This is a genomic window from Roseovarius sp. ZX-A-9 (genome assembly GCF_028369135.1).
GTDB lineage: Bacteria > Pseudomonadota > Alphaproteobacteria > Rhodobacterales > Rhodobacteraceae > Roseovarius.
Map to the genome: position 1 here is coordinate 282,984 of NZ_JAPWHW010000001.1, position 57,204 is coordinate 340,187.

53 protein-coding genes (2 of these 53 running past the window's edge) are annotated in these 57,204 nt (G+C 61.2%); 14 read left to right on the top strand and 39 right to left on the bottom strand.

Going from position 1 to position 57,204, the window contains the following annotated elements; genetic code table 11:
• The 4 genes from O3306_RS01275 to O3306_RS01290 form a co-directional block, all read right to left on the bottom strand.
• Window positions 1-634 carry the 5' portion of a cupin domain-containing protein gene (locus O3306_RS01275; protein ID WP_272002188.1) on the bottom strand. It extends 32 nt beyond the left edge of the window, so 634 of the gene's 666 nt are visible here — the first part of the coding sequence; the start codon lies at window positions 632-634; its stop codon lies beyond the left edge, outside the window.
• 232 nt (window positions 635-866) lie between these two features.
• Window positions 867-1,982: a site-specific DNA-methyltransferase gene (locus O3306_RS01280; RefSeq protein WP_272002191.1), complete on the bottom strand. Its 1,116-nt coding sequence runs from the start codon at window positions 1,980-1,982 to the stop codon at window positions 867-869.
• Between the two features lie 102 nt (window positions 1,983-2,084).
• Window positions 2,085-2,708: a ribonuclease HII gene (locus O3306_RS01285; RefSeq protein ID WP_272002194.1), complete on the bottom strand. Its 624-nt coding sequence runs from the start codon at window positions 2,706-2,708 to the stop codon at window positions 2,085-2,087.
• A 257-nt stretch (window positions 2,709-2,965) separates the two neighbouring features.
• Window positions 2,966-3,337, bottom strand: a complete 372-nt coding sequence (locus O3306_RS01290; protein WP_272002196.1) for a hypothetical protein — start codon at window positions 3,335-3,337, stop codon at window positions 2,966-2,968.
• 192 nt (window positions 3,338-3,529) lie between these two features.
• Between O3306_RS01290 and O3306_RS01295 the strand changes: the two genes are divergently transcribed.
• The gene (locus tag O3306_RS01295) at window positions 3,530-3,769 is read left to right on the top strand and encodes a hypothetical protein (RefSeq protein ID WP_272002199.1); all 240 of its coding nucleotides are present in this window, start codon (window positions 3,530-3,532) and stop codon (window positions 3,767-3,769) included.
• A 69-nt stretch (window positions 3,770-3,838) separates the two neighbouring features.
• Entirely contained in the window at window positions 3,839-4,492 is a 654-nt protein-coding gene (locus tag O3306_RS01300; RefSeq protein WP_442969963.1) for a hypothetical protein, read from the top strand.
• A gap of 34 nt (window positions 4,493-4,526) precedes the next feature.
• On the opposite strand, the gene O3306_RS01305 is transcribed toward O3306_RS01300, so the two are convergent.
• On the bottom strand, window positions 4,527-5,228 hold the full coding sequence (locus O3306_RS01305; RefSeq protein ID WP_272002204.1) for a response regulator: 702 nt from the start codon (window positions 5,226-5,228) through the stop codon (window positions 4,527-4,529).
• Window positions 5,225-5,722, bottom strand: a complete 498-nt coding sequence (locus O3306_RS01310; protein ID WP_272002206.1) for a MarR family winged helix-turn-helix transcriptional regulator — start codon at window positions 5,720-5,722, stop codon at window positions 5,225-5,227. Before O3306_RS01310 ends, O3306_RS01305 begins: the two co-directional genes overlap by 4 nt.
• A gap of 159 nt (window positions 5,723-5,881) precedes the next feature.
• Here O3306_RS01310 and O3306_RS01315 point away from each other — a divergent pair, with 159 nt between their 5' ends.
• Entirely contained in the window at window positions 5,882-6,748 is an 867-nt protein-coding gene (locus tag O3306_RS01315) for a branched-chain amino acid aminotransferase (protein WP_272002209.1), read from the top strand.
• A gap of 190 nt (window positions 6,749-6,938) precedes the next feature.
• A complete protein-coding gene (locus O3306_RS01320) occupies window positions 6,939-7,979 on the top strand; it encodes a Hint domain-containing protein (RefSeq protein ID WP_272002211.1) in 1,041 nt (346 codons plus the stop codon).
• 27 nt (window positions 7,980-8,006) lie between these two features.
• On the opposite strand, the gene O3306_RS01325 is transcribed toward O3306_RS01320, so the two are convergent.
• From O3306_RS01325 to eutB, 9 genes are all read right to left on the bottom strand, one after another.
• Window positions 8,007-9,203, bottom strand: coding sequence for an ABC transporter permease (locus O3306_RS01325; protein ID WP_272002214.1), 1,197 nt, complete (start codon window positions 9,201-9,203; stop codon window positions 8,007-8,009).
• 5 nt (window positions 9,204-9,208) lie between these two features.
• Complete coding sequence (locus O3306_RS01330; RefSeq protein ID WP_272002216.1) at window positions 9,209-10,885, bottom strand: ABC transporter permease; 1,677 nt, start codon at window positions 10,883-10,885, stop codon at window positions 9,209-9,211.
• Between the two features lies 1 nt (window position 10,886).
• The gene (locus tag O3306_RS01335) at window positions 10,887-11,174 is read right to left on the bottom strand and encodes a DUF1330 domain-containing protein (RefSeq protein ID WP_272002219.1); all 288 of its coding nucleotides are present in this window, start codon (window positions 11,172-11,174) and stop codon (window positions 10,887-10,889) included.
• 99 nt (window positions 11,175-11,273) lie between these two features.
• Window positions 11,274-12,386 (bottom strand): extracellular solute-binding protein, encoded by a 1,113-nt coding sequence (locus tag O3306_RS01340; protein ID WP_272002221.1) that lies wholly within the window; start codon window positions 12,384-12,386, stop codon window positions 11,274-11,276.
• Window positions 12,387-12,498: 112 nt separating this feature from the next.
• Window positions 12,499-13,599 (bottom strand): ABC transporter ATP-binding protein, encoded by a 1,101-nt coding sequence (locus tag O3306_RS01345; protein ID WP_272002223.1) that lies wholly within the window; start codon window positions 13,597-13,599, stop codon window positions 12,499-12,501.
• Window positions 13,600-13,765: 166 nt separating this feature from the next.
• A complete protein-coding gene (locus O3306_RS01350) occupies window positions 13,766-15,133 on the bottom strand; it encodes an aspartate aminotransferase family protein (protein ID WP_272002226.1) in 1,368 nt (455 codons plus the stop codon).
• A 120-nt stretch (window positions 15,134-15,253) separates the two neighbouring features.
• Window positions 15,254-15,733 carry an Lrp/AsnC family transcriptional regulator gene (locus tag O3306_RS01355; RefSeq protein ID WP_272002817.1) on the bottom strand — a complete coding sequence of 160 codons (480 nt, stop codon included), beginning with the start codon at window positions 15,731-15,733 and terminating at the stop codon, window positions 15,254-15,256.
• A gap of 6 nt (window positions 15,734-15,739) precedes the next feature.
• Entirely contained in the window at window positions 15,740-16,732 is a 993-nt protein-coding gene (locus O3306_RS01360) for a cyclodeaminase (RefSeq protein WP_272002229.1), read from the bottom strand.
• Between the two features lie 45 nt (window positions 16,733-16,777).
• A complete protein-coding gene (gene eutB / locus O3306_RS01365) occupies window positions 16,778-17,785 on the bottom strand; it encodes a hydroxyectoine utilization dehydratase EutB (RefSeq protein WP_272002232.1) in 1,008 nt (335 codons plus the stop codon).
• A gap of 137 nt (window positions 17,786-17,922) precedes the next feature.
• Between eutB and O3306_RS01370 the strand changes: the two genes are divergently transcribed.
• On the top strand, window positions 17,923-19,107 hold the full coding sequence (locus O3306_RS01370) for a M24 family metallopeptidase (protein WP_272002235.1): 1,185 nt from the start codon (window positions 17,923-17,925) through the stop codon (window positions 19,105-19,107).
• 34 nt (window positions 19,108-19,141) lie between these two features.
• Here the strand turns inward: O3306_RS01370 and O3306_RS01375 are convergent, their stop codons facing one another.
• The 4 genes from O3306_RS01375 to O3306_RS01390 form a co-directional block, all read right to left on the bottom strand.
• A complete protein-coding gene (locus O3306_RS01375) occupies window positions 19,142-20,425 on the bottom strand; it encodes an ArgE/DapE family deacylase (RefSeq protein ID WP_272002237.1) in 1,284 nt (427 codons plus the stop codon).
• Between the two features lie 80 nt (window positions 20,426-20,505).
• The gene (locus tag O3306_RS01380) at window positions 20,506-21,099 is read right to left on the bottom strand and encodes a hypothetical protein (RefSeq protein WP_272002241.1); all 594 of its coding nucleotides are present in this window, start codon (window positions 21,097-21,099) and stop codon (window positions 20,506-20,508) included.
• 317 nt (window positions 21,100-21,416) lie between these two features.
• Window positions 21,417-22,814: an aspartate aminotransferase family protein gene (locus O3306_RS01385; protein ID WP_272002243.1), complete on the bottom strand. Its 1,398-nt coding sequence runs from the start codon at window positions 22,812-22,814 to the stop codon at window positions 21,417-21,419.
• 106 nt (window positions 22,815-22,920) lie between these two features.
• Entirely contained in the window at window positions 22,921-23,616 is a 696-nt protein-coding gene (locus tag O3306_RS01390) for a GntR family transcriptional regulator (protein WP_272002246.1), read from the bottom strand.
• A gap of 145 nt (window positions 23,617-23,761) precedes the next feature.
• On the opposite strand from O3306_RS01390, the gene O3306_RS01395 reads away from it, so the two are divergent.
• From O3306_RS01395 to O3306_RS01415, 5 genes are all read left to right on the top strand, one after another.
• Entirely contained in the window at window positions 23,762-24,844 is a 1,083-nt protein-coding gene (locus tag O3306_RS01395; protein ID WP_272002249.1) for a polyamine ABC transporter substrate-binding protein, read from the top strand.
• 69 nt (window positions 24,845-24,913) lie between these two features.
• Entirely contained in the window at window positions 24,914-26,038 is a 1,125-nt protein-coding gene (locus O3306_RS01400; RefSeq protein ID WP_272002252.1) for an ABC transporter ATP-binding protein, read from the top strand.
• A 3-nt stretch (window positions 26,039-26,041) separates the two neighbouring features.
• On the top strand, window positions 26,042-26,932 hold the full coding sequence (locus tag O3306_RS01405; RefSeq protein WP_272002255.1) for an ABC transporter permease subunit: 891 nt from the start codon (window positions 26,042-26,044) through the stop codon (window positions 26,930-26,932).
• A gap of 76 nt (window positions 26,933-27,008) precedes the next feature.
• Entirely contained in the window at window positions 27,009-27,824 is an 816-nt protein-coding gene (locus O3306_RS01410; RefSeq protein WP_272002257.1) for an ABC transporter permease, read from the top strand.
• Window positions 27,821-29,146, top strand: coding sequence for an NAD(P)/FAD-dependent oxidoreductase (locus O3306_RS01415; protein ID WP_272002260.1), 1,326 nt, complete (start codon window positions 27,821-27,823; stop codon window positions 29,144-29,146). The genes O3306_RS01410 and O3306_RS01415 overlap by 4 nt, the downstream gene beginning before the upstream one ends.
• Before the next feature lie 24 nt (window positions 29,147-29,170).
• Here the strand turns inward: O3306_RS01415 and O3306_RS01420 are convergent, their stop codons facing one another.
• From O3306_RS01420 to msrB, 3 genes are all read right to left on the bottom strand, one after another.
• The gene (locus O3306_RS01420; RefSeq protein WP_272002263.1) at window positions 29,171-30,094 is read right to left on the bottom strand and encodes a DMT family transporter; all 924 of its coding nucleotides are present in this window, start codon (window positions 30,092-30,094) and stop codon (window positions 29,171-29,173) included.
• 90 nt (window positions 30,095-30,184) lie between these two features.
• Window positions 30,185-30,691: a peptide-methionine (S)-S-oxide reductase MsrA gene (gene msrA, locus O3306_RS01425; protein ID WP_272002265.1), complete on the bottom strand. Its 507-nt coding sequence runs from the start codon at window positions 30,689-30,691 to the stop codon at window positions 30,185-30,187.
• Entirely contained in the window at window positions 30,688-31,137 is a 450-nt protein-coding gene (gene msrB, locus O3306_RS01430) for a peptide-methionine (R)-S-oxide reductase MsrB (RefSeq protein ID WP_272002266.1), read from the bottom strand. Before msrB ends, msrA begins: the two co-directional genes overlap by 4 nt.
• A gap of 142 nt (window positions 31,138-31,279) precedes the next feature.
• On the opposite strand from msrB, the gene O3306_RS01435 reads away from it, so the two are divergent.
• Window positions 31,280-31,798, top strand: a complete 519-nt coding sequence (locus tag O3306_RS01435) for a glutathione peroxidase (RefSeq protein ID WP_272002268.1) — start codon at window positions 31,280-31,282, stop codon at window positions 31,796-31,798.
• A gap of 41 nt (window positions 31,799-31,839) precedes the next feature.
• Here O3306_RS01435 and O3306_RS01440 read toward each other — a convergent pair whose 3' ends face one another.
• The 8 genes from O3306_RS01440 to O3306_RS01475 all read right to left on the bottom strand — a co-directional run bounded on the left by O3306_RS01440 (window position 31,840) and on the right by O3306_RS01475 (window position 41,683).
• Entirely contained in the window at window positions 31,840-32,790 is a 951-nt protein-coding gene (locus tag O3306_RS01440) for a GlxA family transcriptional regulator (protein WP_272002269.1), read from the bottom strand.
• Between the two features lie 46 nt (window positions 32,791-32,836).
• Entirely contained in the window at window positions 32,837-35,287 is a 2,451-nt protein-coding gene (locus O3306_RS01445; protein ID WP_272002272.1) for a GcvT family protein, read from the bottom strand.
• Between the two features lie 18 nt (window positions 35,288-35,305).
• Window positions 35,306-36,064: a hypothetical protein gene (locus O3306_RS01450; protein ID WP_272002274.1), complete on the bottom strand. Its 759-nt coding sequence runs from the start codon at window positions 36,062-36,064 to the stop codon at window positions 35,306-35,308.
• A gap of 1 nt (window position 36,065) precedes the next feature.
• Window positions 36,066-36,899, bottom strand: coding sequence for an isocitrate lyase/PEP mutase family protein (locus tag O3306_RS01455; protein ID WP_272002276.1), 834 nt, complete (start codon window positions 36,897-36,899; stop codon window positions 36,066-36,068).
• Window positions 36,896-37,927 carry an L-threonine 3-dehydrogenase gene (tdh, locus tag O3306_RS01460; RefSeq protein ID WP_442969964.1) on the bottom strand — a complete coding sequence of 344 codons (1,032 nt, stop codon included), beginning with the start codon at window positions 37,925-37,927 and terminating at the stop codon, window positions 36,896-36,898. Before tdh ends, O3306_RS01455 begins: the two co-directional genes overlap by 4 nt.
• Before the next feature lie 8 nt (window positions 37,928-37,935).
• A complete protein-coding gene (locus O3306_RS01465) occupies window positions 37,936-38,859 on the bottom strand; it encodes a PLP-dependent cysteine synthase family protein (RefSeq protein ID WP_272002282.1) in 924 nt (307 codons plus the stop codon).
• Entirely contained in the window at window positions 38,856-40,052 is a 1,197-nt protein-coding gene (locus O3306_RS01470; protein ID WP_272002283.1) for a glycine C-acetyltransferase, read from the bottom strand. Before O3306_RS01470 ends, O3306_RS01465 begins: the two co-directional genes overlap by 4 nt.
• Window positions 40,053-40,165: 113 nt before the next feature.
• A complete protein-coding gene (locus tag O3306_RS01475; protein ID WP_272002284.1) occupies window positions 40,166-41,683 on the bottom strand; it encodes a trimethylamine methyltransferase family protein in 1,518 nt (505 codons plus the stop codon).
• A 95-nt stretch (window positions 41,684-41,778) separates the two neighbouring features.
• Between O3306_RS01475 and O3306_RS01480 the strand changes: the two genes are divergently transcribed.
• Window positions 41,779-42,693 carry a LysR substrate-binding domain-containing protein gene (locus O3306_RS01480; RefSeq protein WP_272002286.1) on the top strand — a complete coding sequence of 305 codons (915 nt, stop codon included), beginning with the start codon at window positions 41,779-41,781 and terminating at the stop codon, window positions 42,691-42,693.
• 21 nt (window positions 42,694-42,714) lie between these two features.
• Here O3306_RS01480 and O3306_RS01485 read toward each other — a convergent pair whose 3' ends face one another.
• The 8 genes from O3306_RS01485 to O3306_RS01520 all read right to left on the bottom strand — a co-directional run bounded on the left by O3306_RS01485 (window position 42,715) and on the right by O3306_RS01520 (window position 51,115).
• Complete coding sequence (locus tag O3306_RS01485; protein WP_272002288.1) at window positions 42,715-44,715, bottom strand: hydantoinase/oxoprolinase family protein; 2,001 nt, start codon at window positions 44,713-44,715, stop codon at window positions 42,715-42,717.
• A gap of 17 nt (window positions 44,716-44,732) precedes the next feature.
• Entirely contained in the window at window positions 44,733-45,836 is a 1,104-nt protein-coding gene (gene queG / locus O3306_RS01490) for a tRNA epoxyqueuosine(34) reductase QueG (protein ID WP_272002291.1), read from the bottom strand.
• 48 nt (window positions 45,837-45,884) lie between these two features.
• Complete coding sequence (gene fzlA / locus O3306_RS01495; protein WP_272002294.1) at window positions 45,885-46,550, bottom strand: FtsZ-binding protein FzlA; 666 nt, start codon at window positions 46,548-46,550, stop codon at window positions 45,885-45,887.
• A gap of 58 nt (window positions 46,551-46,608) precedes the next feature.
• Entirely contained in the window at window positions 46,609-47,343 is a 735-nt protein-coding gene (gene mtgA, locus O3306_RS01500; protein WP_272002297.1) for a monofunctional biosynthetic peptidoglycan transglycosylase, read from the bottom strand.
• Between the two features lie 278 nt (window positions 47,344-47,621).
• Window positions 47,622-48,770 carry a saccharopine dehydrogenase family protein gene (locus O3306_RS01505; RefSeq protein ID WP_272002300.1) on the bottom strand — a complete coding sequence of 383 codons (1,149 nt, stop codon included), beginning with the start codon at window positions 48,768-48,770 and terminating at the stop codon, window positions 47,622-47,624.
• A 1-nt stretch (window position 48,771) separates the two neighbouring features.
• Window positions 48,772-49,821 carry a saccharopine dehydrogenase gene (locus tag O3306_RS01510; protein ID WP_272002303.1) on the bottom strand — a complete coding sequence of 350 codons (1,050 nt, stop codon included), beginning with the start codon at window positions 49,819-49,821 and terminating at the stop codon, window positions 48,772-48,774.
• Between the two features lie 11 nt (window positions 49,822-49,832).
• The gene (locus tag O3306_RS01515) at window positions 49,833-50,447 is read right to left on the bottom strand and encodes a glutathione S-transferase family protein (protein WP_272002306.1); all 615 of its coding nucleotides are present in this window, start codon (window positions 50,445-50,447) and stop codon (window positions 49,833-49,835) included.
• Between the two features lie 17 nt (window positions 50,448-50,464).
• Window positions 50,465-51,115 carry a histidine phosphatase family protein gene (locus tag O3306_RS01520; RefSeq protein ID WP_272002310.1) on the bottom strand — a complete coding sequence of 217 codons (651 nt, stop codon included), beginning with the start codon at window positions 51,113-51,115 and terminating at the stop codon, window positions 50,465-50,467.
• A 277-nt stretch (window positions 51,116-51,392) separates the two neighbouring features.
• Here O3306_RS01520 and fdhF point away from each other — a divergent pair, with 277 nt between their 5' ends.
• The gene (gene fdhF, locus O3306_RS01525) at window positions 51,393-54,155 is read left to right on the top strand and encodes a formate dehydrogenase subunit alpha (RefSeq protein WP_272002313.1); all 2,763 of its coding nucleotides are present in this window, start codon (window positions 51,393-51,395) and stop codon (window positions 54,153-54,155) included.
• 90 nt (window positions 54,156-54,245) lie between these two features.
• Here fdhF and O3306_RS01530 read toward each other — a convergent pair whose 3' ends face one another.
• Entirely contained in the window at window positions 54,246-56,042 is a 1,797-nt protein-coding gene (locus O3306_RS01530; protein WP_272002316.1) for an OmpA family protein, read from the bottom strand.
• 206 nt (window positions 56,043-56,248) lie between these two features.
• Between O3306_RS01530 and O3306_RS01535 the strand changes: the two genes are divergently transcribed.
• Window positions 56,249-57,204: the 5' portion of an alginate O-acetyltransferase AlgX-related protein gene (locus O3306_RS01535; RefSeq protein WP_272002318.1), read on the top strand. Its footprint extends 298 nt past the window's final position; 956 of the gene's 1,254 nt are visible here — the first part of the coding sequence; it begins with the start codon at window positions 56,249-56,251; its stop codon lies off the right edge, out of view.

Genomic DNA, 57,204 nt, shown 5'->3' on the forward strand with positions numbered 1-57,204 from the left:
TGACGTATATCAGGCACCCTTCTTCCGACCAGGGCGCGTGGCGCGACATGTGCGGGCTGCGGATCCAGCTGCCTGCGGGATAGTTGCCATGCTCGTCCTGAAACGTGCCTTCAAGCACGAAAATCTCTTCGCCACCCCAGTGCTGATGCGGGGTGAACCGCGTGCCGGGCGCCCAGCGCACCAGCGCCACGTTTTCGGTCGCCGCACTATGTAGCGGCAGAACCGACAGACCGGGGGCCGTGCCGGGGCGGAATTCGGCGCGCTGGGTATCAATGCTGAATTGCGCGGTGTCGTCTGGCGCGAACTGGTGCAGCTTGACCAGGATCGTGCAGCCCTCGTCAGTGTGCGGCGTGTGACTGGTGCCGATGGGGTTGCGTACGTAACTGCCCGCCGGAAAGTCGCCGGTTTCATCAGAAAACACGCCGCTCAGCACCAGAAACTCCTCGCCGCCGCCGTGGGTATGTGCGTCGAATTTCGATCCGGGCGCAAAGCGCACGATGGTGGTGGCGCGCGCCACCTCATCCCCGACCCGGTCGAGCATCATCCTCTCGACACCCGCGGCGGGGGATTTCGACCAAATGTAGTCTTCGGGCAGGACCACGACCCGCTTCTCAAAATCGGCGTTGATTTCCATCCCGGCATTTCTCCTGATCTACGCCAGAGATAACCACTGGACGCGCACCGCACCAGTCATACGACCGGCGCATATGATCACAAGAGCTTTACCTCTTGCCTGCAGCAACGCCACCTGCTTTCCGCGCGAGTCCGCAACGAAAAAAAGCCCCGTCAACAAGTGACGGGGCATAGGTATGGTGCCTGGTGTCAGGCTCCAGGCACCGGCGGTGTTCTTTTTCGCTTCGGAAAACTTAGTTCGGGCGGTCGGCCATCTCGGCGCGGATCTGCTGGCGGAGCAGGTCGATGGGGATCTTCTTCCCATCGCGCTTGAAGCACCAATAGGTCCAGCCATTACAACTCGGCGCACCTTCCAGATGCGCGCCGACCTGGTGAATCGACCCTTTGATGTCCTCGCCGATCAGCGTGCCATCGGCGCGAACCTTGGCCTTGTGCCGCTTATTCATCGAGTAAAGTTCCTCGCCGGGGCGCAGCATGCCGCGTTCCACCAGCTGGCCAAACGGCACGCGCGGCTCGGCGCGTTTGCTGGTCGATACTTCCAGCGCTTCTCGGTCAAACTTGCGGATGGCTTTCAGGCGCTTTTCAGCAACCTCGCGATACGCCGCTTCGCGTTCGATCCCGATGAAATCGCGCCCCAGCATCTTGGCCACCGCGCCGGTCGTGCCAGTGCCAAAGAACGGATCAAGCACCACGTCGCCGGGATTGGTGCTGCCAACCAGAACACGGTGCAGCAGGCTTTCCGGTTTTTGTGTCGGATGCGCCTTGTCACCCGCTTCGTTCTTCAACCGCTCATGGCCGGTACAGATCGGCAGGACCCAGTCGCTGCGCATCTGGATGCCTTCGTTCAGCGATTTCAGCGCCTCGTAGTTGAAGGTGTATTTGCCACCCTCCTGCTTGGAGGCCCAGATCATCGTCTCATGCGCATTGGTCAGCCGCTTGCCACGGAAATTCGGCATCGGGTTCGATTTGCGCCAAACCACATCATTCAGGATCCAGAAGCCCGCATCCTGCAACGCGGCGCCCACCCGAAAGATGTTGTGATAAGAGCCGATCACCCAGATGGCACCATTGGGCTTGAGCAATCGGCGCGCCGCTTTGAGCCAGTCTTGGGTAAATCTGTCATATGCGGCAAACGAGGAAAACTGGTCCCAGGCGTCGTCGACGGCATCCACTTGGGAATTGTCCGGTCGATGCAGATCGCCCTTTAGCTGAAGGTTATAGGGTGGATCTGCAAAAATCAGATCAACCGATGCTTCTGGCAGGCTCTGCATCACCTCGATGCAGTCCCCGGAAAGGATCGTGTTAAGAGGGAGCGCTGGCGCGCTCTTCGCTTTGGTCATCGTCTTCATTTTCTGCCTCTGTCCGGCGCGTGACTCGCGCTCTGGTTCGCTGAGGACAAGGATGAGTCAAAGGCGATTCGGGGTCAATTTCTTTTTGAATCAGAGGGTTAGTTATTTATCTTGATACAATATGTTGTGGACCGGTTTGAACGAACGTCTATGGTGTGGGGTGACACCAAGATCCACGAGCGCTTGTTTGTGGCTTTTTGACGGATATCCGGCATTGGTTTCCCAGCCGTATCCCGGCCACTGTTGCGCCAAATCCCACATGACACAATCTCGACAAATTTTGGCCATGATTGAGGCAGCCGAAATCGACACGGAACGCGCATCACCCTTGACGATTGCCTCTGCCGGGATGGACAGGCCGGCCGGAATCATGTTGCCGTCGATCAGCGCAAAATCGGGCCTGCGTGGCAATCCCTCCACTGCGCGCTCCATCGCCAGGTGCGACGCGCGCAGAATGTTGAGACGGTCGATCTCTTCGACGCTGGCATGGGCGATGGACACCTCCGCCACTGCGGCGATCTTGGTATAGAGCGCTGCACGCTGTTTCGCGCTCAACTTCTTGGAATCGTGCAACCCTTCGGGGATGCGCGCAGGGTCCAGGATCACGGCCGCCGCCGTCACCGGCCCCGCCAGCGGGCCACGGCCGACCTCATCAACGCCGGCAACCAGCGTGAAGCCACGTTCGAAGGCGGCCTCCTCAAACCGAAAGTCAGGTCCATCCGCCATGCTATTGCACGAGTTCCGTGATCGTAGGTTTCATAGCCGTTCGGGTTAACGCACTGTCCTGCGTGCCCTCGATTCTCTGCCTGACCATGTGGGTCGTCCCTTTTTTGTGCCTTGCCTTATGTCTCACAAGCAGGCCTGCGATGCAAAAAAGAGAAGGGGGCAGATTTGCCCCCTTCCCCTCACACAACCGGCAGCCAATCAAATTGGTAGCTAGTACTCACGAAACCTCATCAGCGGCGATCGCGCCGCCGAACTTTTTAGCGGCGCTGGCTGGTGCCATTATAGTAACCGTGGCCGTGGCCGCGGCGCTGCTGACGGTGCTGCTGCACCTCGCGGCGATGCTGGCGATGCGCCTTCTTTTGAGCACGGTGGCCATGATGCGCCTTTGGACTTGGGCGGTGTCCACTATGCGCCTTGTGGCCGTGGCCATAGCTTCGGCTCGATACATAGGGGGCGGGGCGACGCTTGCTCTTGTTTTTGTCGTGGATCACCGCACCGATGATTGCGATACCGGCGATGGCGGCGAGAGCACGTGCGACATCTTGATCGTCGGCACGGGCCGGTACAGCCGTCATCCCGGTCACTGCAAGCGACGCGGCAAGGATGAGTGAGATGAATTTACCAGACATGGGTGAAGTCCTTTCGGGGTCAGATTTTGGCAGGTCCACCCGATGAGTGGGCAGAAGCGATGACACCAAACTGGGCCTGAACCACCGAGACAGGCAATAACGCCGGGATGTTATCCGATAACACCGGTTGTAACGGCCCCAATCACCCCTCGGTTATTGTATAGCGGCGTGCCCTCGGTCATGTTGCGAAGCATGAGACAGCATTTTATCCTCGCAGCCCTGACAGGCCTCATCGCCTTCGGTGCCGGTGCCGCCGATGCGGCGTGCTATGCCGAGTACAAGGCCAAGCGCGACACCCCGTTTGAGCTGTACTATAGCGTGGCGCAGATCAGCGGCCCCTGCACGATGGCCTCGGCCCGCGCACAGCTGACCAGCCGTCTTGCATCGCAGGGCCTGACCCTGCTCAAGGTGCTGTCCGTGAAACAGCAATAATCTGCCGGGGGGACACCTTTGAATGATCTAACCCTCTCTGCCGCCGACGCCCGCCGATCGGGCAGCCGGATGGTGATCATTGGCGTTGCCTGCATCGTTGCGATCCTGTCACTGGCGGCTGTGCTGCTGTTCGTATCGCTACCGGATGCCAACGCGTTCAACGCGCGGGTCGAACAGATATTCATCGAGAACGACACGCTGACCTCGGACGCCGAGATCAAGCTGTTGGAAATCCTCGCGCTCTCTGGCACCGCGTTTTCCGAAACGCTGGTCAGCTACCGCATGGTGATCTTTGTTCTGCTGGTATTTGCGACATCGCTGCTGATCTCTGCGTTGGTGTTCCTGATCATGTTGATCGCGATGAACAAGCGCATGGCCCAGATCGAGCGGTCAGGCATACAGGTCAGTTCACTTTTGATCAGTCGGGTCGAGAAATCGGTCTATCTGAACAATATGGGCTTCAAGCTGACCGATGCCGCGATGGAAACGCTATCGATCCTAGCCGAGGCGCGCATGGATGGCGACATCCTGACCGGTGCGGAAATCGAAGCGATGATTTCAGGCCGCAGCCCTTCCGATTGCGAAGAGGCGGCAGGCGCCACTCGCATCAAACGCCTGCGCGACACGTTGGGCAACCAGATGGTCAGCGAATTGCTGGTCAAGAACATTGCGCGCAAGGGCTATGTTCTTGCCATCGACAAGGATGTGATTCGGGTGATCTGACCCCGCCCACCCGTTTCAAGCAGCCTGTTGCGGCTCAGTCCGGGGCCAGCATGTAGCCTTCGCCGCGCACGGTCTGCAGGTATCGCGGCTGTTTCGGATCGGCTTCGATCTTGCGGCGCAACCGGGTGATCTGGACGTCAACCGCCCGCTCCTGTGCCTGGCCCTTGTCGCGCCCCAGATCCTCTACCAACTTGGCGCGGCTGACCGGCTGGCGCAGATGTTCCGAGAAAATGCGCATCAGTTGGGTTTCTGTCGCGGTCAGGCGGATCGTTTCGTCGCCCTGCATCAACTCGGAGCGTTCGATATCATAGCGCACGGGGCCAAGATGCAGCATCTTGGGCAACGCGGTCTCTGCCTCCGGTTCGGGCATCCGGCGCAGAATGGCGTTGATCCGCAGCAGCAACTCCTTGGGCTCGAAGGGTTTGGCCAGGTAATCATCTGCCCCGGCCTCCAGCCCGGCGATGCGATCCGCGGTTTCTCCCTTGGCGGTCAGCAGCAGGATCGGCGTTGCAAGTTCGGAGCGCAGCGAACGCGTCAGCGCCACACCGTCCTCGCCCGGCATCATCACATCCAGCACGATCAGGTCGAACTCCAGCCCCGCCAGAACCCGGCGCGCATGTTCGGCATCTCGCGCGATCGAAACCAAGAAGCCATGGCGCATCAAAAACTTGCGCAGAAGCCCGCGAATACGTTCGTCGTCATCCACGATCAGAAGGTGTGGGGCCGGGTCACTCATGTCCTCGCCTCTCTCAGCGCATGGTAGCGCTTGCGCATATCGGAATCCATCATCGCCTCCAACACCTGGCGAAAGCCGCTGACGGCCTCTGGCCCGGCCGCACGGAAGGCCGCACGCATACGGGCCCGCTGCGCATCGCTCAGTTTGCGCTCCAGCGCCGCGCCCTTTTCCGTCAGATGCAGGTTGCGCTCGCGCTTGTCGGTGGTGCCGACACGGCTATCGACCAGCCCGTCATCGACGAGGGTACGCAGCACCCGATTGAGCGATTGCTTGGTCACCCCAAGAATGCTGAGCAGGTTGTTTACCGTAGTACCCGGGCTGCGCGCGATAAAGTGGATCGCCCGGTGGTGGGCGCGCCCGTAGGCCATCGTGGTCAGGATACGATCAGGATCGGCAGTAAATCCGCGATAGGCGAAGAACATCGCCTCGATCCCTTGGCGCAATTGTTCATCCGTCAGAAAAAGTAGCGTCTCACCGCCCTGAGCATCTCTCATGGGTCTGTCCAGTCTCTTTGAGTTGGAATGGATTTTAAGTCAGCTTTATTGACATTCCAAGTTCTAACTGTTAGCGAATCGCAGTTTTCACGCAATTTTATGCCCGAACCGGACATTTTTTGCGCAACTTATGCAAAGATACCTAGAAGGAGAGATGGCATGGCTGGCTATGATGACCGCGACGGCAATATCTGGATGGATGGCAAACTGATCGAATGGCGCGACGCGAATGTGCATGTTCTGACTCACGCCTTGCATTATGCCAGCTCGGTCTTTGAGGGTGAGCGCGCCTATAACGGCAAGATTTTCAAAAGCCGCGAGCATTCGGAGCGTCTGCATTTCTCGGCGGGCGAGTTGGATTTTCAGATCCCTTGGACCGTCGATGAAATCGAGGCCGCCAAGCAGGAAGTGCTGACAGCCAATGGCCTGACAGATGGCTATGTGCGTGCAATCGCGTGGCGCGGTGCGGGCGAAGACATGGGCGTCGCATCGGCGCGCAACCCTGTGCATCTGGGCATCGCGGCCTGGGAATGGGGGGCCTATTACGGCGATGCCAAGATGAAGGGGGCGAAGCTCGACATCTCGAAATGGAAGCGCCCGTCGCCTGAGACGATTCCCGTCCACGCCAAGGCGGCTGGGCTCTACATGATCTGCACCACCTCCAAACACGCGGCAGAGGCCAAGGGTTGCTCTGACGCGCTGTTCATGGATTACCGCGGCTATGTGGCCGAAGCGACCGGCGCCAACATCTTCTTTGTGAAGAATGGCGAGGTGCACACGCCGGACCCTGATTGTTTCCTCAATGGCCTGACGCGTCAGACCGTGATCGGGATGCTGAAAGACCGCAAGGTCAAGGTGCACGAGCGCCACATCATGCCCGAAGAGATGGAAGGATTCGAGCAGTGCTGGCTGACCGGAACCGCCGCCGAAGTGACCCCCGTGGGGCAGATCGGCGATTACCGGTTCGAGGTGGGCGCACTGACCCGCGAGATCGCGGAAGCCTATGAAAAGTTGGTCCGCGAGTAACCAAACCAGGCATCAAGTTTTGCAGTCCCGCGAATGTATCGCGGGGCTGCTTTTTTTTTGCGCCCCAAACAGCCGCTCATTTCCTACTGGCAAGCACGACCTGTACGGGTTTTGCCACTTTGCGTTCACAGAATCGACCCGCGAAGGACATTATTCGGACAATCAAAGACATTAACCACGACTTCGACCCTTGGCCAAACACTCCGCCGGCGTCGGTTCAGTATTGGTTTTTAATGGTGGTGATCGTCCGATGGCTTTGGAAAATGTGCTCGTATACAATTTTGCCAGCGGGGATAATACCTATCCGCACAGTGGAAACTTTACGATTGGCGAAGCTGGTAAGATAACGATTGACGACTCGAACGGCTCGGGCGATGCCATTTTCGGGGACTATACCCATACCGGTGGCGGCGATGTGCCGGATCAGAACGTCACCCAGTCGACCGTTTCGGGGATCAACGTCAACGACACGATTGATGTCAGGTACAAATACACCATCACCGGGTCGGACGGATCGAACAACACGATCTATTTTCTGGCGACAAACGGCGCGAACAACTACGGCCCGCTCTTTGCCTCTGACGCACCGCTGACACCGGGCGTGACCTATACGTTCGGCAGCTTCAACACGGACGGTGCCGTTTCCTACTCCTCACTCGTGCCATGTTTTACCAGCGGAACGCGGGTTTCCACCGCCAAGGGCGATTCCCTGATCGACACGCTGGAAGTGGGCGATCTGGTTCTTACCCGCGACAACGGATTTCAGCCCCTGCAATGGATTGGGCGCTGCACGGTTCCCGCCGTGGGCAGCGCAGCGCCGATCCATTTTTCAAAGGGTGTCGTCGGAAACCAAAGCGAGTTGATCGTATCCCCAAACCATCGGATGCTGATCGTCGATTCCGCGGCAGAACTCTGCTTTGGGGAGCGGGAAATATTGGTTTCCGCCAAGTATCTGTTGGGTAAAGAAGGCGTCACCCGCCGGGTTGGCGACAAGGTCACCTATATCCATATGTTGTTCAATCAGCATCAGATCGTAGTCGCCAATGGCGCCTATAGCGAAAGCTTTTTCCCTGGACCGGTTGGTCTGAGTTCACTTGCAAACGACACGCGCGAAGAGGTCTTGAACCTGTTCCCCGAACTCAGAACAGGGGCTCCGGCGTGCTTTCACCAAACGGCACGCTTGTGCCTCAGTAGGAACGAGGCCGCCATTCTGCAAAAGATTGCCGCCTAAGACGGACAATCTTTTGCGCTGCTCCGCTTAGCCCGGGCTAAGACCACGCAACCTTTCGGAGCGGCGGCGCAGCATCTCGACCGTGGCCAACAGCAGGATCGACAGCGCCACCAAGATCGTCGCTACCGCCAAGATGGTCGGGCTGATCTGCTCGCGCAGGCCGGTAAACATCTGCCACGGCAGTGTCTTTTGCCCAGCCGAGCCGACAAAGAGCACCACCACCACCTCATCGAACGAGGTGATGAAGGCAAAGAGCCCGCCCGAAATGACACCCGGCAGGATCAGCGGCATCTGCACGCGGAAGAAGGTCGTGACCGGGTTCGCGCCCATGTTGGCCGCCGCCCGCGTCAGCGAGCGATCAAAGCCCACCAGCGTCGCCGTGACAGTGATGATCACGAACGGAATGCCCAGCACCGCGTGCGCCAGAACGACGCCCCAATAGGTGCCCTGCAAGCCAAGGCGCGAGTAGAAGAAGTACATGCCCGCCGCCGAGATGATGAGAGGCACGATCATCGGCGAGATCAGGATCGCCATGATCGCACGGCGGAACGGCACATGCGGCTGGCTGAGGCCGATGGCCGCCAGTGTGCCAAAGCTCACCGACAGGATCGTGGCGACTGGTGCGATGCGCACCGAGTTCCAAAGCGCCTGCTGCCAGTCCGCATTGGTAAAGAAGTCGCGATAATGCTTGAGGCTGTAACCCGCAGGATCGAACCGCAGCATTTCCGGTGTAAAGGTAAAGAAATTCTCGGCGTTGAAGCTGAGTGGCATGACCACCACGATCGGCGTGATCAGGAAGAAGAAGATCATCCCGCAGATCACCCGGAACGTGAAATGCCACAGCACTTGGGCGGGTGTCAGATACGGCACCAGCTTGGCCCGGTATCGGTTGTACGCGATCCAATAGGTGAACCAGCCGAAAAACCAGCCGAACAGTCCACCGACCACCATTGCTGGCAGTCCGCCAATGGCAAAGCCACCTGCCGCGAAGAGCGCGATGATGGCCCAGCGAACCATCTTTTCCTGCTCCCGTCCCAACATCTCTATCGCGACGAAGGCGATGAGGGCCATCAGGACCGCGCCAATGACGACGCCCAGCAGCGTAGAGCCCTGCGCCGTGCCGACGAAGACCCCGGCAAAGGCGCCCGCCGCGGCGACGACCGGCACGTAGAACTGCACCGACTTCTTGCCGCTCTCGATTTTGGTGATTGCGCTTGTGGTCATGTGCTTTACCCCAGCTTCACGTTGTCGATGCCGACGATCTTGTCATACGCCCAGTAAAGGAGCAGGACGACCGCCAGCAGGATGGTGCCCAGAGCGGCAGCAAGGCCCCAGTTGAGCGAGGACGAGATGTGATAGGCGATCCGGTTCGAGATGAACGTGCCGGTGGTACCGCCGACGATTTCGGGCGTAATGTAGTAGCCGATCGACAGGATGAAGACGAGGATGCTGCCCGCGCCAATGCCCGGCACCGATTGCGGGAAATAGACCCGCCAGAAGGCCGTCCAGTTGGTCGCGCCCAAGGATTTGGCCGCGCGCAGGTAGGACGGTGGAATGGTCTGCATCACCGAGTACATCGGCAGGATCATGAACGGCAGCAGGATATGCGTCATCGCCACGATGGTACCGAACTGGTTGTTGATCATGATCAATCGGGCGCTGTCGTCGACAAGGCCGAGCCAGACCAGAACATCGTTGATCACCCCCTGCTGTTGCAGCATCACCTTCCATGCAGAGGTTCGCACTAGCAGTGAGGTCCAGAACGGCAGCAACACAAGGATCATCAGAAGGTTCGCCGTGCGCATCGGCAGGTTGGCCAGGATCCACGCGACCGGATAGGCCAGAATGATACAGCTTGCGGTGATCATCAGGCTCATGAACAGCGTCCGCTTGAACAGCAGCCCGTAGATACGTTCTTTCTCGTCGCGGAACTCTGCACCGTCCGGTGATTTTTGCATGTCCGCGGCGTTCAGGAAGTAACCGGTGGTGTATTTTGGGCTGTAGATCTGGATCGTCTGCCAGTTGTCCACATCACCCCAGTTCTTGTCGATGTCGATGAACGAGTCGCGGAAGCTCAGTGGTTCCATGTTCGCGACGACGACTTGCGCCGCCTTCAGCTCTGCTGCGCCGGGGCCGGAATAGCTCGCCAGCGCGCTGGCCGTGTCTGAACTGCGCAAATCCTCGGTCAGCGCAACCTTGACCGCTTCCCACGGCTTCCGTTTGGCAACGACCTTGCCATCATCGATGGCGGTGAAGAGCGCAAATGCCGTGTATTCGGAAGCGGTGCGGGGCAAAAGCGCGCTGATCTCTGCACCCGGTTCAAAGCCGATATCGCCACTATGGGGGTCATCGGTCAGGTCGGTCAGGCGTTTACGCTGCGCTTTGAGCAAGGCATTATCCTTCGCCGCGCCGTCCGGCCCGCTCATCAAGGCGTACCAGAAGGCCGCGTCCTTCCAGACGCCGTCCAGATCCTCCAGCGCGTCGATACGATCGTCGCCGATATCATCCAGCTTGCGGCCCGATGACCGGAAGAGGGACGAAATCCCGGTCTCTTCGTAGTTCAGCCGCGTGCCAAGCTTCGTGTGTTCCTTGGCCTCGGCGGCCAGGAACATATCATAATACAGCGCCTCGAATACGGCTTCGTCAGGCGCTTCGCCCGATGCGGCATCCCAGTCTTTCAGCCCTTGTGTGGCGCCCGGTAATGTCGTCGAAACGATCTGGTTCTCGACCGAGCGAAACAGCATGTCCGCAATCGGCGCGATGAAGGTCAGCAGGACAAACAACAGCAGCGGTGCGATCAGCATCAGCGCCCGCATCTTCTGCAGGCGCAAGGCCCGGTTGAGGCTGCGCTTCAGCGGCGTGCCATCGGCGGCCAGAACCTTGGCTGGTTTGGTTGTATCGCTCATGTCAGACGCCCTCGACCAGAATGATTGTGCTTGTTGCCGTGCGCCGCCTGATATCGGCTACCTTTTGGTACTCCGGATCATTATAGGCGGCCTTCGCGGCCTCAAATGTGGGGAATTCTATGACAACGTGGCGGCTCTCGGCGGCGCCTTCGGCAACCTCGGACTGCCCACCGCGGATGATGAACCGTCCACCAAGACCCTGCAGGATCGGTGTATCCTTCTCGACGTATTCGCGATACGCGTCCGCGTCATTCACCGTGATATGACCGATGATATAGCCCTTGGGCATATGGTCCTGTTCCCCCGGTTGGATCGTACGGTCCGTACAAGCGGGCCGTACTTTAATTAGTGGCAGGATGCGCGACGAGCGCGCATCCTGCGGGTTCGTTTACTTCGCGAGCCACGCCTGGAATTTGGCGTCGATGTCGTCGCGGTAGTCAGCCCAGAACTCGTAGTTGTAGAGGAACGTGTTCTTGGCGTTGTTGGGATCGGTCGGCATGTGTGGTCCCATTTCGATGCCCAGATCGGCGTGCTTACCTACCAGCGGTGCGGAAGACGCGCGCGCCGGACCGTAGCTGATGTACTTGGCTTGATCCGCGAGATGCTGAGTGTCAGTCGTCGCCATGATGAAGTCCAAGGCACGTGCTTTGCGCTCGTCGCTGAGGCCGGTAGGAATGATCCACCCGTCAAGGTCGAACACCTGCGCGTCCCACATCATCGCGACAGGCTGCTTCTGCTCTTCGATCACGCTGAACAGACGACCGTTGTAGGTCGAACCCATGAAGACTTCGCCGTCTGCCAGCAGCTGAGGCGTATCCGCGCCAGCCGACCACCAAATCACGTCGTCCTTGATGGTCTCAAGCTTGGCCAGTGCCTGCTCTTGACCTTCTTCGGTGCCCAGAACGTCATAGACTTCGTCCTTGGCAACGCCGTCGCAGAGAAGTGCCCATTCCATGTTGTTGATCGGACGCTTTTCCAGCGAACGCTTGCCCGGATAGGTTTCCAGGTCGAACACGTCGCAGATATCGTCAGGTGCATCCACGCCTTCAGGCACCATGTCGGTGCGATAACCGAAGGTGGTCGAATAGACGATCTGCGGAATGAAGCAATCGGAGACGAGAAGGTCACCAAAGTCATCCTCGGCCGACGTGCCATCGGGCGCGGGGGCGAGCATGGTGTCAGGGTCGATTTCCATCGCCAGACCTTCGTCGCACAGACGGATCGCATCTGAGGCAACCACGTCAACCACGTCCCAAGTGACGTTGCCCGCTTCGTTCATCGCGCGCAGCTTGGCGACTGCTTCAGCCGAGCTTTCGTCGTTGATGATCTTGATGCCGGTCTTTGCCATGTAGGGGTCGTGATAGGCCAGCTGTTGCGATTTGGAATAGGCACCACCCCAGCTAACGATTGTCAGCTCGTTGGCCATGTGGGCATCCGCCGAGACCATGCCAGCGGCGACCGTAAGCGCCGTGGTGGTCATCAGTGTCTTGGTGAGTTTCATACAAATTTCTCCCTAGTGAGACCCGTTGTTTACGAAGGAGGGCCCGGCCACGGGCGAGGCAGTGTGGCCCCCTGTTCATCGGGCCCCGGAGGGCCGCGATATTTCTAACCTGTCACGCATCCAGCGCGCGGCAATCCTCTGGGAGCCAACCGATCTCGATCTGCTCTCCGGGCTGCATGCGCCGCTGGTCAGGTGCGTTGCGCGTCTTGACGATAAACTCGTCATTGCCGCCGACACGCAGGCGGGTACGGAAGATGTCACCCATATAGATGAATTCCAGCACTTCAGCCTTGAGCGTATGCGCGCCCGGCTTCAGCCGGCTCTGGTCAACCTCAACACGTTCCGGCCGGATCGACACCCGTGTACGTGCGCCCACTTCGCTCACGTTCACCGGTTTGGCGTCGATCAGCGCGCCGCCATCCAGTTCGACCAATGCGGTGCCGCCTTTGATCTCCCTGACAACGCCGAGCATCGTGTTGTTCTCGCCGATGAACTGCGCGACGAAACTGTTGTCGGGTTCTTCATAGAGCTTGTCGGGCGGGTCGATCTGCTGAATGCGGCCATCGTCGAATACCGCAACGCGGTCCGACATTGTCAGCGCCTCGGTCTGGTCGTGGGTCACATAAACCGTGGTGATCCCGAGGTTATGGGCCAGATCGGTGATCTCGAACTGCATCTTTTCCCGCAGCTGCTTGTCGAGCGCGCCGAGCGGTTCGTCCATCAGGACCAACTCGGGCTCAAACACCAAAGCGCGCGCCAATGCGACACGCTGCTGCTGACCACCGGAGAGCTGTGCAGGACGGCGCCCGCCAAAATCGCCCATCTCGACCATCTCGAGCGCGCGCCTGACCTTGGCTTCGCGGTCGGATTTCCCCATCTTGCGCACTTCCAGCGGAAAGCTGAGGTTTTCGGCGATCGTCATGTGCGGAAACAGGGCGTAGTTCTGGAAGACCATGCCGATGCCGCGCTTGTGCGGCGGGATGTTGTTGATCGACGTGCCACCGAGGCGAATATCGCCATGTGTTGCCACCTCGAACCCGGCCAGCATCATCAGGCAAGTTGTCTTACCCGAGCCTGAGGGCCCCAACATTGTCAAGAATTCGCCGCGCGGTACCGACAGGTTCAAATCTTTGACGACGAGTGTTTCGCCATCATAGCTTTTTTGGACGCGCTCAAATTCGACGAACGCATCATCGTTGTTTTTTTCCGCCAAAATCGGCTCCCTGAGTTTTTTTATTCGCAGTTTTTCCTGCGTGCATCCCGCAGTAAATCCACATCACAGTCACGATGCAAGCAATAAGCGGTGTTTTTCGTACGGATTGCGACGTTCATTGGCAAATATTCGGCTTGGCGCGCCCAAAAGGCGCGCCAAGTAATCATCACAGGACCCGGCCAACGGCCTCTACGGTTTTGCTCACAACTTCGTCGGCCTCTGCGCGGCTAAGGCAGAATGGCGGCGCGAAGCCCAGGATGTCACCTTGGGGCATGGCCCGTCCGATCACGCCCAGATCCGCCAGCGCCCCGGCGATCCGCGGCCCGACCTTTTCGCTTGGATCATAAAAGACCCGGTCGCCCCGGTCCTTGACGAATTCCACGGCGCAGAGCATCCCCTCGCCCCGGATTTCACCGACCTGCGGGTGATCGCCCAGCGCGTCGCGCATTGTGGAATTGAGGTAGCCACCGATTTCGCGGTTGTTCTCGATCAGCTTCAGATCATCGAGCAGTTTGAGGTTGGCCACACCGGCCGCAGCCCCGATGGGGTGCGCCGAATAGGTCCAGCCGTGGCCAATCGGGCCGTTCTCGTCGGTGCCCTGTTCCAGCACTTTCCACATCCGGTCAGAGACGATGGAGCCGGACAGGGGTGCATAGGCCGAAGTCAGGCCCTTGGCGATGGTGATGAGGTCAGGTTTGATCCCGTAATGGTCCGAACCCATCATCGTGCCCAGTCGGCCAAAGCCGGTCACAACCTCGTCAGCGACAAGCAGGATGTCATGCTTGTCCAGCACCGCCTGAATCGCGGGCCAATAACCTGCGGGCGGCGGAACGATACCGCCCGTACCCAGCACCGGCTCTCCGATGAATGCGGCGATGGTGTCGGCACCTTCGCGTGCGATCATCTCTTCCAGCTTGGCGACGCAATGGGCGACGAACTGTTCCTCTGTCTGGTCCAGATCATCACGGCGGAAGTAATACGGCGCTTCGGTATGCAGCACCCCTTCCAGCGGTAGATCGAATTTCTTGTGGAAAAGCTCGAGCCCGGTCAGCGAACCGGTCATCAGGCCAGAGCCGTGATACCCGCGCCAGCGGCTGATGATCTTCTTCTTCTCGGGGCGCCCGAGGATATTGTTGTAATACCAGATCAGCTTGATGTTGGTTTCATTCGCGTCCGATCCCGACTGACCGAAATATACTTTGCTCATGTGATCGGGCGCACGATCCAGAACCATCTTGGCCAGGGTGATGGAGGCCTCGGTGCCGTGGCCGACATAGGCATGGTAATAGGCCAGTTCGTGTGCCTGTTTCGCAATCGCCTCGGCGATCTCGGTACGGCCATATCCGACATTGACACAGTAGAGGCCAGCAAAGGCATCCAGATGCTTGTTCCCGTCGCGGTCCTCGATATGGCATCCCGACGCGCCGCTGATGATGCGGCTTTGCAGTTCGCCACGGGCGAATTGCGCCAGGTGGGTCGAGGGATGGAAAAAATTCTCGCGATCCCATTCGGCGAGTTGATCGTTGCGCAGCATCTTTTTCTTACTCCTGAAACATCTTGGCCGGGCCTGTCCCCGGCGTCTTTGGGCGAAACATGCCCCAAATGGGTCAGCCTGTGTCACTGAAATCCCGGCATTCCCCAGAAGATTATTCTGTCAGTCGAGATCCAGCACCGCCGCAATGGGTGGCACCGGGTCATCTTTGACGGTTTTCGTCACGATATAGGTGAAATAGCGTGACAGGCCGATCCGCGCCTCCAGCATCGAGTCGATCAGACGCTGATAGCTGTCGATGTCGCGCGTCACCACATGCAGCAGATAGTCATAGCCACCGCCCAACGCCCAGCAGCCGGTGACCTCGGTATACCGCGCCATCGCCGCCTCGAAGATCCGAAAGGCCGCAGCGGTGTGGTCGCTCAGCTCTGTAGTGACGAACACCTCCACATGCGGCCCGAGCTTGCGCAGGCTGATATGGGCATGGATACCGTCGATGATGCCGGCCTCCTGCAGCTTGCGCACCCGTTCCCAACAGGGGCTGGCCGAAAGGCCCACGGTTTCGGCCAATGCCGCGTTGGTCATGCGCCCGTCTCTTGCCAGAGCGCGCAGAATGTCGATGTCGCGAGCGTCAAGGCGCATCATGTGTCAGGTCCTGATCATTGTGCCGATGTCCGCGCTGCCCAGCACGTCCATCACATGCGTAGCAATCGCGGTGTCCTGCGCGCCGGTGCCGGTCAGGTCACAGATCGTGACCTGCTCCTCTTCGGTGCGCCCCTCAAGTTCGCCCATGATCACCTGCCCCAACTCGGGCGGATCAGGTCGATCCCACAGCCCTGCCTCAACCGCACCGCGCAGCTCGCCCAAGCTACGGCATTGACTGACGCGGTCGCAGTAATAGGCATCTGCCGCCACCAGAGCCTCGGGCGAGATTTCGGTCTTGCCCTCGGCGTCCGATCCCATCGCGGTGATGTGCAGGCAAGGGTGTAGCATGTCGGCGGTGATCAGCGGCGTGCGGCTGGGTGTCGTGGTGATGACCAACTGGCAACGCGCAACCAGATCCGCGGGATCGGTAATGGCATGGACGGGCACGCCCAGTGTATCGGTCATCTCGCGGGCGCAAGACTCGGCCTTGGCCGGGTCGCGGCCCCATATCAGCGCTGCCTCGAACGGGCGCGCCAAATGTGCGGCCTGCAGTTGCAGCCGCGCCTGAAGGCCGGTGCCCAGCACACCCGCAGTACGCACACCGACCGGCGCCAGATGCATCGCGGCCACGCCGCCTGCCGCCGCGGTGCGGATATCGGTCAGATACCCGTTGTCCAGCAGCACTGCCTCGACCTGTCCCGTCTTGGCCGAGAAAACCATCATCAGCCCCCCGAGGCTGGGCAATCCCAATGCGGCATTCCCGAAAAACCCTGTGCTGGCCTTCAGCGCGAACCGTTCCAGCCCGTCGATATAGGCGGTTTTCACATCGAATTCGCCGCCGACCTTCTCCAGATCCATCGACAGGATGGGCGGCATGATGACAGCCCCCCTTGCCAGCGCTGCAAAAGCGCGCTCGACGATCTGGACCGTCCCCATATCGAGGCGAACCGCCCCGCGCAATTGGGTTTCGGTCAGGATGCGAATGTCGTGAGGCATGAAGCGTGTTTTCCTTCAGGGAGTAAATTTTTTGTACGGCCCGGATCATGATGTGCCCTTATACACCTGCCCGGGCAGATGAAGATCACCAAGGGTCACATCCTGCCCCGCCATGATCCTTGCGTGCATATCCATGTCCATGTTCCGACCAGTGATGATCGTCGCGGCAGGCCCGTCCAGCGCCACCTTACCGTTCAACAACGCCGCGATGCCGACGACGCAGGCACCTTCGGCAACGATGCGATCCTCATAGTAAAGCGCCTGCATGGCGTGATAGATTTCGGCCTCAGAAACCAGGATAACATCATCCAGCAAATCACGGCACATCGCAAAGCTCAGCTTGTTATCCATGCCGATGCCGCCACCGAGACTGTCAGCAAGAGATGCACGCTCGACCACCTCGACCGGATGCCCGGCCTTCAGGCTGTCATGCATTGCCGCACCGCGATCCATCGTCAGGCCGATAATGCGGATATCGGGGCTGATGCGGCGTGCGGCCAGCGCGACACCAGCGGCCAGCCCGCCGCCCGACAACGGAATCAGCAGCGTGCGCAGATCGGGCCGTGCCGCCAGCAATTCCAGACCGATGGTGCCCTGCCCTGCGATCACATGCGGATCATCGAAGGGCGAGATTTCGGTCAGCCCCTCCTCGGCCACAAGGCGCTGCGCCTCGGCCAGTGCCTCGTCCTGACTGCTGCCGCAGATGCGGACCTCGGCGCCCAATGCCTTGATTCCGTTCACCTTGGCCTCTGGCACCAGGTTGGACATGCAGATCACCGCCCGCAATCCGCGTTGCTGCGCCGCATAGGCAACACCGCGCCCGTGATTGCCGGTCGAACAGCAGGTCACGCCCTGCGCCCCGTCCAAAGCAGCCACGGCATTGAGCGCGCCGCGCAGCTTGAAGGCGCCGATGGGCTGGATGTTCTCCAGCTTCAGCAGCACTTCGTGCCCGGTATGCGCTGTCAGAAACGGCGACGGCACCAGCGGCGTGTGGTCCGCCACGCCCGTGATCACGCGGGCAGCGGCAAGGATATCGGCAAGGGTGGGCTGCATCGCGAGGCGCTCCGGCTGGTTTGGTGCAGTCTTTGGCTGGTCGCGCGCAAAGGTCAAGCGCAGGGCAGTGCAAAAAGAAGCGTGCAAGCGCCCCTGTCCTGGGGCAGGCTGCGGGCGACAAAGGAGAGGAGAGAGATATGATTCACAAGGACCTGCCGTTTTCGACCGCAGAGTTTCAGCGCCGCCTGACCAAGACCCGCAAGGCGATGGAGACCGCGGGGATCGACGTCCTCTTTGTCACCGACCCGTCCAACCAGAACTGGCTGACCGGCTATGACGGCTGGTCGTTCTATGTGCATCAGGGCGTGCTGGTGTTCCTTGACGAAGATCCGATCTGGTGGGGCCGCAGGCAGGACGCGAATGGCGGCGTGCGCACCGTCTGGATGAGCGATGATCGCGTGATGGGGTATCTCGATCACTTCGTGCAATCCACGGTACGCCACCCGATGCAGGATCTGGCCGCAAGGTTGAAAGACATGGGCCGGGGCAGCGCGCGGATCGGCGTCGAGATGGACAATTATTATTTCTCGGCCAAGGCCTATGCGGTGCTGGAGGCCGAACTGGGTGATGCGACGTTCAGCGACGCCACCGCTCTGGTAAACTGGCAGCGCGGCGTGAAGTCCGCCGAAGAGATCGCCTATATCCGCAAGGCCGCCGCGATCAGCGAAAAGATCGTCGACGGGCTGCTGGAGCGGGTCGAACCGGGTGTGCCCAAGAACGAGGTCGTGGCCGAGATCTATCGTGACGCGTTGCGAGGGGTGGATGGCGCCTGGGGTGATTACCCGGCCATCGTGCCGCTGTTGCCCTCGGGTAGCGATGCCGCCGCCCCGCATCTGACATGGGACGGGCGGTCATTCGCGACGGGCGAGGCAACTTTCTTTGAAATTTCCGGCTGCTATCGCCGCTACCATGCGCCATTCTGCCGGACGCTTTTTCTGGGCAAGCCTGACGATTTTCTGCTGCGCGCCGAGGCGGCGCTGGTCGAAGGGCTGGAGGCCGGGCTGGACAAGGCGCGGGCCGGCAACCGGGCCTGCGATATCGCCAACGCGCTGGCCGCCCCGCTGGAACGCGCCGGAATCGAACGCGGCGCGCGCTGTGGCTATCCCATCGGCCTCAGCTATCCCCCCGACTGGGGCGAGCGCACCATCAGCCTGCGCTCCGAGGACGAAAGCGTGCTGGAGCCGGGCATGACATTCCACTTCATGCCGGGGCTATGGATGGATGATTGGGGGCTGGAGATCACCGAAAGCATCCTGATCACAGAGGACGGCCCGTGCGAGACGTTCTGCAACCGACCAAGGAAAATGTTCGTGAAGGACTGACTTTTCGGATTGCGGGGTGGTGCGGCACCGGCGTCTAGATCGCCTCCACCCCGCACCACTCTGCGATAAACAGCGCCATCGCGCCGGTTATCCGCTTGACCGAGCTCAGGCTGACGCTTTCGTCGTAGCCGTGGATGTTGCGCGAGATCGGCCCGTAGCAAAGCGCCGGGATCTGGTTGTAGAGCGCATAAACCCGCGTATCGAGATAGGCCGTCGCGGTGAACGACTGGAGCGGTTCGCCGGTGGCGGCCTCATGCGCGCGCCCCAATGCCGCCTCGGCGTCACTGCCCGGCTCCAGCACGTAGCCCTCGGCGGTAAAGCCATTGAATGTAACGGTCGGGGGCGTGTTGGACAGGTAGGGATCAGTATGCGCGTAGGCGGCGATGTGGTCTTGTATGATCTGCATCGCCTCGGCAGCATTCTGGCCGGGATAGAGCGACACGCGACAATCAATCGTGGCCCAGGCAGGCACGGACGACGCCCAGTCACCGCCAGCGATCTTGCCAATGTTGAGGTTGATCGGGTGGTCATAGGTTTCGAAATACGGATGCGCCGCCTTTTGCGCGTTCCATGCGGTCTCCAACTCTCGCAAAGACTGAACCACGCGATAAACCGCGTCGATGGCGTTTGCGCCCTCGCCCATTTGGGCCACATGGACCGGAGTACCGTGCACCGTGACCTGAAACCAAACCACGCCGACATTCGCACGCACCAGCATCTCGGCCTCGGGTTCGGGGATCAGTACCGCGTCGGCGGTATAGCCGCGCAGAAAGGTCATCAACGCGCCGTTGCCCGTGCTTTCCTCCTCGACCACAGACTGAACATAGACCGTGGCCGCCGGTTGCAGCCCGACGCGGCGCAGCGCATCAAGTGCGGCAAGGTTGGCGCCCGACCCGGCCTTCATGTCGCCCGCGCCACGGCCATACATCCAATCACCGTCGATATGCGCAGAATACGGATCATTCTGCCACATCTCGCGCGGGCCGGTCGGCACCACGTCGAGATGCGCGTTCAGGATCAGCGAACGGCCCACCTCTTCGCGCGGGTGGTGGATGCCGACGACAATCGGCGCATCCGAATGGGTGTCCGAGAAGGGCGAGCCGCCAGGATGGGCGGCGATCGCGTCACGGTCCATGTCAAAGCGATCCACCTTGAGGCCGCGCGCCTGAAACTCGCGGAACACGAGATCCTGAATCGCATGTTCCTGTCCGCGGACCGAAGGCAGGCGGACCAGTTTTTGCAAGTAAGAAACCTGATCGGCAAAGCCGTCTTCGACCGATTGCAGGATGCGGGCTTTTAACTCTGGGGCGAGGGACATGGCGGGCGCTTTCTCTGACTGTGTCAGAGTAGCGTAGAACGTGGCCCGGAACGATTGCAACGCAAGCCGTGCGAAGAAGGCTACTCTATCGCCGCGTCATATGCCTCGGGCGGCAGTTGCCCGCGCTTGCGCTCCAGCACCAGCCGCCGTTCTTCCCAGCCATAGCGGGGATCCTCACGCACCGGCATCCATGTCAACACGCCGCCCTTGCGCCAGGGGTCCAGAACGATACCGTCGTTGAACTGATCCCCCTTTGCCGAAACGATGGCGGTGCTGTGCTCGATCCGCCAGTTACGGGAATTGGCAATGGCGCGGTGCAGATCAAGCGTCTGAAACCGCTCCTCTTTCAGGCGCTTTTCCAGATCGTGTGCCCAGTGCCAGCACAAGCCGCGCGGCTTGGTCCCCATGTTGACCTTGGTGTTGTGGATGAGCGGCGGATCGGTGATCTGATAGCGCAGCGCCAATGTATGAGTGTAATCATAGGCCACTTGCGCGGCGCGGCTTGCCTCTTCGGGGTCGACCTCGGGACCGAGCGCGCGGATCGAAGCCGCCAGCGCCGCGACTTCGGCCGGCGTGCCCGGAGGCGGCGCAGATTCGCCCGATTGGGATGTTCCGCAAGCAGCCACCAATGTGAGGGCCAGAAGCGCCAGAAAGGATTTGGCGAGGTTGATCATGATCGGTTCCAGAAAGGGCGATTGCCATCACCGCTAGCCCGCCGCCCGTGATTTTGTCGAGCAGCGCGGGGTCAATACACTGTGATTGTTGCAGCTATTCCACAGGCTCGGGTCGGTGAATTTGCCCGGTGGAAGCGATGGCAAAGCGCGCCGCCACCTGCCAACAGCGGCGGCGGTTAAAGCCTTCTACCGGTCGCGGGAGGCATATTACCCAGATTTTCAGACCGTCGGCGAACGCATCCAAGGCGTCGAAACGCCGGATGTCAGCGGGCGCAGCGCACAGGCCGCGCCCGTTAGGCTTGGTTATGCGTCAAGGCTCAACTTGCCGCCACCATCAGCCCTTCTTTCTTCAGCTGGTTATAGGTGAGGTCCAGCGCGATCCAGGCGCGTTCGATAAACGTATCAATCTCGGCGTCGGTGATTACCAGCGGCGGCGAGATGATCATCCGGTCACCCACATGCCGCATCACCAGACCGTTCTGGAAACAATGCTCTCGGCAGATCAGGCCAACATCACCCTCGTTCCCGGCGAATTTGGCACGGTTTGCAGCGTCCGGCGTCAGCGCAATCGACCCCATCATGCCAATAATCGGCGCCTCACCCACCAGCGGGTGTTCGACCAGACCGGCCCATTTCTTTTTCAGGGCGGGCGCGGTGTGCGATGCCACGCGGTCAACGATGCCTTCTTCCTCGAGGATGCGCAGGTTTTCCAGCGCGACGGCACAGGTCATGGGATGGCCCGAATAGGTGTAGCCATGGGCGAATTCGCAGTTGTTGATCACCTCGGCCACTTCATCACACACAATTGAGCCGCCGATTGGCGCGTAGCCAGAGCTGAGCCCCTTGGCCACGGTCATGATATGCGGCCGGATGCCCAGAGTGGTCGAGCCGAACCAAGTACCGGTACGACCAAACCCGCATATCACTTCGTCGGCGATCAACAGAATACCGTATTTGTCACAGATACGCTGAATCTCGGGCCAGTAGGTCGAAGGCGGGATGATCACGCCGCCCGCGCCCTGAATCGGCTCGGCGATAAAGGCCGCGACGCGGTCCACGCCCAACTCTTCAATAGCCGCCTCCAGCTGACGCGCGCGTTCCAGTCCGAATTCCTCGGGGCTGGTATCGCCGCCTTCGGCCCACCAATGGGGCTGATCGATATGATGCACGTTGGGAATCGGCAGGCCGCCCTGTTCGTGCATGAACGTCATGCCGCCAAGGCTGCCGCTGCCGACAGAGGAGCCGTGATAGGCGTTCTTGCGGCTGATGATGATGTTTTTCTCGGGATGGCCCTTTTGCGCCCAGTAGGTGCGGACCATGCGGATATTAGTATCGTTTGCCTCAGACCCCGATCCGGCAAAGAAGACGTGGTTCAGATCGCCCGGCGCCAGTTCGGCCAGTTTCTGCGCCAGCGCGATGGCGGGCACATGCGTCGTCTGAAAGAACGTGTTGTAGTATGGCAGCTCGCGCATCTGGCGCGCGGCGGCATCGGCCAGCTCATCCCGGCCATAGCCGATATTGACGCACCACAGCCCCGCCATTGCATCGAGATAGTCGTTGCCGTCGCTGTCGGTCAGGGTGACGCCCTTGGCACGAGTGATGACACGCGCGCCCTTGGTTGCCAGCTCGCCGCCATGCGTGAACGGATGCAGGTGGTGCGCAGCATCGAGCGCCTGAAGTTCGGCGGTTGGCAGGTGGTTGGTGATGAGCGTCATGAGGGGGGGCCTTTCGCATGTCGGGGCGACGCGGCGCGCGCCCCTTTTTCGGTCACAGATTTCAATCCGGGCAGAATATGATCAAATTATCAGATGGTCAATCGAATCAGTCTCCCCCGGAAGAGGAGTTCAACGACAGGCGCAACTGCTCCATCCCCTGCATCACATCGCCCTCGATTGCGTCGGCGGCCTCATCGAAATCGCCGATTCCGATAGCGTGCAGCGTCTCTTTGTGCATGTCGGGCAAGTTCTGGGTGCCGATGCGCCCGCAAACCACCCGCAGCGACGGACCGAATCGAAGCCATAGGCCTTGGGCCATCTCTGTCAGGATCGGCGAGGCGGCCATATCGTACAGGTAACTATGGAAACGGTGATTCAGCTCCAGATAGGCGCGCAGGTCGCCCCGGAAAATGGCCCCGTCCAGCGCTGTGTCGATCTCTGTCAAACGGGCAAGGTCGGCAGGCCCGGCGCGCTCTGCGGCGCGTCGGGTCAGATGGGGCTCAAGCCACCGTCGCGCCTGTATTATTTCAGAAATATTAGCGGCGTTCAGCTTTGGCACGCTGACCCGCCGGTTGCCGCGAAACTCCAGCGCGCCTTGCGAAATCAGACGGCGGATCGCCTCGCGCACGGGGGTCATACCCGCATCCAGCTGTGCGGTCAGCCCCTGGATCGTGACCGCCTGCCCCGGCGTCAAATCGCCATAAAGAACCATATCCCGCAGGCGACGATAGATCAGTTCATGGGCCGGCAGGCGCATTTCCGTGCTGGCTTTCGGGCTGAAATCTGCGGTGGCATTTTGCATGGCCGTATGGTTCACGATTACTTTTCCATTCTACAGACTTGCGAGTTTAACGGGTGCGTGAAACCATTACCATATTGCGCTCAGCGAAAAACTTGATCAAATTCGTGCGTAAGGCAGCATGACTGCTGACCGATGGGAGAAAAACATGAAAACAACTATTCTGACAACAACTGCCCTGCTGGCTTTTACAGCGGCGGCAGGCGCACAGGAAGTGCGCGTTTACAACTGGTCCGATTACATCGACGAATCACTGCTGGAGAAGTTCGAGGCAGAAACCGGCCTGAAGCTGACCTATGACGTGTTTGACAGCAACGAAGTTCTGGAGACCAAGATGCTGGCCGGCGGTTCGGGCTATGACGTCGTGGTGCCGTCGGGCACGTTCCTGCAACGCCAGATCAGCGCGGGCGCGTTTCAGAAACTGGACATGAGCCAGTTGCCCAACCACAAGAACCTGTGGGACCTGATCGCGGATCGCACCGAACAATACGACCCGGACAACGCCTATTCGATCAACTACATGTGGGGCACCACCGGTATCGGCGTGAACGTCAACAAGGTGCAGGAAGCCTTGGGCGACGACGCACCAATCGACTCTCTCGATCTGGTGTTCAATCCTGAGAACATGGAAAAACTGGCCAAATGCGGCGTGTATTTCCTGGATGCTCCGGCGGAAATGATCCCGATGGCGCTGAAATTCCTTGGCGAAGATCCCGACAGCCACGACCCCGACGTGATTGCCAAGACCGAAGACGTGTTCATGCCCATCCGCCCCTACATCAAGAAATTCCACTCCAGCGAGTTCATCAACGCGCTGGCGAATGGCGATATCTGTGTCGCAGTCGGCTGGTCGGGGGACATTCTTCAGGCACGTGACCGGGCTGACGAGGCCGACAATGGCGTTGAAATCGTCTATAATGCGCCCAAGGAAGGCGCGCAGATGTGGTTCGACCAAATGGCCATCCCGGTGGACGCGCCCAACCCCGAAGCGGCACACAAGTTCCTGAACTTCATCATGGACCCCGAGAATGCGGCCGCGGCATCGAACTATGTCTATTATGCCAATGGCAACAAGGCTTCACAGGAGTTTCTGGTCGAAGATGTGATCGGAGATCCGGCGGTTTATCCGGATGAAGAAACACTGAGCAACCTGTTCACGACAACGCCGTTTGAGCCCAAGGTACAGCGGGTCGTTACCCGTCTGTGGACCAAGATCAAGTCAGGCACCTAAGACCTGACCATCCCGGCCCGCGCAACACAGTTTGCGCGGGCCTTTTTCGATCTCGCAGGGGGACATAATTTGAGCCAGACAGTTTTCGCACCGTGGAACGACCCGGACGTAAAGCCGCTCATTCAATTCAAGAACGTAACCAAACGGTTCGGCGATTTCATCGCAATCGACAACCAGTCCTTTGACATCTATGCGCAGGAATTCTTTGCGCTGCTCGGCCCGTCGGGCTGTGGCAAGACGACGATGATGCGCATGCTGGCAGGGTTCGAGAAACCCACAGAGGGCACCATCCTGCTGGCGGGCCAGGACATCGCCCCGATTCCACCGAACAAGCGGGCGGTGAACATGATGTTCCAGTCCTACGCCCTGTTCCCGCACCTGTCTGTCTGGGACAACATCGCCTTTGGCCTGAAACGCGACAGGATGGCAACCGACGCGATCGCAGCGCGCGTCGAGGAAATGCTCAAACTGACCCGGCTGGAGAAGTTCGCCAAACGCAAGCCGCACCAGATCTCGGGAGGACAGCGGCAGCGTGTGGCACTGGCGCGATCATTGGCGAAGGCACCCAAATTGCTGTTGCTGGACGAACCTCTGGGCGCGCTTGATGCCAAGCTTCGGCAGGATACGCAGTTTGAACTGATGGATATCCAGGAAAAGACCGGCACCACCTTCGTGATCGTCACCCACGATCAGGAAGAAGCGATGACCGTGGCCAGCCGAGTTGCGGTGATGGATCATGGCCGGATCATTCAGGCCGACACGCCGGCGCGCATCTACGAGATGCCCAATTGCGTCTATGTCGCGGATTTCATCGGCGACGTGACGATCATCGAAGGCCGCGCGACCAAATCCGGCGACGGCTACGACATCGCCTATGCCGAAGGCCAGCCAACGTTGCGGGCCACGACCGACAAGAGCTTCGAGAACGGGCAGACCTGCCATCTGGCGATCCGCCCCGAGAAAGTGACGATCACCGCCGAGCGCCCCGAGGGCGCGGCCAACGCGGTGCAGGGCAAGATTCTGGATATCGCGTATCTGGGCAATCTTTCGACCTATCACGTGGAACTGCCAACCGGGCAGATCATCAAGTCACAGATCGCGAACACACGGCGCCTGTCACGACGCAACTTTACTTGGGAGGACACCGTCTGGCTTAGTTGGACAGAGACGGCCGGCGTCCTGTTGGAGGGATAGAGAATGCGCCGCTTTGCCCTCATTGCCGTCCCGTATTTCTGGCTTCTGGCACTCTTTCTGGTGCCCTTCCTCATCGTCCTCAAGATCAGTCTCAGCGATATCGCGCTCGCGATCCCGCCCTACACGCCGACCTTGGATTTCTCTGCCGGTTGGGAGGGATTCAAGGCGTTCCTGGGCGCGCTCGATCTGGAGAATTTCGAGTTTCTGACCACTGACGACCTGTACTGGAAGGCCTATCTGTCCTCATTGCAGATCGCCTTCATCGCAACGGTGGCGACCCTGATCGTTGGCTATCCCATCGCCTACGGCATGGCCAACGCCCCCGATCACTGGCGCCCCACCCTTATGATGCTGGTGATCCTGCCATTCTGGACCAGCTTCCTGATCCGGGTTTACGCATGGGTCGGTATCCTGAGCACCGAGGGGTATCTGAACCAGTTCCTGCTGGGGATCGGTGTCATCAGCGAACCGCTGACCATCCTCAACACCAACACGGCGGTCTATATCGGCATCGTCTACACCTACCTGCCATTCATGATCCTGCCGATCTATTCGGCACTGGAGCGGCTGGACGCATCGCTGCTGGAGGCCGCCGAGGACCTCGGGTGCAGCCGAATCACGGCCTTCTGGCTGGTCACTGTTCCGCTTAGCAAGAACGGCATCATCGCGGGGTGTTTCCTTGTCTTTATCCCGACCATCGGCGAGTTTGTCATCCCGTCACTGCTGGGCGGCTCCAAGACGCTGATGATCGGCAAGGTGCTGTGGGAGGAATTCTTCAACAACCGAGACTGGCCGGTGGCCAGCGCGGTGGCAGTGATCTTGCTGCTGATCCTGATCATTCCGATCATCCTGTTCCAACGCAACGAGCAGAAGCAGCGGGAGGCAGACGGATGATCAATCTGAAACATTTCGCGATTTTTTTCGCTCTTGAGAATTTTCGCGAAAATTCTTGGCACCGGGAGGGCACGGCATGAGACGCATGACATGGTTCAACGCAACCTCTCTCACACTCGGCTTTGCGTTTCTCTACCTGCCAATGGTGATCCTGATCATCTACAGCTTCAACGAAAGCAAGCTGGTGACGGTCTGGGCAGGCTTTTCGACCAAGTGGTATGGCGAGTTGTTCCGCAACGAAGCGTTCCTGGATGCGGCGTGGGTCACGCTCAGGGTGGCGGTGGTGTCGTCGACCATCGCGACGGTTCTGGGCACGATGGCCGCGCTGGTGCTGGTGCGGGCCGGGCGGTTTCCCGGGCGAACACTGTTTTCGGGGATGATCTATGCGCCGCTGGTCATGCCCGAGGTGATCACCGGCCTGTCCTTGCTTCTGCTGTTCATTGGGATCGGACTCGACCGGGGCGTGTTCACGATCATCCTGGCGCATACGACGTTCTCGATGTGCTATGTATCGGTCGTCGTTTCCTCGCGGCTGGTCAGTTTTGACCGATCACTGGAAGAGGCGGCACTCGACCTCGGCTGTTCACCGGCGCAGGCCTTTCGGCTTGTCACCCTGCCGATCATCGCGCCGGCAGTGATCTCGGGCTGGCTGCTGGCCTTTACGCTCAGCCTTGATGATCTGGTGATTGCCAGCTTTGCCGCCGGACCTTCGGCCACCACATTGCCGATCAAGATCTGGAGTTCGATCCGCCTTGGCCTCAGCCCCGAGATCAACGCGCTGTCCACGATCCTGATTTCCTTTGTAACCGTGGGCGTCATCAGTGCCTCGCTCGCCAGCAAGAGGGCCAGCCTGCGAAGGCAAGCAGAGGAGAGGGCTGCTGTGCACGCATGAAGCGCATCTATCCTGCCCACGCCTATGGCGAAGTCCCGCGTGAGCATTGCTATTGGCCGACGACCGAAGCCGCACCGCCCAGCCAGCCTGCGCGCGGCACGCTGACCGCCGATGTGGCGGTTATCGGCGCAGGCTTCACCGGGCTGAGCGCGGCACTGCACCTGGCGCAGGACGGTGCCGACGTGATCGTGCTCGAAGCGCACGAGGTCGGCTGGGGTGCGTCAGGGCGCAATGGCGGTTTCTGCTGTCTGGGCGGTTCGGCGGCGTCAGACGGTGTTCTGAAGCGGATGTTCGGCGAAGAGGCGCGGCGCGAATATCGCGAGACCGAACGCGCGGCGGTCGATCTGGCCACGGGGCTGATCGACACGCACGGGCTGCAGGTCGATCGCCATTCGGAGGGCGAGACGCTGATGGCCCATACCGAGGCGGCGGCCCGAAGTTTCGAGGCACGCGCCCGCGATGTCGAGCGCGACTGGGGTGTGACGCCTGAGATCCTCGACAAGAACGAGCTGGCCGCCAATGGTCTTGCTGGCCCCTTTTTCGGCGCGATGACGACGCCGATCGGCTTCGCCCTCAATCCGATGAAATACGTGCTGGGTCTGGCGGGTGCAGCCCGGAAGGCCGGTGTGCGCATTTTCGGGCAAAGCCCTGTCCTGCGGATCGACCATGGCAGCGGTTTCACGCTTCAGACGCCGCAGGGACGGGTGAACGCGCGGCGTCTGATCGTGGCCACCAACGGCTATTCGTCAGACGACCTGCCGGGCTGGATGGCTGGACGCTATCTGCCGACGCAATCCAACGTTCTGGTGACACGCGAACTGAGCGAGGATGAAATCGCGGCGCAGGGCTGGTCCAGTCATCAGGCTTGCTATGATGATCGGTTTTTCGTCCACTATTTTCGCCTCATGCCGAACCGGCGGATGCTCTTTGGCATGCGCGGCGGGTTGTTCTCGGGCCCCTGGGCCGACAGACGAATGCACGGCAACATCCGCAGCCATTTCGAGACGATGTTCCCCGCCTGGTCACATGTGGAGACACCGCATAGCTGGCATGGCCTGCTGAGCATCGCGCGTGACCTCACGCCCTATGTCGGCCCCATAGACACGATGCCGGGGGCCTACACGGCGATTTCATATCACGGCAACGGGGTGGCGATGGCCAGCTACGCAGGCGCGTTGCTGGCCGATCTGGCGCAGGACCGCAAACCGACGCGGCCATACCCCGAAATCATGCGGAGCACGCCGAAGAAATGGCCGCTGGGGCGTTTTCGGCGTGCGTGGTTCTGGCCGGTCTACGGCGCAGCGTGGGCGACGGGACAATAACAAGCACCAGCCCCGTCGATTGGCTCATCCCTCGGGCGTCTTCACCGCCCGCGCAGCACCGCGTTTGAGGCCGAGGCGATGTTCGCGGATGATGATCACGATCCCCGCCGCAACGATCAGCGCCGCACCGGTCAGCATCGATTGCGTCGGTACTTCGGCGAAGAATACGTAGCCGATGACCAGCGCAAACAGGATCGACGCATAATCGAACGGCGCGATGACGCTGGCATCGGCAAAACGAAAGGCAGACGTCAGGAAAATCTGCGCAGTGCCGCCCAACAGGCCGGCAAGGATCAGCAACGTCGCCTCCTGGATGCCCGGCATCACCCAGCCGAACGGCAGCGTGATCAGCGACAGCACTGACGCCGTGACTGAAAAGTAAAAGACGATTGCCGATGTCTGCTCGATCTGGACGAGCTTGCGAATATAGATCTGTGCCAGTGCGGCAAAGACAGCCCCCGTCAGCACCAGCATTGCACCTACGGCCTCGACAGTCCCCATGGTCGGCTCGTCAAGCATGGTAAGGCGCGGGGCCAGCACGATCAAAACGCCGACGAGGCCCAGAACGACGGCGCTGATGCGGAATATGCCAACAGGTTCGCCCAGGAACATCGCAGCAAAAATCACCACCAGCAGCGGCGTGGCGTAGCCCAGTGCAGTCACTTCAGGCAGTGGCAGCATGCCCAACCCCGCAAAGCTGAGCCCCATGGCCATGGTGCCTGCGAACCCGCGCCAGACATGGCCCATCAGCGAATGCGCCTTGAGCCCCGTGCGCAGGTCGCCACGCGCAGCCAGCCAGAGCAGAATGACCGGGATCGCGAACATCGAGCGAAAGAAGACCGCCTGCCCGGGCGGCACCGTTTCGGACGCAGCCTTGATCAGTGCGGACATGACGATGAAGAGCATCACGGCACAGAGTTTCAGCGTGATCCCTTTGATCGGCTGCATGGCGGGGTGCTCCTTTGCCCTCTTGCTTGCGCTCCTGCGCCATTCAGGTCAAGCGCCCCGGAACACCGCCAAGTGCCCGGGGGCCTGATTTCAAGCCGGTGTCTTGGTGCGCGGCAGCACCCAATCGGCGCGTGGGAAATGGCATGTATAGCCGTTCGGCACACGCTGCAGATAGTCCTGGTGTTCCGGCTCGGCCTCCCAGAAATCGCCCGCAGGCTCCACTTCGGTCACGACCTTGCCTGGCCACCGGCCGCTTTTCTCCACCTCACTGATGGTGCGCAGCGCGGTCAGTTTCTGGTCGGCGTCAACATAGTAGATCGCAGACCGGTAGCTCATCCCGATATCATTGCCCTGCCGGTTCGGCGTGGTCGGATCATGTATCTGAAAGAAGAATTCCAGAATATCGCGATAGCTGAGCGTCGCGGGATCGAATTCGATCTCGATGGCTTCGGCATGGGTACCGTGATCGCGGTAGGTGGCGTTGGGCACGTCGCCGCCGGTATAGCCCACGCGGGTCGAGATCACGCCGGGTATGCGGCGGATGAGATCCTGCATGCCCCAGAAACATCCCCCCGCCAGAACAGCACGTTCGGTCATTGTCTATCCTCCACTTGGTTCAGGTATTCGCCATAGCCTTCGGCTTCCATGTCGTCCTTGTGGATGAAGCGCAGGCTGGCGGAATTGATGCAATAGCGCAAACCACCACGGTCGCGCGGCCCATCCGGAAAGACATGGCCGAGATGGCTGTCACCATGGGTGCTGCGAACTTCGATGCGCACCATGCCAAGGCTGTCATCGCGCAATTCGCTCACATAAGCAGGCTCGATCGGCTTGGTGAAGCTGGGCCAGCCGCAGCCGCTCTCGAACTTGTCAGACGAGGCAAAGAGCGGCTCGCCCGAAACGATATCGACATAAATGCCCGGCTCATTGTTGTTCAACAGCTCGCCGGTGCCGGGGCGCTCTGTCCCATTCTGCTGGGTGACGTGGAACGCCTCGGGCGAAAGGCGGGCGATGGCATCTGGGTCTTTGGTGTATCTGGTCACGTCTGGCGATCCTTTGCTCACTAGTAATATACTAGATGGGATAAATGCGCTAAGTTCAAAACGATATTTCAGGCCGATCACTGTCGGGTGATCCAACGGCGATACACGCACCTATCACCTCCAAATCAAAAGGAAGGACAGTATGCGCCTTATTCTCGTGATCCTCGCCGCAATCTGGACGCTGCCTGCCGCCGCTCTGGACCTAAACGCACCGTTCACGAATATCGACGGTGGCACACTGAAACTGTCGGATTGGGCCGGTCAACCGGTGCTCGTGGTGAACACCGCCTCGCGCTGCGGCTTTACCGATCAGTACGAAGGCCTTCAGGCGCTCTATGACCGCTACCAAAGCCGCGGCCTGATCGTTCTGGCGGTCCCGTCAGGTGACTTCCGGCAGGAACTGGCCAGCAATGAAGAGGTCAAGGATTTCTGCACCCTGACTTACGGAATCGACCTGCCGATGACCGGCATCACGTCGGTGCGCGGCGCGCATGCGCACCCGTTCTACGTATCCGTCGCCAAAGATGTCGGCTTCACGCCGGCGTGGAACTTCAACAAGATCCTGATCGCCCCAGACGGCACCGTAGCCGCAACCTTTGGCAGCACCGTCCGGCCGCTGTCATCGATCCTGACTGACGAGATCGAGCCGCTTTTGAACTGAGACCAGCCAATATCTGCTTACTTGATAAACTGCTTATGAAGCTACCGGCGCGATACCAACAGGTTCGCCCCGCCGGTATCGCGGCTGGGCGGCACGCCGTAAGCTTTGCGGTAGGCCTTGGAGAAATGCGACGGCGCCTTGAACCCGCAGAGCAGGCTGATCTCGGTCAGCGGCAGGTCGGTCTGGGCCAGCAGGCTGCGGGCCTTTTCCAGCCGCAGCCGCATGTAGTAGCGGTTCGGAGAGGTGGCGAGATAGCGCGCAAAGAGCCGCTCCAACTGGCGGGTAGACATGCCCGCGGCACGGGAGAGTTCGGTTGGGGATAGCGGATCTTCAAGATTTGATTGCATGATGTCGATGGCCAGTACCAGAGAGCGGTGCCGGATGCCCAATTGCCCCGCCAGAAACCCGCGTTGCGCCTGGCTGTCGGGGCGCGGCGCCGGATAGACCATCTGATCGGCCACCCAGGTGGCAAGTTCTGTACCGTAATCGGCACCGATGCGCTCCAGGATCAGGTCGATTGAGGCTGCACTGCCGGCACAGGTGAAAACCCGCCCATCGACGGTATAGATCACATCCTGCAGATCGATATCGGGGAACAGTTCAGCCATCGCACTGGCATATTCCCAGTGCGTGGTGGCCCGCCGACCGTTCAGCAGCCCGGCCAGCGCCAGCGTGTAGCTGCCGCTGCTGATCGAGCCGAAATCCATGCCTTTGCGGGTCTCGCGCCGCAACCAGCCCAGCACCTTGCGTGTGCTGCCTGCCCCCGCATCGACCCCGGCGCAGACGATCAGCGTATCGCGGTGATCCAGATCGATCAGCCCGGCCTGCACGCTGACCTGTAGCCCGTTCCACGCCGTCACCGGCCCGCCATCCTCGCTGAGCAGCAGCCAGTCGTAATACTGCCGCCCTTGCGCGTATCGGTTCGCCAGTGCCAGCGCTTCCTGCGCGCAGGTCATGCCCAGCGGTGAAAAGCCCGGCAGGAGCAGAAACACGTATCGTTTAGGTCTGTGATCTGCGTCCACACCGGGCCCTTCCTGTTCAGGCGCGCATATTCGCGCCGTTCGCGTCATAAAGCGGTGCGACCTGTACTCGAGCCGGATACATCTGGCCCAGAATTTCAACCTCCAGCACGGTGCCGTCCGCGGCTTGTGCGGTCGTGACATAACCCATCGCGACGGATTTGCCGACGTGATGCGCATAGCCACCCGAACTGACATAGCCCACCGCGCGACCGTCCTGCAGGATCGCTTCGTCACCTGATACGTCGATGCCGTCCACGTCAATCACCAGCGAGACCAGTTTGCGCGAAGGTCCGGCCTCGCGCTGGGCAAGCGCCGCGTTCTTGCCGATGAAATCCTTCTTCCAGTTGATGAAAGCGTCCATGCCGGATTCCACCGCGTCAAAATCGGGGCGGAAATCTAGTGTCCAGGCGCCCCAACCCTTTTCCAGACGCATCGACATGAGCGCCCGCGCGCCGTACCAGCGCAGGCCCAGATCGGCACCCGCCTCTTCTACCGCCTCGTAGAGACGCAGCAGGTATTGCGGGCGGCAATAGATCTCGTAACCCAGCTCACCAGAGAAGCTGATCCGGTTCAGGATCACCGGCACCCCGCCAACATAGGTCTGGTCCAGATCGCGGAACCTGAACGCCTCGGCGCTGACATCCTTGCGGGTGATCGCCTGCAACAACGCGCGTGATTTCGGCCCGCTCAACGCGATCCCGTGCCAGTCGTCCGAGACGTTGCGATAGCTCACAGCCTCGGGCAGGCCTGCCTCGAACCAGCGGCGGTGCGCCTCTTGCATGGCGCCCGAGCCAAAGAGCATGAAATGCTCGTCTCCCAGACAGGCCACCGTCAGATCGCCGTATAGCTTGCCCTTTTCCGTCAGCATCGGTGTGAGGGTCAATCGCCCTGGCTTTGGGACATATCCGGCCAGAATAGTATCTAAAAACGCGCGCGCGCCGGGGCCTTTGACCTCGTGCTTGGCAAAGTTGGCAATCTCGATTGCGCCCACCGCCTCGCGCACTGCTTTCACCTCTCGCGCGACGTAGTCGAACGAGCGGTTGCGCTCGAATGTCGGTGCCTCATGAGCGTCGTCGGGGCCATCCGCAAACCACAGCGCATTCTCAAGGCCAAACCCCTGATCCATCACCGCGCCCTTGGCGATCAGCCGGTCATACAGTGCCGTGGTTTTCTGCAATCTGCCCTTTGGCAGAGTCTCATTCGGGAAGGTCATCACGAAGCGACGCTCGTAATTCTCGGTCGATTTCACCGTGCCCCAGTCGGGGCTGGCCCAATCGCCAAACCGCGCCACGTCCATTGCCCAGACGTCGATGCTGGGCTCGCCGTCGATCATCCATTCGGCCATCGTCAGGCCGACACCGCCACCCTGGCAGAACCCGGCCATGACGCCCACGGCGCACCAGTAGTTTTTCACCCCCGGCACCGGGCCGATCATCGGGTTGCCGTCCGGGCCAAAGGTGAACGGCCCGTTGATCGCGTCCTTGATGCCGACATTGGCCAGCGCGGGGATTCGCTCGAACCCCAGTTCCAGCCGGTCGGCGATACGCTCAAGATCGGGCTGCAGCAACTCATGGCCGAAATCCCATGGTGTGCCCTCGACCTTCCATGGCGTACCCTTTGGCTCGTAGGTGCCCAGCAGCATGCCCTGCCGTTCCTGCCGGAAATAGATATTCGCCTCGTAATCGATGCCGCAGGGCAGACGCTCCTTGCGCTCGGCGATTTCGGGGATCGCCTCGGTGATCAGGTAATGATGCTCCATCGGCTGCACGGGGATGTTGATCCCCTGCATATGACCCACTTCGCGCGCCCATAGACCACCGCAGTTGACGATATGCTCGGCGTTGATCACGCCCTTGGGCGTCGTCACGTCCCAGCTGCCATCCGCGCGCTGCGTTGTCGCGGTCGCCGCGCAATGGGTGAAATACTGCGCGCCATGAACCTTGGCTGCCTTGGCAAAGGCATAGGTCGCGCCCGACGGATCAAGATCACCGTCCTGATCATCCCAGAGCGCGGCAAGATAGTGTTTCGGGTCGATCAACGGATGGCGCTCGGCCACCTCGGCGGGGCTGATGAACTCCTGATGCAGGCCCATATAGCGGGCCTTTGACCGCTCGCGCTTGAGATAGTCGTACCAGGTCTTGTTCGAGGCAAGGTAGAAGCCGCCGGTGATGTGAAGGCCGACCGAATGGCCGCTGAGTTCCTCGATCTCCTTGTAGAGGTCGATGGTATAGCTTTGCAGACGGCTGATATTGGGGTCAGAGCTGATCGTGTGGATCTGACCCGCTGCGTGCCAACTGCTGCCGCTGGTCAATTCGTCGCGTTCCAGCAGGACGACGTCCTTCCAGCCGAATTTGGCCAGATGAAACAGGATCGAACACCCCACGACGCCGCCGCCGATGATCACGGCCTTGGCATGGGAGGGAAGTTTTTTGCCGCCAGTGTCGGCGTTGTTTTGGATCTCGGGCATTAGTCGCGGTTTCCTAGGTTAAAGATCGTCGTGAATGAGAAAGTGAAAGGACCACACGCCGCTCAGATCGGCATCCTCGCAGCGCAGTTTTGCTGCGGTCACACGGTCTGTTTGGCGGTAGATCGAATGGCGCGCCGGCAGCAGCTGGCATTCCCAGTCGCCGGGCGCATAGAGGTCGTAGAAGTCGATCCTATCCAGATCGGGAAAGCCTGTTTCCGTTTCATTCGGTGGATAGGCGTCTCGGAGGATAGCAAGCTGTGCGCGTGCCGCCTTGCGCAATCCGAAGGGCGTCGCCATTTGCACGCCGTCACGCATGAGCGCCCCGCCCTCTAGCGACAGCGGTTTATCTTCCCAGATGTTGCTCCAGATCGGCTCTGCGCCGACCTCGCGCAGCACCTCCATCATGCCATGCGTCTGGCCCGCGCGCTCTGTCACCACACCGGGTACAAGGAAATCGTTGTCAGGCAGGTGGTTCACCGCCATGCGGCGCAACGGCCAATGGCGGGTGGCCTCTCCCGTATCCAGATCAATCTCGATCAGGTGCTGATCGTGCAGCCCTGCAAAATGCGAGCCCAAATTATCCGTAATCTCGCGCAGCACATACAGATGCGTCTGAGTGGCCGCCATGACGCGATCCTCTGACTGGGTCATGCGGGGCGGCGTTGCGGTAGCAGGGCTGGCAATCCAGAGCGCGCAGATCAGGCAAAGAGCTGCGTTGATCACCGCCTTGGCTCGACACAGTGGCTTTTTGGCTTGAACAGTCTCTTTGGCGCTCATTTCAAACATCCTGCCCTGTGACTTTTGCGGTCAGCAAAGTGTCGATGTCTTGTTGCCCAGCGGCGCACGCGAGCCCCGAGAAATCGCCATTCAGCATGCCCTGCGCCGCATTGATCGCTGCACCATAGGCAACCCGCGCCAGCGCCCCGCCAACCGACAGGCGCGCCGCGCCCAATTCGGCAAATTCGGCCCGTGTCAGAGACGCATATCGGCCCGAAGCCAGCACGTTTACCGGCACGGAAACACTGGCGATGATCCGACGCAGCGCATCCACGTCAGGCGGGGCGGGAACATAGACGCAATCGGCACCTGCGGCCTCGTAGGCCTGAATACGGCGGATCGCCTCATCCGTATTGTAATTGCCCAACATGACTCCATCAGCGCGAGCCACCAGCACGAAATCATGCGGCAGGGCGCGGGCCGCGCTCGCGGCGGCACGGATGCGCTCCACCGCCAGTTCGAAATCGTAAGGTGCAAAGGCGGGCAGCGCCGTATCCTCGATGGAACATCCGGCAAGGCCGATCTCTGCCGCCAGACGGATCGTTTCGGCGACGTGATCAGGGGCATCGCCAAACCCGTTCTCAAAATCGCCGGAAACAGGCACTGTTACAGCCGAAATCAGCTCTTGTGCGTGCTCCAGCGCCTCGTCGCGGGTTAGTGTTCCGCCATCAACGCGGCCCATGCTGAAGGCATGCCCCGCAGAGGTGGTGGCAATGGCGGGCGCCCCCAGCGCCTGCATCATGCGCGCCGATCCCTTGTCCCAGGCATTGACCAGCAGAAAAGGGTCGCCCTTACGGTGCAAGGCGCGGAATTGAGCTCCGATATCGCCCCTCATGACGCGTCCCAATCCATCACGACCTTGCCGGAATTGCCCGAGATCATCGCGGCAAAGCCTTCCTCGAAATCATCAATGCCGATCCGGTGCGTAATTAGCCCCGTAACGTCGAGACCGGATTGCACCAGCGCGATCATCTTGTACCAGGTCTCGAACATCTCGCGGCCATAGATGCCTTTGACATGCAGCATCTTGAAAATGATCTTGTTCCAATCGACCGCGAACTCGGTCGGTGCAATGCCCAGCAAGGCGATCTTGCCGCCGTTGTTCATGCGATTGATCATCTGTTGCATGGCCGCCGCCGCACCGGACATCTCCAGCCCCACGTCGAAGCCTTCTTGCATGCCGATCCGGCTCATCACGTCCTCAAGCTTCTCGGCCGAGACATCGACCACATGCTGCACGCCCATCTCTCGCGCCAGGTTCAGGCGGTAGGGGTTGATGTCGGTGATCACCGTCTTGCGCGCACCGACCTTCTGCGCGACCAGCGCGCCCATGATCCCGATTGGCCCCGCGCCTGTCACCAGCACATCCTCGCCCACCAGATCAAAGCTGAGCGCGGTGTGAACCGCATTGCCGAACGGATCGAATATGGCCGCAATCTCGTCAGGAATATCCTCAGGGATCGGCACTACGTTGGCCTCGGGGATGCACAGATACTCGGCAAAGCTGCCGGGACGGTTCACCCCGACGCCCTTGGTGTTGCGGCAGAGCTGTCCGCGCCCCGCGCGGCAATTGCGGCAGGTGCCACAGACAATGTGCCCCTCGCCACTGACCCGCTGTCCGATCTTGTATTTCACCGCCGCCGCGCCGGTATCGACGATCTCGCCCACAAACTCGTGACCGACGACCATCGGAACCGGCACCACCTTGGCGCTGAACTCGTCCCATTTCCAGATATGCACATCGGTGCCGCAGATCGCCGATTTCCTGACCTTGATCAGCACATCGCTTGGCCCCGGTTCGGGCACGGGGACATATTCCATCCACAATCCCGGCTCGGGCTTTGACTTTACCAGTGCTTTCATTTCGTTTTTCATGTCGTCCCCCAGAGGTCCGTCGAAAAGTATTTCAACCCGCTGTCACAGATCACGATGGCAATGGTGCCGCCCTGCTCGTGAGTCTTCAGAAGGTGGATCGCGGCGGCCAGATTGGCGCCGGCGGAATAGCCGCCGAAAATGCCCTCGCGGCGCGCCAGCAGCCTTGCACCATCTCGTGCCTGATCCCCTGAAACAGTCTCTGTTCCAGCCAACTCCACGCCGCTCAGATGCACCAGATCGGGCATCGAATAGCCACCACCCTGAATGGGATGCTGTGCCTGATCGGGCTCCACCGCGTAGCAATTCACACCCCTGGGCGCGAAGAACCGGGCGCAGCCGCCCAGTGTCCCACCAGATCCCACAAAATCGCAGAACGCCGTGATGCTGCCGCCCGTCTGTTGCCAGATCTCGGGTGCGGTGCCGCCCTCATGTGCTGCCGTATTCGCAGGCATCCGGAACTGATCGGCGCGGAATGCCGCCCGCTCGACCGTCAATGCCTGCGCGACCTCTTCGACCAACGCCAGGTCCGCACCGGACACCTCGCCCGGTCGCGCACCGGCCGCCTGTGGGACCAGCACCACCTCGGCACCCAGCGCGCGCATCATCCGGGCCCGCTCGGGCGAGTTGCCTTCGCTCATCACCGCCACAAAGGGATGGCCCATGACGCCGCAAACAATGGCAAGGCCCGTGCCCATGTTGCCCGAAGTCAGCTCGACCACTGTTTGCCCATCCGACAGCGCGCCGCTGGCCCGCGCGGCCTCGATCGTGTGCCGCGCCGCCCGATCCTTCTTGGAAAAGCCCGGCAGCAGGTAATCGAGCTTGGCCAATATGCGCCCGTCATAGCCGATCTCGTCTCTGATACGGCTCAACTCCACCAATGGTGTCGAATCCATCGCCTCTATGACCGAGGACAGGATCACTTGATCACGCCCAATTCGCGCCCGACGACGGCAAAGGCATCAATCGCACTATCCAGTTGCTCGCGTGTAAGGGCCGCACTCATCTGGGTGCGAATGCGGTCCTGATCCTTCGGCACGACCGGGAAACTGAACGCCGTGACAAACACGCCATGCTCGCCCAGACGTGCCGCCATCTGCTGCGCCAGTTTCGGATCGCGCAGCATAACCGGAATGATCGCGTGACTGCCCGGCAACAGCTCGAAGCCCAGCGCCGTCATGCGGTCGCGGAAATGTTCGGCATTCTCCCACAGGCGGGCGCGCAGATCGGCCCCGTCCTCGACCAGGTCGAACATCCTGAGCGACGCGGCGGCGATCACCGGGGCCAGCGTGTTGGAGAAAAGATAAGGCCGCGAGCGTTGCCGCAGCCAGTCGACCACCCGCGCCGAGGCCGCGGTATAGCCACCCGAGGCACCGCCCAGCGCCTTGCCCAACGTACCGGTCAGGATATCGACCCGCCCCATCACGCCACAATGCTCGGGCGTGCCGCGTCCGGTGGCGCCGACAAAGCCAGTGGCATGGCAATCATCGACCATGACCATCGCGTCGTACCTGTCCGCCAGATCGCAGATCTCGTCCAGCCGCGCATAGTAGCCATCCATCGAGAACACGCCATCGGTGGCGATCAGCCGGTGCCGCGCGCCCTGCGCCTCTTTCAGACAGCGCTCCAGATCGGCCATGTCGCTGTTGGCATAACGGTACCGCTGCGCCTTGCACAGGCGCACCCCGTCGATGATGCTGGCATGGTTCAGCGCATCCGAGATGATCGCATCTTCGGGGCCTAAAATAGTCTCGAACAAACCAGCATTTGCGTCAAAGCAACTAGGATAGAGTATGCAATCCTCCATCCCCAGAAACGCCGCAATACGTGCCTCCAGCGCCTTGTGGTCCTCTTGGGTGCCGCAGATGAACCGTACCGAGGCCATGCCGAACCCGTAGCGGTCCAGCGCATCCTTGGCCGCGGCGATGATCTGCGCATTGTCCGCCAGGCCAAGGTAGTTGTTGGCACATAGGTTGATCACCTGCGCCCCGCCCGCCAGCGTCACCTCTCCCGATTGCGGCGAGGTGATCACGCGCTCCGTCTTGTAGAGCCCGTCCACGCGTAACCCGTCCAGCCGCCCGCCGATATCCTCGTCAAACTTTTCCGACGCTCGCATTTTCTACCCTCCAATTGGCCCTGACCTGTTCATCTTCTGGTCATAGATATCCCGTGGGCGTCGAATTCTCCAAATTCGACATGGGGGGCTGACCCCCGATCCACCGTATCAATTCAATACCATGCCTCAGGAATTTCGGATTTACGACGCGCAATGTAATCGCGCAGCTCTTCGTCTATGGCGACGTCGATCTCCGGTTGCTCGTAGCGTTCCAGCATCCCGGTCCAGCGGGCATGCGCGCGCATGCGCATGTCCAGCGACCCGCCATCTTCCCAGCTTTCGACGTTCTCGGAATCACTCAGCGCGGGCTCGTAGAACGCAGTCTGGTAGTTGCGCATCGTGTGGCTGCAACCCAGGAAATGCCCCGCCGCAGCCACCTCGGCATAGGCGTCGCGCGCCAGCCCCTCGTCGCTGACATCAAGGCCCGCCAGCACCTTTTGATAGCCACCCAGACGATCGGCATCCATCACCAGCTTCTCGAACCCGGTACATAGCCCGCCCTCCAGCCAGCCAGCGGCATGCAGCACGAAATGCGCGCCAGCCAGCATCGTGGAATGCATCGAATCCGCGCTCTCGTAGGCGGCTTGCGCATCTTCGATCTTGCTCGCCGTCAGTGACCCGCCACAGCGCAAGGGCAGGCCGACACGGCGCGCCATCTGGCCAATCGCATAGTTGCTCAGCACCGGTTCGGGCATGCCAAAGGTGGGGGCACCGGATTTCAGGCTCATCGAACTGAGGAAATTGCCCAGCACAAAGGGCGCGCCGGGCCGGACAAGCTGGGCAAAAGCGCAGCACATCATCGCCTCGGCCATTGCCTGTGTCACGCTGGCGGCGGTGCTGACCGGTCCCATCGCGCCGGACAGAATGAAAGGCACCACGACGATCCCCTGACCGCGCCCGCAATAGGTCTGGATCGCCTGCGTCACCACCTTGTCCACCAGAAGGGGCGAGTTGGTATTGACGTTGCCCATGATGACACAGTTTTCGTCCATGAAATCGCGGCCATGCAGGATCTCGGCCATATCGACGCTGTCCTGAGCGCGGCTTTGTTCGGTGATCGCGCCCAGATGCGGTTTGTCGCTGCGGGTCATGTGCATGTAGACCATGTCGAGATGCCGATGGCTGACCGGCACATCACAAGGCTCGCAAATCACCAACCCGGTATGATGCAGGTTCGGGTGCATATAGGCCAGCTTCACCAGTTTTTCGAAACTCTCCATATCGCCGTAGCGCCGCCCACCGGCCATATCGCGCACGAAGGGTGCTCCGTAAATTGGCGCAAAAACCTGATTGTTGCCGCCGATAGTCACGCTGCGCGACGGGTTGCGGGCGATCTGGGTGAACTCGCCGGGTGCCTTGCGGCACAGGTCACGAATCCAGTCGGCAGGGGCACGCACACGGGTGCCATCCACTTTCGCGCCGGCCTCGGTCCAGATACGCAGCGCCTCGGGATCGTCGCGGAACTCCAGCCCGAGGTCCTGCATGATCCAGTCCACCTGCGCTTCCAGTCGCTCGATGCCGTCCTCATTAACGGGATCGAAAAACGGCAATTGCCGCTGCACATGAGGCGAGGCCAGGTTCGAAGCCCTACCTGCATCCACATCACGTCTCGTCCGCGCACGTCTGGCCATGGCCCCGGTCCTCCCCTGATCTTCCGGCCTAGCCTAGCGCGCAAAAAGCGGTGCGTGATCCTTGTAAAATTTGGGGCTTTGGATAATCTCAGATTATGCAAGAGCTATGGAAACTCGTCGAATCGCCGCGACACCTTCTGGTCTTCGAGGCCGCTGCACGGCATGGGTCCTTCACCCGCGCGGCGCGCGAATTGAATGTGCAACAGCCCGCCGTCAGCGCGGCGATCAAACAATTGGAGGACGCGCTGGGGGCACGGCTATTTCACCGCGCGCACCGTTCCGTCACCCTGACATCCACGGGCGAGCGGCTATATACGGACGTTTTCGGGGCCTTTGCGCGCATACTCGACAGTGTGCGCAGCCTTGCGGCCCGCAGCGCCGGGGATCGGGTCACGCTCACAGCCTCGACCGCATTTGCCCATTACTGGATGGTGCCGCGTCTGGCAGAGTTTCACGCCACGCATCCGGATGTCGACCTGCGCCTGCAGACCTCGGACCGCGAGCCGGACATCGACGCCGAAGGTATCAGCCTTGCCATAAGGCGAGGCAATGGAAACTGGCCCGGCTGCCAGAGCCACCTGATCGCGGCGGAAGTGATCACCCCGATCGCCTCGCCGCGTGTAATGGCCGCTGCGATCAACCTGCGTTCGATCGGCAATCTGGGCAGCCAACCGCTCATCCACCTTGAAGAGCCGGTGCGCGACCGCCCGACCTGGGCGGATTTTTTCCGCCACTGGCGCGTCCCCTACGCCGAGCCGCGCGGCGGTCTGCGATTGAACGACTATGCGTTGGTGCTGCAGGCAACGATGGCGGGCGAAGGCTTTACGCTGGGTTGGCGGCACACGACCACCGGGCTGGTGCAACAGGGGTTGCTGGCGGAACGGGCCGACTGGGCCTGGGAAACCGGCGCGGGTTTCTACCTGGTGTGGTCCACCAGCACGCCACTCTCCAGACAGGCTCAGGCGACGCGCGACTGGCTTATCGGTCAGGCGGTGGGCGTGGCGGGCTGACGCCCGGCACATTCGCCCACCCTACACCGCGATTCGGGGCCGCCCCGATACCTCGACCGTGATCTCGCCTTCCAGAAACACCACGCGTGCCTCTGCCTGCGCTGTGCGCAGATCCCGAGTGGCGCTTACCTGCAAATCTTCGGCACCTGCCGCCTGCGCTTCCGCGCGCGCCTCGGCCTCCAACAAGGATTGCAACATATCCAGCGCCTCTTCGGCACTGGTGAAGTCGTGAGGGTCAGAGCCCAGATGCACGCGGTAGAGCCCTTCAGAGGGGCTGGTGACCGTACCGCTGCGCCGGATCGTAACGCGACCCACCACCGCCCCGATGGCGTTGGCGACATCTGCGTGTTCGGGCAGGATCATGTCACACCCCAAACGCTCACCGACCGCCGGGTAATAGGTGCCGACAGAGGCCCCAAGCCCCACAACCGGCACGTTTAGCCCGGCATCCAGCCGCACGAGCCCGCGATACCCGTCCATTCCCCGCGCGGTCAGCACATGACGCGCCAGTTGTTCGGGCGATGGGCCAAAGGGGTGGTCCTCTTCGGCAAAGGCCGTTTCCAACAGAACCAACACCGTCTGATAGGTCAAACGGTTCACGATCATCTCGGCCAGTTCCTGCGCCCCACCGGCCAGCTGGTTTCCCGATCCGGTCCGCTTGCGGCTCATCAGCGTCAGCGCCTTTTCGGCAGCTTCGGTGTCCCACGCGTCCACCCGCCCCAGAACATGGCTGGCATCCGACGGCGTCACGCCCGAAACCTGCACCAGTCCGCGAGTGACCAGACGGCGCAGCGCCTGCTGCTCCATCCGGGTGCGCAGGATCGCCCCGACCGGGTGCACCGCATCACCGATTCGCGCCAGAAAACCCGCGTCTCGCTCTGTCAGACCAGCGGCGTCAATGCCCGGCACCGCCCGGACAAACACGCCATCATGTTCCCCCGGCGTGGTGTTGCGCAGTTGCGCATCCAGCGTGCGGTGCACTATCTCGGGCGCCTCATGGCCAATCAGGCTGACCGGCAACACCCGGCGCGGCCCAAGCGTGACCCCGCCCGTCAACCCTTCGTCGATCACCTGCACTTCGCTGTCGCCGCCCAGCCCGGTGGTTCGCATCGCGACCGCCTCGACCATGGTGCGCCACGGGCCGACCTGCGCACCGCCCGGATCGATCATCGGGCGGCCATCGCGCAGCACCGCCACATCGGTCGTGGTCCCACCGATATCCGACACCAGCGCCTGCGTGACATTCGTCAGCCAACTGGCCCCGACGATCGACGCCGCCGGGCCGCTTAGAATCGTCTCGATTGGGCGCATCCGGGCCTGTTCCGCACTTATCAGCGCGCCGTCGCCGCGAACCACCATCAGCGGCGCGGTGATCCCAAGCTGTGCCAGTTTACCTTCCGCATCGTTGATCAACCGCGCGATCATGCCGATCAGCCGCGCGTTCAACAGCGCCGTCAGCGCCCGTTTCGGGCCGTTCAGCTTGGCCGACAGGTGGTGCGAACAAGAGACAGGCCGCCCGGTGATCTCGGCGATCATCTCGGCGGCGGCCAGCTCGTGCGCGGGGTTGCGCGTGGCGAACTGCGCCGCGACCGCATAGGCGGAAACGCCATGATCGCTCTGCAACCAGGCCAACAGCGCGTCACGGTCCAACGCTTGTGCCTCGCCGCCTGCGTGGTTGTGTCCGCCGTTCAGGAAAATCGCCGGATCGCCGCCCAGCGCATCGCGCAGCCCGTGCGCGTCAAGGTCCTGCTCGCGAAAGCCGATATAGACGAGGCCAACACGCCCGCCCTGCCCTTCAACCAGCGCATTGGTGGCCAGCGTCGTCGACAGCGATGCCAGGGCGATGTCGCCCGGTGTGGTACCGCTGGCCTCCAGCACATTCGCCACCGCAGCACCAATCCCGATGGCCAGATCGTGCCGCGTGGTCAATGCCTTGGCGCTGGCGATCACTTCCGTTTCGTCACGTAACAGCACCGCATCCGTATAGGTACCGCCCGTATCCACCCCCAACAAGATCGCCATATCCGTCTCCAATTACCCTATTTACGGGATTTAGCGATTTCGCCGCCCCGTGCCTGTCCATTTGCGTCAGTTCTGAGACGCAAGAGCGCCCAACGCGCCGCATCTGCGACCTCGGGTGCGGAGGCGTTTACATGCGCCTCGGCCGACGGGATCAGATCTACACGGCCCGAATTGCCGATGGCATAGAGCACGTTGCGCAAGAACCGGTCGATGCCGATCCGCTTGATCGGGCTGCCCGAGAATTTGGCACGAAACGCGGCGTCGTCCAGTTGCGCCAGTTCCGCCAGCGGCGGCGCGTTCAGATCCTCGCGCGCATGATAACGGGTCTCGCGTGCGGTTTGCGCGAACTTGTTCCAGGGACAGACCGCCAGACAGTCATCGCAGCCATAAATATGATTGCCCAAAAGCGCGCGCAGATCAGGATCGACAGGGCCTTTGTGCTCGATCGTCAGGTAGGAAATGCAGCGCCGCGCATCGAGCTGGTAAGGGGCCGGAAAGGCATCGGTCGGGCAGATATCGAGACAGGCGCGGCACGAGCCACAATGATCGGTTTCCGCAGGATCAGTGTCTAATTCCAGCGATGTAAAGATCGAGCCGATAAAGAACCAGCTGCCCAGTTCGCGGCTGACCAGATTGCTGTGCTTGCCCTGCCAGCCAAGGCCCGCCGCCTGCCCCAGCGGCTTTTCCGGGACGGGGGCCGTATCGACGAAAACCTTGACCTGCGCGGGCGCTTCGTCAGGCCCCTGCGGGCCCGCCTCGGAGATGAGCCACCGCGCGAGTCGTTTGAGACGTTTCTTGACCAGATCGTGATAATCACGGTTTCGGGCATAGACCGAGATTGTGCCGACCTCTGGCTGTGCCAATGTCGCCATCGGGTCGGTGTCAGGCGTATAGCTTTCGCCCAGCATGATGACCGAGCGCGCTTCGGGCCAGAGCGCCGACGGATCGCCCCGCCAATGGCTGCGCTCGGCCAGCCAGTTCATCTGCCCGTGATATCCCGCCTCAAGAAACGCCCCAAGCCGTGCCGGAACCTGCGGCACGTCCCAGGGTCGGCAGATGCGCGCCATGTCGAACCCCTCTTCGAGCGCGCGCGCAACAAGGGCTTCTTTCAAACCGGACATGCTTTTTCTGTGTAGAGATATTCAACGATGCCAGAACCCGGCACCATGTCAGAAATCCAGGTCCGCATAATGCGGAGGCGGCGTGAAACCAGGGATCTGATCCGTCAGGATATTGCGGAAGGCCGGCCGCGACTTGATCTTGGCATACCAGTCCTTGACCACTTCGCTGCGGTTCCAATCCACATCCGAGATGTAGTCGAGAGCGCTGAGATGCGAGGCAGCCGCGAAATCGGCCAGCGTCATCACGTCGCCTGCCAGCCAGCGGCGATGATCCAGCAGCCAGGCCATGTAATCGAGATGGTACTTGATCGCCCGGGCACCGGATTTCACGTTGCCACTGTCGGGAAAGCCCCGGCCCATCACCTTCTTGTTGACCCGCTCATAAAGCAGTTTCGACGTGACCTCGTGATGAAACTTGTCATCGAACCAGGCCACCAGACGGCGCACCTCGTAGCGGGCGTCGGTGCCGCGCGGCATCAACGGTGGCTCGGGGTATTTTTCCTCGAGATATTCGCAGATCGGCGCGCTTTCAGAGAGCGTCTTGCCGTCGATGCGCAGCACCGGAACCTTGCCCGCCGGGTTGCGGCGGAGGAACTCGGCGCTTTGTTCCCAATAGCGTTCCTCGACCAGTTCGCATTCAATCCGCTTTTCGGCGAGGCTCAGCCGCACCTTGCGGCAGAAAGGAGAGAGTGGGACGTGATAGAGTTTGGCCATGAGTGGCAGTTACCTTTGACAGATCGCTGCTCTTCCATGCCTGCTCTGGCAGCGATTTTCAATCCTCGAAACAGGCGGCGCGGCCATCGCGGCGGATGGTGGCCGCCCCGTCCATGATCGCGGCCGTGCGTTTGCGCATCCAATTCGTCGGCTTGCTGGCAGAGCGACCCTTGGGGTCCGGAAGCACCGCCGCCAGCCGCGCCGCCTGCAGCGCACTCAGCGCCTCGGGGCCAACCCCGAAATAGTGGCGCGCAGCGGCATCGACGCCAAATATGCCTTCGTCAAACTCCGCGATGTTGAGGTAGACCTCGACAATCCGCCGCTTCGGCCAGATCGATTCGACCAGAGGTGTCATAAGCGCCTCCAGCGCCTTGCGAACCCAACTGCGGCCGTGCCACAGATAGACGTTCTTGACCGTTTGCTGACTGAGCGTAGAGGCACCGCGCCCGCCGCCTTCTTCGATCACGCTGCGAATCGCCCCCATATCGAAACCCCAGTGGGTACAGAAATTGGCATCCTCCGCCGCCACCACGGCGCGCGCCATCACCGGTGCAACCTTGTCCAGCGCCACCCATTCACGGTCCACACCGCCAAGGCGCTGCGCTTCTTGCCGCATGTAGTAGGTCGGGCCGGGCGCGAGATAGCGATGCACCAGTGCCGCGATCCCTGCCGAGACGACCGCGACCAGCACACACCACAGCACGAAACGCCGCAGCGCCCGCATGATACGCAGCGGCCCGGGCAGGCTTGGCGCCTTGGCGGCAGTTTTACGGGATCTGGGTTTCTTGGCCATATTGGCTCTTTGCTAAAGCCTTTTGTATGTTTTCTGAATTGGAAAGTGCGAAAGCGGCCCACACCTTCCTGATGTTTCGCGCGTTTTCACGCCCGCGCGCTGAAGCGGCAACGCTTGAGTGTTCAAGTGTCACGCTTCTACGCTACCGCTGATAAGGTATTTGTAGAAAGATGAAACAAGTAGGCCCCTGCTTTCATCTTTCTTTAAATACCTAAAGCCTTCAACGTCTTTCCTGAATCGCGAAAAGTGCAAAACGCGCTAATGAAAGACATGCCGCATCAGTCTGCCTTGAGGTGATCCACAACGGTGAGGTGCTGTGCCAGTTTATCGATCTCTCCAAGATAGCGATCCACCAGGGCCAGATCGGTGGGCGCGGCGCTGACGCCCGGGGCGATCTCGCCGTTCGCCACGGACGTGATGGCAAGTGAGACAGGAATCGACACCAGCCGGGCCATCGCCGTGCCACGCGCATCCCCCCAGGCGTCCATCACGAAGGTCTTGTGCCAGACCGGCTCGCCATCACGTTCAGCCTTGAGCGCGACACAGAGCACGACGCGGTCCGGCTCGCCTTCGGCATAGGCATTTTCGCCCCAGAACGTATCGGACATCTCCTTGAGCCGGGCCTCGCCTGCGGGGCCTTCGAGGGTTTCGATCTCGGCAAAGACATCCTTCCACGCCTCGGCCCAGCCATTCAGACGCAATGTGCCGCGCACGAATTCCTTTACCCGCCAATCCGGAGAGAATTCGTACTGCTCGATGAAAGGCAGGCTGTCGCGGTTGGGGTAGACCTCGAACGTCTCTGGCGTGGCCAGCGGGGCGGTGTAACTGCTGATCGCATCCCAGGGACGGGCGACATTACGCTCGGCGTGATCCTGAATGGAACGCGAAGGCGAGCGCAGCGCCTTGAGCACGCCCAGCGGTGACCAGCTGAACTTGTAGCGAAACGGGTTCGGGTGTTTCGGAATGCCGCCGCAATACGAGGTGAACGACAGGTCGTTGCGTGGGTCGCATGCAGCGCTGTCACGGTAATCGGCGATCAGGGCATGGGCCATCAGGTGGTCGATGCCGGGATCAAGCCCAACCTCGTTTACCGCGCAGACGCCCGCCGCCTCGGCCTGGGCATGCAGGCTGCGCATTTCGGGAGAGATATACGAAGAACTGACAAAATGCGCGCCCTTGGAGATGCACATCTCGGCCAATGGTACGTGCCAGTCGCCAGGCAGCATGCTGACCACGATATCGCCGGGTTGCACTTCGGCCGTCAGCACGTCGATGTCGAAGGTCTGGATGCGCTGGGTCAGATCACCCACCGCTTCTTCGGCCTTCTGAGCGGTCCGGTTCCAGACGCTGACCTCGTGGCCCGCCTGAATCAGTCGCCGCAGACCGGGAATGGCCGAAAGGCCCGTACCGCACCAGTGGATTGTCATGTCAGAGGCCTTTCATTGCGTCAGTGAATGTAATTTTTGCCCGTTGCCAAACGCCAGCATCCAGGTTGCCCAGTGTTTTCAGCGAGGGCAAGAGTTGCGCTGCATAGTCCATCGAAGACTCCACCGGCAAGAGCGATGGCAGGTTGTCGATCGCCATCACGTCCATCGGCGGGCTGGCATGCACACGCAGTGCAGGCGCGGCCCAATCGGTGGCTTCGGCATAGATCGGAACCGGGTTGTAGTCACTGTCAGGGTCGCAGGCGACATCGCCGACGACACTCAGGCGGCGCGGTGCGTCCAGCGCCGATTGCGGCACAAAGACCGGCGTTCCCGGCCGCGCAAAAATACAGTTGAGAAAAATGTCATGGCCCAGGATCTCCGGGAAGGGGCCGCCGCTTGCGGTTTCTGCCATATCCCAGCGGGTCGGATTGACCCCCATCGCCGTACACAGATCCGCCGCACCGGCACCAACGCGGCCCAGCGCGCCGATGATGATGGCCGAGGGTGGGCTGCGCCCGTCCAGATCGCGCGCCAGATCAGCCAGCAGCGCGTGTTTGCCCGAATAGGTGGCAACCGGCGGGCAGATCCCGCCTGATTGCTGCGCCGCCCAACTCTTGAACGCCAATGCGGCCCCTGCATAGCCAGCCCAATAGCCAAAGGCAGCGACGCGGCGACCGTCCGTATCGACGAGGTATTCCAGATCGTAAAGCGTACCGCCGCCAGTTCGGAAGCGTTCCAGGAGGGCGCGGCCTGAGTGCTGCCCTTTGAAGGCATGGCCAAACATGATGTGGCGGTGCGGCAGCGGCGTGCCGTCATCGGGCAGTTCCTTGAGGCCGAAGATGATCGCATCCTGCGGCGCATCGGGCCAACTGTTTTCGGGTGCAATGGTGCAACCGGCCCTCTCATATCCCTCCAGCGGGATCGCGCGCACGCTGCTCTGCTCCACGGTCACGTCGATGCCCGCAGCGCGCAGGTCTGCGGCACCTTCGGGCGTCAAGCCGACGCGTTCCTCGAATGGGCGCTGTTCGGCCCGGACCCAGAGATGTGTCATATGTGGCTCCTTCAGAGCATGCCTGCGGCACTTACGGTTCTGACCGACGCCCGCTCTTCCATTGCGGCGCAAAACGCGCGGATTTTGGGGAAAGCGCCGAGATCGACGCCATCACCCTCAAGCCAGGAGCAGACGACAAAGAGGTAAGGATCGGCGATGCTTATTGTGGCGCCATTCACCAGCGGGCCACGCAGGCAGTGATCCTCGACATATTGCGCGGAGGCGGTCATCGTCTCGGGCACTTTGGCGGTCATGTCGGCGAGGCTGGCGGCCTCGTTCGCCCAACGGTGGCCGCGCATCTTGTGCGCGTGGTTGGGATGCATGGTGCTGGCGAGGTAGTACATAACCGCGCGCACATGCGCGGCGTCCAGCGTGGCCTCGGGCATCAGGCCCGCCTCCGGCGCGACCGTGGCGATATATTCCAGGATTGCGCCGGTTTCGGTCAGCAACGTGCCGTCAATATCCAGCACCGGAACGCGACCCTTTGGATTGATCGCGAGATAGGCCGGCCTGGTCTGTTCACCGGCCGCGAAATCCACGGCGCGCGAGGTGAATTCCAGGCCCGCTTCATGCAGTGCAATGGCAGAAGCGATCGAGATTGTACCCGGTGCGTAGTAGAGTTTCATCAAGGTGGCCTTTCGGGTCAGATGAATGTGCGCGCGTGGGCGCGGTCCGGCGTATCGAGATGCGGCGTGGCATTGAACGTCGCGAGCATGAGCTGATCATGCACATAGCTGAGCCGGTGCAGAGAGCTGTTCATGGTCTGCAACATGACCCGCGCCATGCCCGCGTTGTCCAGCGCCAGAACGTGTCGCAGAACCATGCCGATCACGCCACCCGAAGTGACCACCAGAACGCGGCCATGTTGGTGGCACAACTCATCGACAAGGCCGGTCACGCGGGCATGAAACCCTGCAAATGTCTCTGGCACGGCCTCCAGCTTGTCATCAGCCCAATGGTCGATCACTTCTGGCAGGTGACGGGCGAATTCGGCGGCAGAGGTGGGCGCGGGAATGCCGTATTGCTGCTGCATCGCATTAGCGAGATCGAAGTAGGTCAGTTCGTTCAGGCGGGCATCCTGCACATGCGGCGTATAGCCCATTGCGCGGGCGGTGCCGACCTGCCGGTGCAGCGTGCCGGTGATCACGTGGTCAAAATGGGGATCGGTGCCGATCAGGTGCTGCCCCAGCCATTCGGCCTGCATCCGGCCCAGATCGGACAACCGGTCGTATCCGGCCTCGTCGGTGGCTGCGCTGTTGGCCTGCCCGTGCCGCACCAGAACGATCTCTGCCAATGCCTTGCTCTCCGTTCCACTGCAATCGCCGGCAAAGTAGCGAAGCCGCGTGGGAGGTTAAAGGCAGAGGTTGAAATAATTCGACGGGTATCCCCGACCGGGTTCCGCCCACCCCGACGCGCGTGAACGCGGAGCGCCGACGGCGCCCCGGCTCGATTTTTTTGCCACGACGGTCTGACTCATGGCGCAAAGCCGCAGACAGGTGTCGGGATTGGCGGCCTTTCGAATTGTCAGGCATGGTCTAATCCGAAGTAACATCTACGGGAGAGGCGCGCGCATGTCCGATACCATCCGATTCACGCTCGACGGCAAAGAGGTCGAAGCGGCGGCAGGTCTGACCATCTGGGAGGTCGCCAATGGTCGCGGTCTGGTAATTCCGCATCTGTGCCACAAGCCCGCCCCGGGGTATCGCCCCGACGGCAATTGCCGTGCCTGCATGGTCGAGATCGAGGGCGAGCGTGTGCTGGCCGCGTCGTGCATCCGCGAACCCGTCGAAGGCATGGTGGTGAAGACCGACAGCGCCCGCGCAACCGCCGCGCGCAAGATGGTTATGGAAATGCTCGTCGCCGATCAGCCGGAGCAGGAATTCGCCCACGACAAATCCAGCCACTTGTGGGACATGGCCGCGCTGAACGGCATCGACAGCAGCCGCTTTCCCAAACTGGAAGAGGGGCGCATCCCGCTGCTGGACGACAGCCATGTAGCGATGTCCGTGAACCTTGATGCCTGCATTCAGTGCGGTCTGTGCGTGCGCGCCTGCCGCGAGGTTCAGGTCAATGATGTGATCGGCATGGCCGGGCGTGGGCATGACGCCTATCCGACCTTCGATTTTGCCGATCCGATGGGCGACAGCACCTGCGTGGCCTGCGGCGAATGTGTGCAGGCCTGCCCCACCGGCGCGCTGATGCCCGCCTCTGTCGTCGATGAACAACAGGTCGGTGACAGCGCTGACTACGACAGCGAGGTCGAGAGTGTCTGCCCGTTCTGCGGTGTTGGCTGCCAGATCTCGGTCAAGGTCAAGGACGGCCGCATAAAGTATGTCGAGGGGATCAACGGCCCCGCGAACGAAGGCCGCCTCTGCGTCAAGGGGCGCTTTGGCTTTGACTATATCCACCACCCGCATCGCCTGACCAAGCCGCTGATCCGGCGCGACGACGCACCTGCGAAGGCGCTGAACGTCAACCCCGACAACTGGCAGGAGTTTTTCCGCGAGGCAACTTGGGAAGAGGCGCTCGACTTTGCCGCCGATGGCCTGAAGGGGCGCGGTCGCGAGGTTGCGGGCTTTGGCAGTGCCAAATGCACAAACGAAGAGGCGTATCTCTTTCAGAAATTCATCCGGCAGGGCTTTGGCCACAACAACGTCGATCACTGCACGCGTCTGTGCCACGCGTCCTCGGTCTTTGCCTTGGTCGAAAACGTCGGATCAGGCGGCGTGACGGCAACGTTCAATGAAATCGAAAATGCCGATGTGGCCATCATCATCGGCGCCAACCCGATCGAGAACCACCCGGTCGCCGCGACTTTTTTCAAACAGTTCACCAAGCGCGGCGGAAAGCTCATCGTGATGGATCCACGCGGCGTTGGCATGCGTCGGTTTGCAACTCATATGCTGCAATTCCGGCCCGGCGCAGATGTCAGCATGTTGAACGCGATCATGCACACGATCGTCGAGGAAGGTCTGTACGACCAGCAATATATTGACGCCTACACAGAGAACTGGGAGGCCGAGAAGGCCCACCTGAAGGATTTCAGCCCAGAGAAGATGGAAGGTATCTGCGGCATCCCAGCCGAGACACTGCGCGAAGTGGCACGAGAGTTTGCCACAGCCAAAGCCGGCATGATCTTTTGGGGGATGGGCGTCAGCCAGCACATCCACGGCACCGACAACTCGCGCTGCCTGATCTCGCTGGCATTGATGTGCGGCCATGTCGGGCGCCCCGGCACCGGTCTGCATCCGCTGCGCGGCCAGAACAACGTTCAAGGTGCCAGCGACGCGGGCCTGATGCCGATGTTCCTGCCCGACTACCAGACCGTGACCGATGACAACGTTCGCGCGGCCTTTACCGGGGTGTGGGGATCAGATGACTTCAGCGCTGAAAAGGGCCTGACCGTCACCGAGATCATGGATGCGGTCCATGATGGGGATATCAAGGCGATGTATATCCTCGGCGAAAACCCGGCCATGTCCGACCCCGATGTGGAGCATGCCCGTGACGCGCTGGCCAAGCTCGACCATCTGGTGGTGCAGGACATCTTTATCACCGAAACGGCCAACTATGCCGATGTGATCCTGCCCGCCTCCACGCTCTTCGAAAAATCCGGGACCGTCTCGAACACCAACCGGCAGGTGCAAATGGTGCGCCCCGCCGTGCCGCTGCCGGGCGAGGCGCGCGAAGACTGGTGGATCGAGGTCGAACTGGCCAAACGCTGCGGTCTGGATTGGCGTTATACGCACCCGTCCGAGGTCTTTGCCGAAATGACGATCAACATGCGGTCGCTCGATAACATCACATGGGAGCGACTGGAGAAAACCGCCGTGACCTATCCCAGCCTCAGCCCCGAAGATCCCGGGCAAGCGGTGGTGTTCGGCGACGGCTTCCCGCGCCCCGAGGGCCGCGCGCGCTTCACGCCCGCAAACGTGATCGCACCGGACGACACGCCGGACGCCGAATACCCGATGATCCTGACCACGGGGCGGCAGCTGGAACATTGGCACACCGGGTCGATGACCCGCCGGGCCAGCGTTCTGGACGCGGTAGAGCCAGAGGCGAACTGTTCGATGCATCCCGGCACATTGCGCCAGTTGGGGGTGGAGCCGGGCGGCATGGTACGGCTGACGACCAAGCGTGGCTCGATTACCGTCATGGCCCGCGCTGACCGGACGGTTTCGCCAGACATGGTCTTCCTGCCTTTTGCCTATGTCGAGGCAGCGGCCAACATTCTGACCAACCCGGCCATCGACCCCTATGGCAAGATCCCCGAGTTCAAGTTTTCGGCGGTGAAGGTCGAAAAGGCCGATGCGAAGGTGGCCGCAGAATAACGCCGCCAATCCGCAGCCCCTGCGCCTGATACGAAAAACCCCCGGAGATTTGCGTCTCCGGGGGTTTCTGCGTCATTCAGGCAGGTATTGTCAGTTCAGCAAAGAGGTGATGTTGCGCACCGCGGCGCGACGGTTTGCGCGTTCGGCCGTGAGCGAGCGTATTTTCAGATCGCTCTCACCATAGCCCTGGGTGATCAGGTTCTGCGGCGGCACGTCAAAATACTCGGTTAGCGCCAGCGCCACTGTCTCTGCACGCCGATCCGAGAGCGCAAGATTGTATCCGGCAGCACCAACCGCGTCCGTGTGGCCCTCGATCAGGAACATCGCACTTGGGTTCTCCTCGATGATCCGCCGCATTGACCCGCCCAGATCGGCCAGCGCCTGTGCCTGGCTCGGTTGGATCGCGGCAGAGCCGGTGGCGAAGGTGATCGCATCAAGTTCGACCTGTGGCGCCAGCGCGCGGACGCGTTTGTAGTCGCGCACCTGCCGCAGCGAAAACCGGCGATCGACATCGGCAAACATCACCTCTTGCAGCGCCTTTTGCAGCGCGGCCTCATCATTCATCGCGACCTCGGCTTGCCGTGCAGCGATGGCTTCAAGCGATGGCAGGCGGTCGAAATCAACCGGCTCGGCCTCTTGGGTGTCGTCGAACAGCACAAATTCCTTGCCGTCAGAGGCGCGGATGCGCGTGCGCCGCAGTACGGTGCCGTCGCTGGCGCGGACCGTCACGATCTGGCTGCCGTCGTTGTAGGCAACCGTGGTCCGGGTTGATCCGTCGCGAAAGGTCTGCGTGCTGACCTCGGCGCCAGGGCGGTTCAGGATCTGGTCATCGTTCTTGAGCACACGCAATTCGCCATCGCGCTCGACCACGACACGATCGCCCGAGTTCGATACCACGCGGTCGCCGTTGGCCAGTATCGTGCCGACGACAGCGGCGCCCAGACCAAGAAGCAGGGCTTTTTCAAAATTCGACAGCCCCTTGTCCTTGCCGGGGGTGGCGGCAGCGGTGGTGGCAGCCTGCGCATCGCCGGTCACGCCGGTGGCAAAATCCTCGTCGCTACTACGCACATCATCTTCGGTGACGGTCTGGGTTTCAACTTCTGCCGCAGCCTCGCCTTCGGCAGTCGCCTCCGCTGCCGAGGTCGATTGCGCCTCGCGTTGTTGCGCGCGTTCCTGACGCTCGGTATCGGTCAGTTGCGCGGCGCTCGCCTCTCCGGCGCCTTCGGATTCCGCGCTGCTGGCCACATCGGCTTGGGGATCGCTCTGCGCGGCTGCTTCGGCCTGAACTTCGGCGGCCTCAGCCGGTTCATCGTCATTTTCTCCGGTATTCGGCTCAGTCTCGGCCTGCGTTTCTGCGGCTTGCTCGGTCGCGGCCTGAACATCAGTTTCGGTTGCAGCACCGGCAGGCTCCGCTGGCTCTGCCTGCGTAGCAACGGCGGCAGCGTCGTCGGCAGCAGCATTGTCGGCGGCTGCCTGAGCTTCTGCGGCAGCAGCAGCTTGTGCCTCGACGGCAGCAGCCTCATCAGCGGCCGTCTTGTCGGCTACAGCCTTTGCTTCCGCAGCAGCGGCGGCCTCATCTGCAGCAGCTTGCGCTTCGGCGGCGGCGGCCTGATCGGCGGCGGCTTGTGCCTCGGCTGCGGCGGCCTCATCAGCGGCGTTCTTTGCTTCATCAGCGGCGGCCTGTTCGGCGGCCTCTACTTCTGCGGCAACCTTTTCTGCCGCGTTCTCGGCCTCTTGCGCCAGTTCGGCGGCGGTCTGCGCCAGATCGTCCGCACCGGTCGCCTCGACCGCGCCATCAATGGTGACCTGCGCGAGGCCGGGTAGCGGCTGCATCAGGCTCAGGCACAAGACCGCTGCGGTGGATGATTTCAAGCCGGAGATGTTCATGCAAACCCCTGTTCATGACTGTGGCCCTGACGGACCGTCAGCAATACGACGCGAAAGCCCCGCCATTTGTTCCGCCGCATTCGCGAATGTCGACCCGGGTGGCGGCCTTTCGCCGACCCAACGCCGATATTGCCCGGCGGCGGTGTTTCTACCATCATGTATAGCACAGACGCCCGGCGTGCGGGCGCGGCACGTCGAGGGGCGCTATGGACAGACCCGGCACAAGATACCGCCGCATCGCCATCGCCGTTGCGGTCCTGCTGGCAGCGGGCAGCATTGCCGTGCTCATCGTCTCTGCGTCCGAAATTGCCTCCGAGGATATGCTCTTTGGCCTCTGGCGGCTGCGGCACATGATTGTCGCGGCGGGGCTGATGCTCATCGCTGTTGCGCTGCTTTGCCTCTCGGCCGGGCGCGGCGCATGGCTGGGGTTCTGGGTCAGCGTGATCCCCGTGGGCCTTTTGCTGGTGGTGATGGAACTCGCCGGGCGCGCAGGGCTGGTGGATTGGGCAGCATTGCTCAGCCCGCAACCCGCAGAAGGCCAAACAGTGGGTTGGACCCTGCGCCCGGAGATCAACGTGCAGGGCCAGACAGGGCAGGATATTGCCGCGCGCCTGGGTCTGCCGCATGATCCGATCCCGTTCGAATTTCAGACCGACTCTTACGGGTTCCGCAACGGCGATGAAGCGACCGGAGACATCATCTTTCTGGGCGATTCCATCGTTCTGGGTGCCGCTGTGCCGATGGCCGAAACCATCACCGAAGTGGTCGAAGACGCGCTGGGCCGGCCTGTGATGCAGGCGGCGCTTCTGGGGCTGTCGATCCAGGGTCAGCACGACATGCTGCGCGAGTCTGGCCTGCCTCTGGCGGGCAAGACGGTGGTGCAATTCTTGTTCGAGGGGAATGACCTGCACGATTCCCACGCCTATCGCAATCAGAGCGCAAAATCCGCGCCCGATGCTGCGGGCCGGGCGTCGCTCGGCCGGTTGGTCTGGGACAGGCTGGTCACGCTGTCCAACCCGCCCGCGCCCTTTTACACCTGCCGCATCGGCGATCAGACCGTTGCGTTTCTCTGGACCCGGCGCTCTTTCGTCGGGGTCGAAGGTGAAGTGGCGGAAATCACCAAGGCAATCAGCACGTTCCGCGAGGAGTTACGCCGCGAGGG

Excerpts from the sequence above, each read along its gene's own strand:
- O3306_RS01280 (WP_272002191.1), bottom strand. The coding sequence starts at position 1,982 with ATGAAGACGATGACCAAAGCGAAGAGCGCGCCAGCGCTCCCTCTTAAC.
- O3306_RS01285 (WP_272002194.1), bottom strand. The coding sequence starts at position 2,708 with ATGGCGGATGGACCTGACTTTCGGTTTGAGGAGGCCGCCTTCGAACGT.
- O3306_RS01290 (WP_272002196.1), bottom strand. The coding sequence starts at position 3,337 with ATGTCTGGTAAATTCATCTCACTCATCCTTGCCGCGTCGCTTGCAGTG.
- O3306_RS01295 (WP_272002199.1), top strand. The coding sequence starts at position 3,530 with ATGAGACAGCATTTTATCCTCGCAGCCCTGACAGGCCTCATCGCCTTC.
- O3306_RS01300 (WP_442969963.1), top strand. The coding sequence starts at position 3,839 with ATGGTGATCATTGGCGTTGCCTGCATCGTTGCGATCCTGTCACTGGCG.
- O3306_RS01305 (WP_272002204.1), bottom strand. The coding sequence starts at position 5,228 with ATGAGTGACCCGGCCCCACACCTTCTGATCGTGGATGACGACGAACGT.
- O3306_RS01310 (WP_272002206.1), bottom strand. The coding sequence starts at position 5,722 with ATGAGAGATGCTCAGGGCGGTGAGACGCTACTTTTTCTGACGGATGAA.
- O3306_RS01315 (WP_272002209.1), top strand. The coding sequence starts at position 5,882 with ATGGCTGGCTATGATGACCGCGACGGCAATATCTGGATGGATGGCAAA.
- O3306_RS01325 (WP_272002214.1), bottom strand. The coding sequence starts at position 9,203 with ATGACCACAAGCGCAATCACCAAAATCGAGAGCGGCAAGAAGTCGGTG.
- O3306_RS01330 (WP_272002216.1), bottom strand. The coding sequence starts at position 10,885 with ATGAGCGATACAACCAAACCAGCCAAGGTTCTGGCCGCCGATGGCACG.
- O3306_RS01335 (WP_272002219.1), bottom strand. The coding sequence starts at position 11,174 with ATGCCCAAGGGCTATATCATCGGTCATATCACGGTGAATGACGCGGAC.
- O3306_RS01340 (WP_272002221.1), bottom strand. The coding sequence starts at position 12,386 with ATGAAACTCACCAAGACACTGATGACCACCACGGCGCTTACGGTCGCC.
- O3306_RS01350 (WP_272002226.1), bottom strand. The coding sequence starts at position 15,133 with ATGCTGCGCAACGATCAACTCGCCGAATGGGATCGCGAGAATTTTTTC.
- O3306_RS01355 (WP_272002817.1), bottom strand. The coding sequence starts at position 15,733 with ATGCGCCTTGACGCTCGCGACATCGACATTCTGCGCGCTCTGGCAAGA.
- O3306_RS01360 (WP_272002229.1), bottom strand. The coding sequence starts at position 16,732 with ATGCCTCACGACATTCGCATCCTGACCGAAACCCAATTGCGCGGGGCG.
- eutB (WP_272002232.1), bottom strand. The coding sequence starts at position 17,785 with ATGCAGCCCACCCTTGCCGATATCCTTGCCGCTGCCCGCGTGATCACG.
- O3306_RS01370 (WP_272002235.1), top strand. The coding sequence starts at position 17,923 with ATGATTCACAAGGACCTGCCGTTTTCGACCGCAGAGTTTCAGCGCCGC.
- O3306_RS01375 (WP_272002237.1), bottom strand. The coding sequence starts at position 20,425 with ATGTCCCTCGCCCCAGAGTTAAAAGCCCGCATCCTGCAATCGGTCGAA.
- O3306_RS01380 (WP_272002241.1), bottom strand. The coding sequence starts at position 21,099 with ATGATCAACCTCGCCAAATCCTTTCTGGCGCTTCTGGCCCTCACATTG.
- O3306_RS01385 (WP_272002243.1), bottom strand. The coding sequence starts at position 22,814 with ATGACGCTCATCACCAACCACCTGCCAACCGCCGAACTTCAGGCGCTC.
- O3306_RS01390 (WP_272002246.1), bottom strand. The coding sequence starts at position 23,616 with ATGCAAAATGCCACCGCAGATTTCAGCCCGAAAGCCAGCACGGAAATG.
- O3306_RS01395 (WP_272002249.1), top strand. The coding sequence starts at position 23,762 with ATGAAAACAACTATTCTGACAACAACTGCCCTGCTGGCTTTTACAGCG.
- O3306_RS01405 (WP_272002255.1), top strand. The coding sequence starts at position 26,042 with ATGCGCCGCTTTGCCCTCATTGCCGTCCCGTATTTCTGGCTTCTGGCA.
- O3306_RS01410 (WP_272002257.1), top strand. The coding sequence starts at position 27,009 with ATGAGACGCATGACATGGTTCAACGCAACCTCTCTCACACTCGGCTTT.
- O3306_RS01415 (WP_272002260.1), top strand. The coding sequence starts at position 27,821 with ATGAAGCGCATCTATCCTGCCCACGCCTATGGCGAAGTCCCGCGTGAG.
- O3306_RS01420 (WP_272002263.1), bottom strand. The coding sequence starts at position 30,094 with ATGCAGCCGATCAAAGGGATCACGCTGAAACTCTGTGCCGTGATGCTC.
- msrA (WP_272002265.1), bottom strand. The coding sequence starts at position 30,691 with ATGACCGAACGTGCTGTTCTGGCGGGGGGATGTTTCTGGGGCATGCAG.
- O3306_RS01435 (WP_272002268.1), top strand. The coding sequence starts at position 31,280 with ATGCGCCTTATTCTCGTGATCCTCGCCGCAATCTGGACGCTGCCTGCC.
- O3306_RS01445 (WP_272002272.1), bottom strand. The coding sequence starts at position 35,287 with ATGCCCGAGATCCAAAACAACGCCGACACTGGCGGCAAAAAACTTCCC.
- O3306_RS01450 (WP_272002274.1), bottom strand. The coding sequence starts at position 36,064 with ATGAGCGCCAAAGAGACTGTTCAAGCCAAAAAGCCACTGTGTCGAGCC.
- O3306_RS01455 (WP_272002276.1), bottom strand. The coding sequence starts at position 36,899 with ATGAGGGGCGATATCGGAGCTCAATTCCGCGCCTTGCACCGTAAGGGC.
- tdh (WP_442969964.1), bottom strand. The coding sequence starts at position 37,927 with ATGAAAGCACTGGTAAAGTCAAAGCCCGAGCCGGGATTGTGGATGGAA.
- O3306_RS01470 (WP_272002283.1), bottom strand. The coding sequence starts at position 40,052 with ATGCGAGCGTCGGAAAAGTTTGACGAGGATATCGGCGGGCGGCTGGAC.
- O3306_RS01475 (WP_272002284.1), bottom strand. The coding sequence starts at position 41,683 with ATGGCCAGACGTGCGCGGACGAGACGTGATGTGGATGCAGGTAGGGCT.
- O3306_RS01480 (WP_272002286.1), top strand. The coding sequence starts at position 41,779 with ATGCAAGAGCTATGGAAACTCGTCGAATCGCCGCGACACCTTCTGGTC.
- O3306_RS01485 (WP_272002288.1), bottom strand. The coding sequence starts at position 44,715 with ATGGCGATCTTGTTGGGGGTGGATACGGGCGGTACCTATACGGATGCG.
- queG (WP_272002291.1), bottom strand. The coding sequence starts at position 45,836 with ATGTCCGGTTTGAAAGAAGCCCTTGTTGCGCGCGCGCTCGAAGAGGGG.
- fzlA (WP_272002294.1), bottom strand. The coding sequence starts at position 46,550 with ATGGCCAAACTCTATCACGTCCCACTCTCTCCTTTCTGCCGCAAGGTG.
- mtgA (WP_272002297.1), bottom strand. The coding sequence starts at position 47,343 with ATGGCCAAGAAACCCAGATCCCGTAAAACTGCCGCCAAGGCGCCAAGC.
- O3306_RS01505 (WP_272002300.1), bottom strand. The coding sequence starts at position 48,770 with ATGACAATCCACTGGTGCGGTACGGGCCTTTCGGCCATTCCCGGTCTG.
- O3306_RS01510 (WP_272002303.1), bottom strand. The coding sequence starts at position 49,821 with ATGACACATCTCTGGGTCCGGGCCGAACAGCGCCCATTCGAGGAACGC.
- O3306_RS01515 (WP_272002306.1), bottom strand. The coding sequence starts at position 50,447 with ATGAAACTCTACTACGCACCGGGTACAATCTCGATCGCTTCTGCCATT.
- fdhF (WP_272002313.1), top strand. The coding sequence starts at position 51,393 with ATGTCCGATACCATCCGATTCACGCTCGACGGCAAAGAGGTCGAAGCG.
- O3306_RS01530 (WP_272002316.1), bottom strand. The coding sequence starts at position 56,042 with ATGAACATCTCCGGCTTGAAATCATCCACCGCAGCGGTCTTGTGCCTG.